We start from the raw sequence: 41486 nt of genomic DNA, 5'->3' as shown, positions 1-41486 counted from the left end.
CATGAACGACACGAACTCCCGGATCGGCGTGCTGGCCACCGAGGCAATCGATCTGCTCATCGCCGCCGTCGACCAGGTTTCCCCGGAGCGCTGGGATCAGCCGTCCAATCTCGAGGGCTGGAGCCTGCGCGAGCTGGTCGGGCACGTCACGGGCAGCGCGGCGAAAGTGGTGACCCTGGTCGAGGACGGTGAGCTCTGGGACCGCCCGTCGCAGCCTGCCGACTGGATATGCGATGACCCGAGCCAGCGGCTGCGCGAGCTGGCGGCGCGGCTGCGGGCCGGGTTGCCCGGCGCCGACCTCGACGGACCGCGGAGGTCGCCCGAAGGTGAGGTTCCGTTGCGGCGGGCGCTGACGTATCCGGTGTCCGACCTGGCCATGCACGCCTGGGACATCCAACGGTCGCAAGGGCGGCTGATCGAGCTGCCCGCGGACCTGCTGGGGCTGTGCCGCGGGTTGGTGGAGTCGCTGCCCGAGCACCTGTTGCGGCGGCCGGGCGGCTTCGGGCCGGCCCAGCCCGCACCGGATGACGCGACGCCGACCGCGCGACTGATGGCTTTCCTGGGCCGCTCGGTCGACATCGGTGGCTGAGTCCGCCTGCGGCACAGGCGCTTTGCGGAGCGTCCCGTGGTCGGGCCAGTCGCAGAGGCAGCACCAGCCCCCGCGCCGGCAGACGCACGGGTTGCCCGCCTCGGAGCGACAACGTGGGCGATGAGGCCGCCGCCCAGCCCAACGAACGCATTGTCGCTGAGAGGCGGGCACGTCGGGCATCCCCGCACCCAGCGACGGCTGTGGCGCATGTGACGAAGATGGGTGCCCTCAGCTGTTGCGGCTGATCTTGAGTGCGGTGGTGATCATGGGGATCTGCAGGGGCAACCGGGCCAGGGCGACGATCCGCATCGGCCAGGGCTTGTCCCACCACAGCCGGCACATGTTGACGTTGGCCGGAAACACGCCGACGAACAACACGGCGGCCGCGAGCGCGGCCAGTCGCCGCGTGCGTCGCGGCAGCAACGCCGCTCCGATGCCCACCTCGGCCACCCCGGACGCATAGGTGTAGAAGCGGGCGCTGCCCGGGAGCTCGGCCGGGACGATCGTGTCGAACGGTTTGGGCGCCACGAAGTGCAGCGTCCCCACGCCCAGGAGCATCGCCGCGACGCGATACGCGGTGAGCTCGGTGGTGTCACGCACGGCGACTGGTCTGGTTGTCATCGACCCATTGTGTCCTGTCACGCGCGGTCGGTATCGGGATGGCGGAAACTCAGGCCGTTTACTATTGGCCATACGGTATTTGTTACGATTCGCGTCATCTGCTGACACCCGCGCTGCCGACCGCAGCCAGACCGTTCGAGGTTGAGAACATGGCCAAACCCGTCATTGTCGGAGCGGTTCGGACGGCGATCGGCCGCTCCTTCAAGGGCACGCTCGTCAACACGCCACCCGAGACGCTGATCACCACGGTGCTTCCGGAGGTCGTGCGCCGCTCCGGCGTCGACCCGTCCGCCATCGACGACATCATCTTCGCTGAATCCCATTACGGGGGCGGGGATTTGGCGAGGTATGCCGCCACCGCCACGGGGATGGAGGACATTCCCGGCCAGTCGGTGAACCGGCACTGTGCGGGCAGCCTGACCGCCATCGGCAACGCGGCGGCGCAGATCGGTTCCGGGATGGAACGCGTGCTGATCGCCGGCGGCGTGCAGTCGTTGTCGATGACGCCGCTGACCAACTGGCGGATCCCCGGCCCGGAGCTCAAGTTCGAGGAGCGCTGGATGCCGCCGACGCACGTCGAGACGCCGGACGCGCCCGCCAAGGACATGTCGATCACCGTGGGCTGGAACACCGCCCAGGCGGTCGGGATCACGCGCGAGGAGATGGACGCCTGGGCGGCCCGCTCACATCAGCGCGCCATCGCGGCCATGGACGCGGGCAAGTTCGTCGACGAGATCATTCCGCTGAAGGTCACCCAGTTCGACGGTTCGGTCACCGAGTTCTCCGTGGACGAGCATCCCCGCCGGGACACCACCGTCGAAAAGCTCGCCGCGCTCAAAGTGCTGCACCCCGAGATCGAGGGGTTCTCGATCACGGCCGGCAACAGCAGCGGCACCAATGACGCCGCCGCGGCGGTGGCTCTCGTGGACCGCGACTACGCCGCGGCCGAAAACCTCAATGTCATGGGCGCGGTCCGGGCGTGGGCGGCCGCGGGCGTCGCCCCCCGCGACACCGGGCTGGGGGCCGTCAAGGTCATCGGCAAAGTGCTGCAGCGGGCCGGGCTGTCGGTCGACGACGTCGCGCTGTGGGAGATCAACGAGGCGTTCGCCTCGGTGCCGATCGCGGCGTGCCGCGAGTACGGCATCGACGAGGAGAAGGTGAACTTCTCCGGCAGCGGCTGCAGCCTCGGCCACCCCATCGCGGCCTCGGGCGCGCGCATGGTGACCACGCTGGTCTACGAGCTGGCCCGCCGTGGCGGCGGCATCGGCGTCGCGGCCATGTGCGCGGGTGGTGGCCAGGGCGGCGCCGTGGTGATCGAGGTCTAGCGGCGATCGCGAGCGCGGCGGAGCCGGGTGATGGGGGCACCTCCCGCTTGCGGGGGACGGGTCGCCGCCGTCGGTTCAGCGGCGATCGCGAGCGCGGCGATCAGTTGCAGTACGTGTAGCCGATGAATTGCGTTCCGCGCGTGTCGCCGCTCGAGTAGTTGGCGAAGTGCACCGCCGGTTCCCCGTTGTACTGGGTGTTCATCTTCTGCACGGTCGGCGGGGGAACACCTTTGGGAAAGGCCAGGATCATGTCGGCGAAGATGTTCAAGCCGACCTGGCAGATGGCCTCGCGCCGCGGCGGCTGTGGATTCCACGCGTGGACGATTACGGGTTCGGTGAGTTCATACCCGGCCGCGCAATTCGGATCGCAGACCTTGAACACGGCCGTGCCACTGCCGTCGGCGCCCTGTTGGCCCCACGAACTCCACGACATGTCTTGCAGCGCAACGGCGACGCTCGCGCAGCCCAGCACGTTGAGCCGCTTAGGCCGTTCGACGGGCGGAACGGACAGGTTGTAGCAGCCCGGGATCGCGAAGCTCTGCGGCGGTGCCGGCTGGGCGGTGGGTGGCTTGACGCCCTGGTCACCCTGGGTCAGCTTCAGCACCACGAAGATGAGGATGCCGCCCAGCGCGACCGCCGACACGGTCCCGATCACGACCAGACGCCCCCGCGTACTGCGCCCCAGACGACCCAACAAAGGAACGTTGCCCCCGCTCACGATCAACAGATTACGGCCGGAACATTCCGCGAGGGGTGGTGCCCGCCGGCGCCGCGATGGCAGGGTAAAGTTGGTCAACACTGCCAACTTAAGGATTGTGATGGCCTTGCAGCTGACGGATGACCACGAACTGGCCGCGCGGTTGGCCACCGAGGCTGGACGGCTGTTGCTCACGGTCCGGGAAGAGTTCGCAGACGCGGAAGCGGGCGAGCGGAAAGCCGCGGGCGACAAGCGATCCCATGACTTTCTGATGGAGGCGCTGGCGGGCGAGCGGCCCGACGACGCGGTGCTGTCCGAGGAGGGCGCCGACGACCCGGTCCGGCTGCGCTCGGAGCGGGTGTGGATCGTCGATCCGCTTGACGGGACGCGGGAATTCTCCGAGCTCGGGCGCGACGACTGGGCGGTCCACGTCGCGCTGTGGGAGGCCGGTGAGCTCGTCGCCGGGGCGGTGGCGCTGCCGGCGCAGGGGATCACCCTGGCCACCCCCGAGGTGGCCTGGCCCCCCGCCGCGCCGGGCAAGCCGCGCATCGTGGTGTCGCGCACCCGGCCCCCGGCCGTTGCGCTGACCGTCCGCGACGCGCTGGACGGGGTGCTGGTCGAAATGGGTTCTGCCGGGGCCAAAGTGGCATCGATCGTCCAGGGCTTGTCGGATGTGTACGTGCACGCCGGCGGCCAATTCGAATGGGACTCGGCCGCGCCGGTGGCCGTGGCAAGAGCGGCCGGCCTGCATACCTCCCGCATCGACGGGTCCGCCCTCGCCTACAACCGGTCGGACCCGAAATTGCCTGATTTGGTGGTCTGCCGGCCCGAGTTGGCGGAAGCCGTGCTGGCCGTCACGGGCTGATCGTCGCACCGGTGAGGTCGAGGGCGATGTCGACGAGCATGTCCTCCTGGCCAGCGAGCAGAGTGGTCATGCGGGGCGTCGTGCGGCTCGTCAGTACCCGCTGACGCCGTCAGCGCAGCGCTTGCTGCCAGGACAGAATGCGTTCGGCCAGTTCGGGTCCGGAGTCTTCCTGGATGAAATGACTGGCGTTGATGCGGGCGTGCGGCTGGCCCGCGGCGCCGGGGATGTGCTTGATGAGGGGACGGTCAGCTTTGCCGAGGATCGGATCGCGGGCCCCGAAAATGGCGAGGCAGGGTTTCTCCCATTGGCCCAGGGCCTTCCACGCGGCCCTGTTGGCGGGGATCGCCGGATCGTCCGGTGAGGTCGGCACCAACTGCGGGAAGGCCCGGGCACCGGCCTGATACGTCTTGTCGGGAAACGGCGCGTCATACCCAGCCCTGACCCTGGCGGAAACCCGGCGCACGGTCCCCACCGCAACGATGCGGCCAGCGGGCAACACGGGGGAGTAGCGCGCGAACGCGCGCCAGGCGTAGAAGGCGGGCGGGGTGGGTCGCTCCGCGGTCGGCAGGAAGCCGTTGGCCACCACGAGCCGTGCGATGCGGTCACCCTGTTCGGCGGCGATGCGCAGCCCGATCAGCGATCCCCAGTCCTGCACGAACAGCGTCACGTCCTTGAGGTTCAGCCGTTCGAACCACGACGTCACCCATTCGACGTGCCGTTGATAGGTGTAATCCTCGATCCGGCCGGGCTTGTCGGAGCGGCCGAAACCGATCAGGTCGGGCGCGAGCACGCGGTTCCCGGCGTCGGCCAGCGGCTGGATCATCGTCCGGTACAGGTAGCTCCAGGTGGGCTCCCCGTGCAGCAGCACGATCGGCGGCCCGTCGGCGGGGCCCTCGTCCAGAAAGTGCATGCGCAGCGGCTGGGTGTCGCTTGCCGCGACGTCAACGTAGTTCGCTACGAACGGATAGCCCTCCAGGTTTTCGAATCGGGAGTCCGGGGTTCGTAGCACATGCATATTCAGCTCCTCCGGTGGGCGGGCGCCTCTGCAAGCCTCTCGCGACAACGCGAGTTCGTCTAGTGGGAGATTTCATTGGGCTAGACGTCGTGTGGACATTAAACTGGCTTGTTCATGGCGATTCGGCGCGCGGTCCTCGTCATCGCGGACATCAGCGGTTACACCCACTACATGCAATGGAACCGAACGCACCTAGCCCATGCGCAGTTGACGGTGGCGGGCCTGCTGGAGTCGGTGATCGACGCAGGCAGGGGGCTGAAGCTGGCGAAGCTCGAGGGTGACGCCGCCTTCTTCTGGGCGCCCGACGGCGACGCCAAAGTGCTGGTGTGTGACCGGCTGTCCCGGATGCGGGAGGCGTTCATCGCGCGGCGCGAGCGCTTCAAGAAGGACCTCGCCTGCGAGTGCGCGAGTTGCGCGCAGTTGGATAACCTCTCGCTGAAATTCGTGGTCCATCAGGGTGAGGTGGCCGAACAACGGGTGAAGCGCCACGTGGAGCTCGCCGGCTTCGACGTCATCCTGGTGCATCGCATGCTGAAAAACATGGTCCCCGTGGTCGAATACGTGCTGATGACCGATTCCGTCGCGGCCTGCCTCGACGAATCGGTGCGCTCCCAGTGCAAATCGCTGACCCACATCTTCGACGACATCGGGGAGACGCCGACGCACTACATCGACCTCGCGACCTCGCAGGTTTCCCTCGCACAGCCCGAGTCCGGCTTCTTTCGGCGGTTCGGGGCGACGATGAAACTCGAGCTGAGCTCGCTGCCGTTCGTGCTTGGCTTGAAGGAGCCTGCCGAGGGCTTCCGCAACCTGGGCCGCGGCGCCGAGGAGATCCCCGCCTAGCGGGCGTCGGCGAGCGCCCGGCCCATCCGCGACACGGCCTCGGTCAGGATGGCCCGCGAGGTCGCGAAGTTCAATCGGACATGGCCGGCGCCGCCGGTTCCGAAGACGTGGCCGGAACTGAGCGCCACCCGAGCGTGGTCGAGGAACCACCGGGCGGCCCCGGACAGGTCGGCGACCACCGCCAGACCCGCGGCGGATTCTTCGACGAATCCGAGCTTCCGGCAATCCAGCCAGGCGAGGTAAGTCCCTTGCGGCCATTGGCATTTCACGCCCGGCAGGTGCTGGGTGACCAGATCGCCGAGCAGCGTTCGGTTTTCATCCAGGCCGCGCAGCAGTGCGTCGAGCCAATCGTCGCCGGTTCGGAACGCTTCGGCGTGGGCGATGACGCCGAAGTGGCTCGGCCCGTGGCTGACCTCCTCGGGCATCCGGTGCAGGTCCGCGACCGCCTCCGGTCCGGCGATGGCCAGCGCCGCCTTGAGGCCGGACAGGTTCCAGGCCTTGGAGGCGGACATCAGGGCGAAGGCGTTCTCGGCTCCGGGCACCGTCAGGAATGGGGTGAACCGGGCGCCGGGCAAGACGACGGGCGAGTGAATCTCGTCCGACACCACCCGGACATCGAACCGGCGGGCCAGCTCGGCGACCGCGCCGAGTTCGTCGGCCGTGTGCACCGTCCCGGTGGGGTTGTGCGGATTGCACAACAGGTACGCCGCCCTGCCGCCCCCCGCGCGGGCGCGCGCGAAGGCTTCCGCCAACACGTCCAGATCGATCCGGCCCCCGGCGCCCAGCGGCGCCTCGACGATCCTGCGGCCGTCGTGCGACACGAACGCGTAGAACGGCGCATACACCGGCGGGTTGACGATGACGGCATCGCCACGGCCCGTGACCAAGCGCAGCACCTCGACGGCACCGAGCATGACGTCCGGGACGATCGCCGTGCGGCCGACCTCCAGGTCGTGCCATTGCCAACGGCGCGAGGCGAATTCGCTGACCGCTTCGGCGAACGCGGTGCCGCACGGGTATCCGGTGTCACCGATGTCGATGACCCGCCGCAGGGCGTCGGCCACCGTCGGGGCGAGGTTGACGTCCATCTCGGCGACCCACAGCGGCAGCACGTCGTCCGGGTGCGCGCGCCACTTCATGCTGGTGCGCTCCCGGAGCTGTGGCAGCGTGAGTTCCTCGAGTGGGTTAAACGTCACTCGGGCAGACTAAGTGGCGAACGCGTGCTTTGGAATCGTGAGGGGCAGGTCGACCGAACTCAGCAGCCCGGGTTCTGCGGCAACGACATACGGCACGGCGTTGACCACGCGCATGGCGGTCGCGACCATGGCGCCGGCGCCCGACGTCATCCCCGCCACCCCGGCCTTGCGCGGGTCTTTGAGCGTCGCCGCCAAGGTGCAATCGATGTCGGGGTCGCCGCTGATCAGCACCCGATAGGACAGGTCCCCGATGCCGGTCGGCCAGTCCGGGGCGACGTCGTGGGCCAGCCGGGTGACGTGCTCGATGACGATGGCCTCGCGGCCGTTGACCACGCCGATCGCCCGCATGCGCAGCGCGCCACAGGTCCCCGCCTCGACGGTGCCCATGGCGACCTCCAGCGTCCGGTCGGTGACCGCGCGGTCGAAATATTCGCGGACCTCCTGCACCTCGACGCCGAGTGCGTCGGCGACCAACCGGATCTGTCCCTGCCATTCGCCGGCGATCGCCCCCGGAAACCCGATCCACGGCTGGTAGTCGAGCGGCCGGCCGAAACCCAATGCGTCGCTCATGATGTCGGGGACGCCGTAGTCGTCGTACAGACCGATCTCGAATGCGTGGATCTTCTCGATGGACGACGACTGGGTGGACAACACCAGCGGCAGGTAGTCGGCGGCGAAGCCGGGTTCGATCCCCGACGCGTACAGCGAAACCTGGCCGTGCTTGGCCGCGGCCACCAGCTGGTCGCGCCATTCCGCGGGTTCGTAGGCGTGCGGGTTGACCAGCCGCGTGGTGCTGGTCGTGACGACGTTGATGCCGGCCTCGAGTAGCCGGACGTAGTCGGGGATGGCCAGCGCGTCGCGCTCCGGGCCGCTGGCGGCGTAGATGACGCAATCGGGCTTCAGCGCGATCAGTGCGTCCGCGTCGGTGGTGGCGGTCAGACCGATCGGCTCGCCGTTGGCGAGTTCGCCGGCGTCCTTGCCGTCCTTCTCCGGCGAGTGCACCCACACACCGACCAAGTCCAGGTTTGGGCGACGCTGAATGGTCCGGATGGCGATCGACCCGATGCCGCCCGTCGCCCACACCACCACGCGGTGAGCCGTCATGCCGTCCTCCTCGTGGCGGGTGTGTGGTGAAAGCTGAGGCGGCCGTTGCCCTTACGCCGGCGGCCGGCTGCTATCGCTCAACGTTCGATTCGGAAGCTAACAGCGCGGGGCCGCGCGGTCAAGGGTTTAAGAGAGCGCACACTATCTTAAAGAACAAATCTTAGGTTACGCTGCCCCGGCCTACTCAGTTCGGTGGGCATCGCGGTCATGCTCCGCTTTACGCCTTCGACTAGACGTGTAACGTACGTCGCAACGGATTCGGCCAGCGAGGAGTTTGCCGTGTACACACTGCGCTTCGATATGCGTGCCCCGTCGTGGGGGGCTCCACCCGCCGCGCTGTACGCCGCGGTGCCCGAAATGTGTGCCTGGGCCGAGGAACACGGTGCTCTGGCCGCTGTCCTGTGCGAGCACCACGGCTCGGAGGACGGCTATTTGCCGTCGCCGCTGATGCTGGCGCCGGCCATCGCGGCGCGCACCGAGCGGTTGCCGATGAACCTGATCCTGATTCTGCCGTTCTACGACCCGGTGCGGTTGGCCGAGGACATGACGGTCCTCGACCTCGTCAGCGGCGGTCGCGCGTCGTACACGCTTGCCCTCGGGTACCGGCCCGAGGAGTTCGAGCACTTCGGGCTGGAAATCCGCAAGCGCGGCCGGCTCGCGGACGAAAAGCTGGGACTGTTGCGCCGGCTGCTCGCGGGCGAAACGGTTGACGACGGCGGCCGCCGGATCGCGGTGACACCGGCGCCACTCACCGAGGGCGGTCCGTCGATGATGTGGGGCGGGGGAACGTTGGCCGCCGCGCGTCGGGCCGGCAGGTACGGACTGGGCATGCTCGGCAACGCCAACGCCACGGGCATGCAGGAGGCCTACGAGGAGGCGTGCCGCGAACACGGCCATACACCGGGGCCGACGATGTTTCCCAGCCGCGACACCCCTTCGGTGGTGTTCGTCGCCGACGACGTGGACCAGGCGTGGAAGGAGATCGGCGATCACCTGTTGCACGACGTGCGCACCTACGCCGCCTGGAATCCAGGGGACGAGACGACGGCCGGTTTCTCCCACGTGGACACCGTCGACCAGCTGCGCGAGACGGGGAAGTCGCACGTGATTATCTCTGTGCCAGAAGCTGTTTCGCGAGTCCGTGCCGGGCAGGTGCTCAACCTGTCGCCGCTGTGCGGCGGGCTGCCGCCCGAGATCGCGTGGCAGTATCTGAAGCGCGTGGGCGACGTCGTGCTTCCCGAGGCGCTTGGCTGACTTCCCCGAGCCGGATCCGAACGTCGAGTTGTTGAGCCGAATTCGCGCATTTCGGCCCGACAACCCCACGCTGGGCGCGCGGATTTCTATGCGGGTTGGTTCGGCACGCCCGGGAACAGCTGTTCCGTCGGCCCCGCCGTCACCCACCCGCCCAGCTTCGTCACCAGGTGCGGCGCGAAAACCGCGCCGTAGAGCAGGTTGCCGATGACGATCACGGCGGCGACGGACAGCAGCGAAGATGCGAGGCGGCTCTTCGACCGGTTGGCGGCCCACATCTCGATGACGTTGCGTCCCTGCGAGTCGGTGCGGCCGAGCAGATAGGTGAAGACCATCATCTGGATCGCCATCGCGAGGGAGTCGTAGAGCGGGTACTGATGCACGGTCCCCTCGCGGATGGCCAGCCCCGGAATCACCCTGCCGTAATAGAACACGCCGAGCTTGGCGCCCAGGAACCCGTTGAAGAAGAGCGCCCAGCAGAAGCCGACGATCAGTCCCACCACCAAAAGGGTTGGCGGCCTTCGCCACCCAAACCGCGCGCTCAGCCACCGCCCGAGCGCCGTGCCCGTCACAGCCGGCAGCACGAAGTAGGAGATGTAGCCGACCGGAACGAACAGGGGCAGCCCGCCCCACGTCACGTTCAGCGGCCACCAGGATGGCATGCGCGGGATGGCCGGCGGGAACTGCGCGTACATCGCCCAGTCGTATGGCGCCTCGATCCACGAGAACGAGATCGCCGAGATGCACAGCAGCAGGAGCGGGTGCAGGCGGCGCCGGCGAACGCTCAAGAACACGCCGAGCGCGGTGAACGTGATGCCGCCGACGAGGGCAAAGTCGCTGGCCGCCTTCATCACGGGCGTCATCTGGGAGCTCACCGGTCGTTCCCCGGGGTCCGGCGTGCCTGCGGGTCGAAGCGCAGCACCAGCCCGAAGATCAGGGCGATCAACCCGAACAACGTGCCCAGCATGATCACGGCGCCCACGCTCGCACCCCTTTCAACGCTCGACTCTTTAGATAGTGCACACTATCCTAAAGGCAGTCAACCACCCGGACAGGAGCGACAACCGTGCCCCAGCGGCCACCCACGAAGCGCGGCGCGTCGGCCGCGGCGTCGCGCCGGCCCCGAGGCGCACCGCGGGGGTTGCTGCTCGACGCGGCGCGGGCCCGCTTCGCCCGCCAGGACTACCGAAGCACGACGACGCGTGAAATCGCCCAGGCCGCAGGGGTTACCGAGCACCTGCTGTTTCGGCACTTCGGTTCGAAGGCGGCGCTGTTCCGGGAGGCGCTCGTCCTGCCCTTCACCACCTTCGTCGACGAGTTCGGCAAGACCTGGCAGTCGGTGGTCCCGGAGGAGACCGACGAGAAGGAGTTGGCGCGACACTTCGTCGGGCAGCTCTACGACGTGTTCGTCGAACACCAGGGCCTGCTGTTGACGCTGATGGCCTCGGAGGCGCTGAGTGAGGAGGAGAAGGCCGACGCCGGCATCGCGGAGATCAGGCAGGCGATCCGGGCGCTCGGTCAGATCAGCGCCGAGGGCATGCACCTGCGGGGCCTGCGGTCCGACCATCCCGACCTGCCCGCCCACTCGACCGTCGCGATGATCGCCGGCATGGCCGCGTTGCGGTCCACCTATTTCGGCGCCAGGCCGCCGTCGCGAGAGGTGATCGTCGAAGAACTGGTTCAGGCAATCCTGCACGGCTTCCTGCACCGAAACGACTGAGCGAAGGGATTCCAGAATGTCAGGCACCAGCGTGGTCGACTTGTACTACGACCCGTTCGATTCCGACATCGACGACAACCCGTACCCGGTGTGGAAGCGCATGCGCGACGAAGCGCCGCTCTACTACAACGAGAAATACAACTTCTACGCGCTGAGCCGCTACGAGGACGTGGCGCGCGAACTGCCGAACTGGCAAACGTACCGCTCCGGTCGCGGAACCACGGCCGACATCCTGTTCGCCAATATCGAAGTGCCCCCGGGAATTCTGTTGTTCGAGGATCCGCCGCTGCACGACCTGCACCGCCGCCTGCTGTCGCGGGTGTTCACGCCGCGGCGCATGCTGGCCGTCGAGGACCTGGTGCGCGGATTCTGTGTGCGGGAGCTGGATCCGCTGGTCGGCGCCGGCGGCTTCGATTTCATCGCCGACCTCGGGGCGATGATGCCGATGCGGACGATCGGGTACCTGCTGGGCATCCCCGAACAGGACCAGGAGAAGATTCGCGATCGCGGCGGGGCGTACATCGAGTTGTCTGACGAGCGCGACCCCGCCGCGGTGAATGCGAAGCTTTTCGAGGAGAGCATCGCCCTGTTCGCCGAGTACATCGAGTGGCGCGCCGATCACCCGTCAGACGATCTGATGACCGATCTGCTGCGGGCCGAGGTCGACGAGCCCGACGGCACGCGGCGGCCGTTGTCGCGAACCGAGGTGCTGGCCTACACGGCCATGATCGCCGGCGCGGGGAACGAGACGACCGCGCGGCTGATCGGCTACATGGGGCAGCTGCTGTCGGATCATCCGGATCAGCGCCGCGAACTGGTGGCGAACCCGGCGCTGATTCCCGGCGCGGTCGAGGAGACCCTGCGCTACGAACCGCCGTCGCCGGTGCAGGCCCGGTACGTCGCCCGGGACGCCGAACTCTACGGCACCGTCGTGCCCGAAGGCTCATACATGTTGCTGCTCAACGGTTCCGCCAACCGTGACGATCGCCACTTCGACGACCCGGATCGCTACGACATCCACCGCCAGGGCGCCCACCTGAGCTTCGGGCAGGGCCTGCACTTCTGCCTGGGCTCTGCGCTGGCCCGGATGGAAGGCCGGGTAGCTCTCGAAGAGGTCCTCAAGCGCTGGCCCGACTGGGAGGTCGACTACGCCAACGCCCAGCGGGCGCACACCGCGAGTGTGCGCGGCTGGGCGCGGCTGCCCGTCGTCACGGGCTGAAGCGCTGGTCTCTCCGGTGCGAGTGCGCGGCCAGCCGCACACTCGAGCTCGAACGTGCGGCTAGGCGCACACTCGGGGGGCGAAGTTAAGCGCTTTGGTCGATCAGCACCGCGCCGTCGGGCTCGTTGCCGAGCGTCTGCAGCGGGATGTCCCCGCCCCGGGCGGTGAGACGGACGATCTCGGCGAGCGGGCCGGGGGCGTCGCATTGCAGGTAGTGGTCGGCGCCGGGCACCACCCAGTAGCGGTTGCGGCCGGGCTTGGTCTTCAGATACGTCTGCCACACATGGTTGGGAACGCGCAGCGGCGCGACGTTATCGTGCAACCCCCATACCACGGTGGTGTTGATCGGGCTCTTGGAAAGCGCTTCCAGCCAACCGGTTTCGTCAGCGGCGCGCTCGTTGAGGTATTGAATGGTGTCGGGCAGCACGCGGATTCCGTCGTTGTGCGCGAAGCACTTAGCCAACGCGGCGATCTCGGGGTCGTCCAGCGTTCGCCGCGGCATGAAGGTGCTGGCGCCCATTCCGGCGGCCAGCATGTCCGGCGTCGTCGCCGCCGCGGTTTGCCGCCCGGTCGCGGGATCGAGCAACGCGGTCTGGAAGACGGTGAGGTTCGACAGCGGCAGGTAGATGTTGGCATTCGTCACGATGAGGTCGACCGGTACGGCCGGCGGATCGAGGGCCGCCAGCATCTCCACGGCGATCATGCCGACGCTGCTGCCGCGGTCATGGGTGAGCATGCGGTAGTCGGTGAGGTTCCACACCTGGGTGATCGCGTACACGAGCAGACGCGCGTCGTCGTAGAGCGAATACACGTACGGCTCAGCCGGTTTGTCGGACAGGCCGTAGCCCGGGAAGTCCAGCAGGTAGATGTCGAACTCCGAGCCCAGCTCGCGCGCCAGCGCGAAGAAGTCGATGCTCGACGTCGGGAAGCCGTGCACGAGCACCAGCGCGGGCGCGCCGGGTGTGCCGCAACGGCGGCTGAACACCGCGACCTCGTGCCCGTCGTTGGCGGCGGTGGTCGACCGCCAGCGCAGCTCCGTGCCGCCGCTTTGCCACTCCGCGAAGATGTCCAAGCTGCCAGCATCGCAGAGGCGGTCGCGGTAGACAACCACTCCGCTTGCGGAAGGGGACGAAGACCGGGTCCGCCGCGCCGCGCTCACGGGCAGGTCACGTGCACCCCGAAAGTCACCGGGCGCGTGCCGCTTTGGCCCGGGGTCGACGCCTCGCCGGTCCCGGTGATCGTGTAACTCTTGCCCTGCTTGGTCGCCTGGACCTGGGTTGCCGACTTGGTGGCCTGATAGGGGAGTTGGTACTGGCCGCCGGACAGCGTGAGCGAGAGCGCGAATCCGTCGACCATGGGCGGGTTCTCGTCCGAGACGGCCAGCGAGACCGACGCCGTGTCGTCGTGCACGCCGATCCGGGTGGTGAGATCCCCCGATTCCGGGGGAGACGCGTTCGGTTGCGCCGCCGAACTGCTGCATTCGACCCGCGCGGTCATCGTGTGCTTGTTCCCGTCGATCATGACGGTCGTGGTGACCGCAGCGGGAGTCGAACTCGGGGTCGGTGCGGGATGGCTTTCCTTGCCGGAACAGCCGGACATCCCGGCCGCCAGCGCGATTCCGGCGGCCACGAAGACGTACCGATTCGTCATCTCACCTCCTTTGCAGCCAGGACTATAGGGCCTCTTCATTGCGGGAAGGTCTCTTTTCCCTGGCGACCAGTCAACCGATGGGTTTATCGCCAGGCTTCCCAATTGACCATGCTGCGGAGCGGTCCGGCGAACGAGGGCCGCACGGCACCCGATCGCCACCGGTCCTCGATGCTGGGCGCCAATGCGGCGGTGGTGGTCAGCGGGTCGGCGTCGAGGTAGACGACGGTGATGTACTGGAACTCCGTGCGCCACCCTCGCGGTAGGTGGCTCCAGCCGGTGCTCGACCCGAAGGTCCACGCGCCGGCCGTGCCCGGCGTGGCGAGCAGCGCCGGATGGTGCTCGGCGTGCAGCCATTGCAGCCAGTCGTCCGGGCGGCGCCCGTCGACGGGTTCTTCGACGATGAGGACGACGCCGCGGTGCGGCCGAAACGGCACCACCTCCGCGGAGATGAGCGCATGCGGTGCAGATTGCCACTGCAGCAGGCGAAGCCCGGCGACTTGCAGCGACGGCCGGACGACGGGGAACCGGCCGTTTTCGCGCAACGCGCGGCCGAGCGTGACGAAGTCGTCAAAGGTCTGCTCGACGGGGTCACCGACCAGGTAGTGCACCGCGTTGGCGATCTCGGCCAAGGGGCCGTTTCCGGCCAGGCGGTGCTGCGGGTAGTCGCCGTCGGCGATCCAACGCAACCCGTACACGATCCCGGGTAGCTGATACTGCTCCGGCATGTGATCCAGCAGGTGCCAACGCAGGTAGCTGCCGTCGTCGTCGGCCGGCGCGGCGGCGGTGAGGCTGAATACGCCTGCCCGGACGCGTATCACGCGGAGCCGCCGGGATCATGCAGCTCGGCGAGCGCCTGCAATTGGTCCAGGTAATGCTGCAGCGAGGTGTGCCGGAAGACGGCGGGCACGATCGTGGCGCCGTGTGCGGCGGCTTCCCCGATGGCGTCGCGGGTGCGCTGCGGCTCGTTGATCGGGTCCAGCGGTGCCGGTGGGGGCAGGACGATCTCGAATCCCGGACGAAGCTCGATGCGGCCCAACCAGTCTCGCGCCTGTGGCAGTCCCACGCTGAAGGGCGCCCAGCCGTCGGCCAGCGTCGCGGCGCGGCGCAGCGATCGCAACGTGCGGCCGCCCACCCAGATCGGGACATGCTGCTGCACCGCGCACGGGTCCACGACCATGCCGTCGAAGGCGTAGAACTCGCCACGGTAGGTGGGTTCCGGGACCGACAGCGACGCGCGCAGCGCCTTGAGGGCGTCGTCACCGCGCGGCCCGCGGTCGTCAAAGGGCGCGCCGAGAAGGTCGAACTCTTCTTTGAGGCTGCCCACTCCGACGCCGAGGATGAGCCTGCCGTCGCTGACTTTGTCCAAAGTGCCGTAACGCTTGGCGATCTCGAGCGGATGGTGGTACCCGAGCACCAGGACGTTGGTGGCCAACCGGATTCGCCGGGTGCACGCGGCCAGGTAGCCGAATGTGGCCAGCGGATCCCAGTAGCGGGCGCCGCGGCGGCCCATCTCGGCCGCGGGCAGCGCGATGTGCTCGCTGCAGGTCAGGTGGTGGTAGCCGAGCCGATCCGCCGTCTCGGCGATGCGGGCCAGCTCCTCGATGGAGGCGTGTTTCTCCCAGTCGCCGCTGGCCTTGGGAAACATGGTCACCACGGGCGTGGCCACCGAGAGTTGTGGGCTCATCCCTGCATGTACCCTCCGGCATCGACCGGGATCGATTGGCCGGTGATGGTGCGGCTTTCGTCGCTGGCCAGGAACAACGCCAGGTTGGCGACATCCTCGGTGGTGGAGATATCCTGCAGCGCAACTCCTTTGAGCGCCTTCGCGCGCTGGGCGGCGACGTCCACCCCCTGCTCGTCGGCGGTGCGTTGCACCCACCGACGCCATAGCTCGGTGTCGATGGCCCCGGGGACGATGCAATTGCACCGGATGCCGTGTGGCCCAACCTCCAGCGCCACCGCCTTGGTGAAGGCCCGCAGCGACGCCTTGGCGGTGACGTAGTGGCTCTTGCGGACGACGCCGGAATAGCCTGCCGTGGAGGAGAAGTTGAGGATCACGCCGCGACGGCGCGCCAGCATCGACTGGTTGAGTACTTCCCGGGTGCACAGCATCGCCGCGGTGACGTCGATGGCGATCGTGGCGTTCCAGTTGTCCAGGGTCTGCTCCCAGATCCACCGGTCCTCTCCGGGCGCGGCGGCGTTGTTGCACAGGATGTCGACATGGCCGAATTCGTCGACGGCCCGCGCCACCATGGCCGCGACGGCACGCTCGTCGGTGACGTCGGCGCGCATCGCGATGGCTCCGGGCCCGGCCGCGCGGGCGGCCTCGCGCACGAGCTCTTCGCGCCGCGCGGCCAACAGCACCCGGGCGCCCTCCCGCACGAACACCGAACCGAGCACGGGTCCCAGGCCGGTGCTCGCCCCGGTGATGATCGCGACCTTCCCGTCGAGCCGGCCCCTCATGGAGCAGTCATCGTGCGGGCACCCGTGTTTCGAGCCACGCGTGGATACGTTCGGCGACGGCGAGCCACCCTGGGTCGAGCATCATGTCGTGGCTCATCTTAGGGAAGATTTCGGCCTCGGTGTGGTAGGCGGCCGCCGTTTCCCGCACTTCCCGCGGTGTGAAGCAGACGTCGTCCTGGGCCCCGAGCACGAGCAGTGGGGTGGTGACCAGCCGCGGCCTGGGCAGGTCGTGCCACAGCATGTCGATCGCGATCTTCAGGGCGTACTCCTCGCAGAGTTTTTCGGTATAGCGCGCCACGTCGGCTTCGGAATGCGACCGGGAGAAGAAGGTTTCGCGGGCCAATTCCGGTGTGGCGCCGACACCCCGCAGCGACTTGGTCATCGCCAGGCCGCTGGCTGTGTACCACGGGTGTCGCTTCAATCGGCGGGCCAAGAATCCCAGGATGCCGCTCGGGGGCGCGGAGGCGAGCAGCACGGCGGCGGCCGCGTCGTGCGATTCCAGATACTTCTGCACCACGAAGCCGCCCAGCGAGTGGCCGACCACCACCGGCCGTTCGGGCAGGCCGTCGGCGACGGCGGCAACGTCGGCAACGAAGTCGGCGATCGAGCAGAGCCGCATCGATTTGGGCGCCGGGCTCTTTCCGTGACCGCGCAGGCTGACGGCCAGCGCTCGGTGGCCCTTGTCCGCGAAGAACTCCAGGAAATGCTCGTCCCAACACCAGGCGCCATGCCAGGCGCCGTGCACGAACAGCACCGGCGGCTTGTGGGATTCGCCGCCCGGCCTTCTCTCGATCACTTCGAGCATGAGCGTGACTCCTCGTCGGGCCGCGCCCCCCGGTTTGGCTGCAGTGCCGCTGAGACTAGCCGCTGACGTGGCCATGGCGGACCGGAATCGGCGAAGCCACGGGGTCTGGTGGCGTTTACTGGTGCGGTGGGTGTAGATGGCGAAAGACGCATGCTGGTGCTGTCGGCCTTTCCGGCCGAAGCCGACGCGGTGCTGTCGCACACCACGCTCGATCCCGATCCGGTGGCGATCGTCGACCGCAGGCATTTCTACCTCGGCTCGATCGCGGGCCGAAACGTGGTCGTGGCGATGACCGGCATCGGCCTGGTGAACGCCGTCGACACGACCGAGGCCGCCTTGACCCGATTCGCGATTGGCGCGGTGGTGTTTTCGGGCGTCGCCGGCGGGGCGGCGCGGACCAAAATCGCGGATGTGGCCATACCGGCGCGCTGGACACTGGACAACGGCAACACGTTTCGACCCGTCGACCCCACCATGCTGGCGACGGCCGAAACGCTCTGCGTCGCATTGGAAAGCGTCGCCGGCCGGATCGATCTGCGGCGCCGGCCGCAGGTCGTGGTCGGCGGCGACGGATACAGCTGGGACAACAACAACGGCGTGGCGTTCCCCTGCATCCCGAACGGCGGGGACGTTTTTGGGTGCCAACCGCGCAGCGCGCCCGACCGGTCATACCGATACACCGGCAACTTCCGCCCGGCGGCGCGACGGTGGGTGCGAAGCGCCCTGATAAGCAACCTCAACATCGTGTCGGCGGCGGACCCGGCCTTCGACGCGACCGACATGGAGACCGCGGCCGCCCAAACGGTGGCCGACGAGCACGGTGTCCCGTTCCTCGGCATCCGCGGCATCACGGATGGGCCGGGTGACCCGCTTCACCTGCCGGGCTTTCCGTTTCAGTTCTTCTGCTACAAGCGGATCGCGGCCGACAACGCCGCCCGGGTGACCGCCGCCTTCCTGCAAAGTTGGGGCGGCGCCTGACCCTCAGGCGGGGCCGACCGCCACCGCGCGCCCCGGATCCGAACACCACTCGGACCACGACCCGGGAAACAGCGCCGCGTTCAAGCCCACCGCCGCCAGCGCCGCGACCGTGACGCTGGCCGTCACGCCCGAACCGCAGTAGGCGCCCAACGCACCGTCACGGATTCCGCGCTCGGCGAGCAGCTGGGTGAGTGCATCACCGGCGATGAACGTGCCGTCGGCGGCGAGGAGGGCGGTGCTCGGCAGGTTCAAGGCGCCGGGGATGTGCCCGGCCGCGGGGTCCAGCGGTTCGACCTCACCGCGGAAGCGTTCGGGCGCCCGCGCGTCGAGCAACGTCACGACACCGGCGCCCGCTTGCTCGGCGGTCAGGGACGGTCGGTTCCCGGCGCGCAGATCGTCATGCGGCACAGTCACATTCCCGGGTTGCGGTGTGACGGGCCCGGTTTCGAGGCTCCGACCCGACGCTCGCCAGGCGGCCAGGCCGCCGTCCAGGATGCGGACGTCCGGCAGGCCGGCCGCCGTCAACACCCACCACGCGCGCGCCGAACCGGCGCGATTCCAGTCGTCGTAGACCACCACCGGCGAGTCCTGCCGGACACCCCAGCGGCGCGCCGCTGCCTGCAAATTGCTGCCCGACGGCAGCGGGTGGCGGCCGCGACCGGCGACCGAGTGGTCGCTGAGCTCGTCCTCGAGGGACGCATACACCGCGCCTGGTAGGTGTCCCTCCAGATAGGCGGGCCGTCCGTCGGGCTCGTCGAGCCGCCAGCGCACGTCGACGATGGCCACCGGGGCGCCCGACTCGATGAGGCCGGCCAACTCGGTGGCCGTGATCAAAACCTGGTCCCGCGGTTCCACCGATTCAGCCTAGCGGCCTCGCTCAGCAAAGCGGTGGCGTAGCGTCCTGCTCAGTAGGACCGCAGATGGAGCAATGTCATGGCGCGCATCAGTTACCAAGTCACCGGGTGCCTTGCGCTCGCGTCGGCGCTGCTGACGGCCACGCCCGCGCAGGCGATCCCGAACACTCACTGCGCCCTGACGACACCCGTGCAGGAGGTGCAGCATGTGTCCCAGCTGCCCCCGGAACTGCTCAAGCTCCTACCGCCCATCGCCGACGTCGGCGCGCCCTTCAACGCGACGGACTCGGTCAGCGATCCGACCTTGCCGTTCCGCCGGCTGATCCGCGCCGGCAGTCACGGTGCGGACTGGTTCGTCTGGTACGAGCACGGCGGCGTCGGATACTCCTGGCAGGCGGTGGTCGCGCGCGTGGTGCCGGGCGGCGATCCGCAGGTATTGGCCGACGCCGGAACGATTTCCGACACTCTGTGCAGGCTCACCGACGGTGCCTTCACCGGCGCGGTTCCGCCTTACCCGCCCGGATCGTGGGCGGCCTCCGACTTCTGAAGAATCCGACCGACCGTTGGTCTGGCATACCGACCACCGGTCGGTTATTCTCGGTGCAAGCCAGGGAGGTGGCGCAATGAGCGCATCCGAGCAATCGCAGACCCGGACCCGCATGTTCGCCCGCGTGTTGGGCCCCTACATGTCGATCGTGCCGACCACGATCGCAATCCGCGGTTCATACATGCAGGAACTATTCACCGAGTTCAAGGCAAATCCCATGTGGCCGTGGCTGTATGGAGCCATCCTGTTGATGGGCGGCATTTTCATCATTGCCTTTCACCAATATTGGCGCGGTCTGGCGGCGATCGTCGTGTCGGCCGTGGGCTGGTTCTTCTTCATCCGTGGTCTGCTGTTGCTGACGCTGCCGCGGGCCTACGACGCGGCCGGCAACGCCATCTACAGTTCGGGCGCGACTGCGGCGCTATGGGTGTTGTTCATCTTCCTCGCCTCCGTCGGGCTATACCTGACGTACGTCGGCTGGAAGCCCGAGAGTGCCTCGGGTAGTTAAGCATCCCGACGTCCGTCGCGCGGATCTGCTCGATCGGGCGGCGGTGCTGTTTCTGCGTGACGGATATGACAACGTCAGCCTAAACGATCTGATCGCCGACGCGGGCGTCTCCAAAGGTGCCTTCTACCATTGGTTTCCATCGAAGGACGCGTTGATCGCGGCCTTGGCCGAGCGCAGCGCGCGGGCCGCGTTCGCCGGGGTCGAGGATGCGGTCGCCGGGTGTGGCGGCGACGCGCTGGATCGGCTGAACGCTTTGCTGCGGGCCGGGTTTGACGTCAAGATGCAGATGAATGTGTCGGAGCAGCTGGCCGCGATGGCGTCATTGCTGCGACCGGACAACGCCCACCTCTACGCACGGATAACAGCGGTCGACGAAGCGCTGGTCCTGCCCCTTCTGACGCGCCTGATCGAGGAGGGGGTCGCCGACGGTGTCTTCGACACCTTCGATCCCGAGGGCGTCGCCGACATGATCTACGGCCTTGCCGCGCGCACGAATTCCACCATCGTCGCGGTGTTGCAGGCGCCCGACGAATCCGCCCGGGAGCGTGCGATCGACAGCATGACAAAACGATTCAGACTGCACGGCCTGGCCATCGACCGCATCCTCGGGCTGCCCGACGGAAGCGTCACCACGCTCGCGCGAACACAGGTCGAAGCGCTGGTTGCCGCGCTGCCGAGAACCTATTAGCTACGCGGTGTGTTCGGCGTCGCCGGGGTCGTCGAGCGTCGGCGCCCCCAACGACGCCAGCATGCCCGTCGCCGCCCGATGCCAGGTGAAGTCCTCGGCGCGGCGTCGAGCCGAGACGCGGCGGTGGTGCTCCGGGCGGCTGGTGACCGCCCTGACCGCCCGCGCGATGGCGGCCGGGTGGTTGTCCGCCGAGGCGCCGCTGTCCGCGGTGATGATCTCGGTGAGCGCCGAGGTGCGCGAGACGACGGCCGGCGTCCCGCAGGCCAGCGACTCCAGCGCGGCCAGCCCGAACGTCTCGTGCGGCCCGGGAGCCAGCGTCACGTCGGCGGACGCCAGCAGCCCGGCCACCGTGTGCCGATCGGAGACGAAACCGGTGAAGTCCACCGGCAGCCGCGCGGCCTGGCGTTCCAGCCTGGCCCGCAACGGACCCTCACCCACGACGACGAGTCGGGCATCGACCCCGGCGTGGCGCAACTCGCCGACGGTGTCGATGCTGCGGTCGACGCGCTTTTCCACCGACAGCCGACCGCAGTGGACGAGCAGCAGCTGGGTCGGCGCGGCCCAGCGGCGCCGCAGCAGGTACGAGTGCCGGCGCGGGTGGAAGGTCTGCAGGTCCACGCCCAACGGGACGGTCACGGTGTTCGTCGCGCCGATGCGGTCGAATTCCTCACGCGCGAAACCGGTGGTGCACACCACGGCGTCGTAATCGGCGGCGGTGCGCGCGTTGGCCAGATCGGCGAACTTCACCGCCGCGCGATGCGGAAGTATCTGTCCCACAAGGCGATCCAGCCGCTCGTGGGAGATCATCACCGTCGTGGCACCGTGGTCGCGGCCCCATCGGCCCAGTGACCGCAGCGTGAGCCGGTCGGACACCTCTAACGCGTCGGGCCGCAGGGCCTCCAGGAGAGCCTTGACCGGCCCGGGCATCACGGCGCGGTAGCCGCCGGTGAGCGGAATCAGCCGAGCGGGCAAAGTGATTCGGACCACACCGGTGCGCAGCTGGCTGCGTCCGGCGCGCTGGCCGGGAACGATCAGGAAGACCTCGTGGCCGCCGGCGCAATATTCGGCGCCCAACCGATCGACCGCCGTGCGAAGGCCGCCGGAGCGAGGGCCGTAGAAGTTGGCGACCTGTACAACACGCATAACGTGAGGACACGCGGTGCGCGTGTGCACTCAACAATGTGGACTTGACGCTGGCCTGAACAGTCCATGAATTCCGGCGTAGCGGCTACTGTGAGCCCCCTTTGGGGCCTTCGGCTTTGTTGATCCGCTCGGCGATGTCGGTGCCGGACAGCCGGGCGCCGAGGAAGTCACCGGAGGTGGGCAGGCTCAGATGCAGTTGCGACGCCCCGCTGACCGCGACGTCCCCATGCTCGAGCGTGAAATCGAGGATGTGCCCGCCGCCGGTGCGGTCACCGTTGAGGAAGTGCAGGTGATAGCCGGCGACCGAGATCCCCTGCTCGAAGTCGGGGGTGCGGAACCCGACCACCGTGCCCGGCACGTCCGTGAACACCTTCTCGGCCTGCTCCTCGGTGGCTTGGGTCAGCGGCGGGTAGGGCGGCTGCTGCGCCATCACCGTGCGGGTGTGCAGCTCGGCGAACTGCCCGGTGATCCGGACGGCGTAGATCAGGTTGGCGCTGGCGATCCGGCGGTCGATGGCGGCGATCACCTCCGTGCGCCCGGTGCGGGTCCGGATCGGGATCTCGAAATCGGTGTGAAACCGGGTGATCGCCGCGAACGGGCTGCGATCGGTCGGCGCGGCCCGGCCGGCGGTTCCGTCGGCGCGCAATCGGTAGCAGACGCCGTCGAGGATGACCATTTCGCCGTCGAGGTGATTGAAGGTGCCCAGCCCGAAGTCGCCGTGGCGCAGGATCTCGGCGACGGTGACGTCGCCGTCGTAGACACCCTCCAGCAGGGCACCGATCGTCGAGAACTGATAGACCTCGGCGTCGTCGGCGCGTTGGTGTGTGAGAAGCGTTGTCGCCCAGTGGCGGAAACGCTCGTAGGCACCCGAATGTGTGTCCATGATCCTTATTCGAAGGGGTCGTCGTGCAGCTGGGCGGCGAGATCGGTGTTGTGGCTGTAGTCGACGGGAACGTCGATCAGAGAGGGGCCGTCCTCGGCGAGCGCCTGGCGCAGGGTCGCGGTGAATTCGTCCAGCGTGGTAACCCGGTGGCCGCGGGCGCCGAAGGCCGCCGCGTAGGAGACGAGGTCGTAATCACCCAGTTGCACACCGGATTTGCGGCCGTACTTCAAGACTTCCTGGAAGCCGACCATGTCATAGGCGTTGTCCCGGAACACGATGTGGGTGAAGGTGAGCCCGAGATGGGCCGCGGTCGCGAGTTCCTGCGCCGAGAACAGGAATCCGCCGTCGCCGGAGACGGACACGACCGGAGTTCCGGGCCGCACCAGGCAGGCGGCCATGGCCCATGGCAGCGCGACGCCGAGGGTCTGTTGACCGTTGGAGAAGAGCAGACGCCGCGGCTCGTACCCGCGAAAATGACGGGCCAGGTAGATGTAGACGGAGCCGACGTCGCAGGTGACGGTGGCGGTGTCGTCGAGTTCCTCCCGCAGCCGCAGCATGACGGCGACGGGGTTGAGGCCGGGGCCCTCGGGCTCGGTGCCGCCCGCCGCGGTGTCGATGTCGCTCAACGCCTTTCGCTGCGTGGCGATCTCGCGCTGATAGGTGTCCGTCAGGGTCAGGCCGGCCAGCTTGTCGGTCAGCGAGGTGAGCGTCGCCGCGATATTGCCGAGCAACTCCGTGGCCGGCTGGTAGTGGTTGTCGATGTCGGCGGGGACCGAGTCGATGTGCACGACGGTGCGCGCGGCGTCGTCGTTCCACAGCACCGGGTCGTATTCGACCGAGTCGTATCCGACCGTGACCAGGACGTCGGCGTGGGCCAGGACGACGTCGCCGGGCTGGTTGCGGAACAGGCCCACCCGGCCCAAGAAGTTGTCCTCCAACGCGCGGGAGATCACGCCCGCGGCCTGGAAGGTCTCGACAACCGGCAGCCCGGTCGTGGCGATCAGGGCGCGCAGCGCCAGGCAGGTGTCGGGGTCGGCGCCGCGCATGCCGACCAGCAAAGCGGGTCGGCGCGCGGCGCGGATCAGCTCGCTCGCCTCGGCGATGGACGCGGCGGGGGCGGCGGCCAATTGGGGAATCGGCTGCCGGCCCGGGATGCTCGCCGTCGTCGGAGCGGCCAACACATCGGCCGGGAGAACGACCGCGGCCGCGCCGCGCGGTTCGCCGAGCGCGGCGCGAAACGCGCCGATGGTGGCCTCGGCGGCGTTGTCGGGGTCGTTGACCTCGCCGGTGAACTTGGTGACCGTCCTGAGCATGGCGGCCGCGTCCATGGACTGATGCGTGCGCTTGAGGCGATCCACGCGGCGCACCGCGCCGCACAGCGCCACCACCGGGTCCTGTTCGGTGTTGGCGGTCAACAGCCCCGTGGCCAGGTTGGTGGTGCCGGGGCCGGACGTCACCAGCACCACGCCCGGGATGCCGGTGAGGCGACCGATGGCCCCGGCCATGAAGGCGGCGTTCTGTTCGTGGCGGCACACCACCAGCCGAGGGCCGGAGTCGAGCAGCGCGTCGTAGACGGCGTCGATCTTCGCGCCCGGCACACCGAAGACGAACTGCACGCCCTGGGCCGACAGGACGTCGACGACCCGCTGCGCGCTGCGCACGGCATCACCGCGATTCGTGGGGGCCATCCATCCAGCCAAGCACGGGTCGCGGTGCGTTGCGACCTCTACGCGTGGGTTGACCATCCATGATCGCTTTGGTGTATGGTCCCCAGTTGTGACGATCGAGAGAGTGCGCCCGGCGGAGCTCAGCGAAGACCTGACACGGCGCGCCTTGCGGCTGGTGCTGACCAAGACGACCGACCTGGCCGCGGAAGTGCTGCGGGTGCCGCTGCATTACTACCGCGACGCCAAAGTCACCGACTTCGAGGAGTCGCAGATCCTGCGGCGGACCCCGCTGGCGATCTTGCCCAGCGTGCAGATCCCCGGCCCCAACGACTTCGAAGTCCGCTCGGTGCTGGGCACTTCGTTATTGGTGACCCGCGACCGCGCCGGGGTCAGCCGCGTGTTCCTCAACTATTGCCGCCACCGCGGCGCGATGCCGGCCTGCGGCGCGGGCAACGCCTCTCGTTTCACCTGCCCCTATCACGCGTGGACCTACCAGAACACGGGCGAATTGTTCAGCATCCCAGGCAAATCCGGCTTCACCGGCATGGACACCGACGATTATGGCCTGGTGGAGTTGCCGAGCCAGGAGGCCTACGGCTTCATCTGGGCGGTGCTCAGCGCCGACGCGTCCATCGACGTCGACGCGCATCTGGGACCGGTGGCTTCACAGCTGGCCGAACTCGACTACGGATCATTTGGGTATCACGCGCATCGCGAATTCACCTCCGAGGTGTCCTGGAAGGGGGCGTTGGAGGCGTTCGCGGAGGGCTACCACTTTCCCTTTGTCCACCGCGAGAGCCTGATTGGGCAAAACGCGCTGCCCAACGTCGCGATCTACGACGAGTACGGCAAGCACCACCGGCTCGGGTTTCCGTTCAACTGGATCGTCAACCTCGATGCCGATCCGAACGGTTCGTGGGACGTGCGGGACAACATGGGACTGATCTATTGGATCTACCCGAACCTGATCCTGGCCAACAGCAACGTCGGTGTGGAGGTCATCGACATTCTGCCGGCCGGGGCCCCGACCCGCTGCACCGTTCGACACAGCTGGCTGGCGCGCATCCCGGCCACGAGCGACGACCAGCGCAGCGGCTACGACATGATCTACGACGCGGTGCACGCGGCGGTGCGCGACGAGGACTTCGCGATGCTGCCGCAGTGCGGCGAGGGCGTGCGCCAGGGCCAACACGACCATATGATCATCGGCCGCAACGAGATCGGCGTGCAACACATGATCAAGGTGTTCGCGCAGGAGATTGGCGTCGCGCTGGGCTGAGTTCTCGTGCGACCATATTGAGCGTGAGGGCACCGTAGATGCGCAGACACGGCTGGGGCGGCGCATTGCCGTCGAGCGACGAGGAAGCCATTGCGCGAATCATCGCCGCGGCGAGCCGCGCGATACAGCAGTCGGGCGCGGACATCAAAATCAGCGATGTCGCGCGCGATCTCGGGGTCACCCGCCAAACCGTGTACCGCTATTTCCCGAGCACCGATGCGTTGCTGGTGGCGACGGCGTTGTCGGAAGCGGGTCCGTCCCTCGACCGGTTGGCGGCCCACCTGGAAGCCATTCACGACCCCGCCGAGTCGGTGGTCGAGGGTATCGCTCACACGTTGGAATTGCTTCCCCAGGACCAATACCTGGGGCTGCTGTTGACCTCCGAGAAGGCGGCGTCTTACTCGGCGAGCGTGACCTCCGATGTCGCGCTCTCGTTGGGGCGCTCGATCATCGACCGCTTCAACGTGGACTGGAACAGCGTCGGCATCACCGAGGACAGGCGCGACGGCCTGGTCGAATTCATGCTTCGGGTTCTGCAATCGTTCATCGTCGATCCCGGACGACCGCCGCGGTCCGGTGACGAGTTGCGCAACTACCTGCGCCAGTGGGTCGCACCCGCGATCACCCATTTTCAGCCCGCCGCGGATTCGAGTGTGCGCTCAGCACATTGAGGGTGCTCCCAGGGCGGCGACACGCCGTGCGACGCCGCCATAGGAGCACACTCGATCGGGGGCGGGGGCGTTTCGGCCGTTAGCGCTTGCCCCAGTCCCACGGCGGCGTGGTCAGCAGGCCCTGGCCGGCGACCCGCGTCTCGCCCCACTCCTTGTACAGCTCGATCTCGACGGCTCGGTCGTCCCCGTCGGCGTCGGCCACCGGCACGGTGTCCAGGAATTCGAGCAGCGCGCGGGAATGGGTGACCACCAGGACCTGCGTGCGCGTGGCGGCGGTGCGGATCAGCCCCGCGAGCGGACGCACCAGGTCGGGATGCAGCGAGGTCTCCGGTTCGTTGAGCACCATCAGCGACGGCGCCTGCGGGCTGGACAGCGCGGCGGCCCAGAGCAGGAATCGGATTGTGCCGTCGGATAATTCGGCCGAACGCAGCGGGCGCAGCATGCCGCGCTGCCGCAGCTGCAGGTCGAACAGCCCGTCGTGAACGGCGACCGACACCGTGGCGCCGTCGAACGCGTCGGCGACGGCGCGGCTCAGGTCGTCGAAGCCCGTCTCGATGATCGTCTGGATCGCGGCGGCCAGATCGCTGCCGTCATCGGAGAGCACCGGGGTGCGCGTGCCGACCTGCGGGTGTCGCGCCGGCGCCCCGGCGTCGACGCGGAAGCCGTCGTAGAACCGCCAGCCGCGCAGCCGTTCGCGCACGGCCGCGAGTTCGGGAAGCGCGTGCGGGTGGGCATATTCGGCCAGCACGCTGCGGTACGACGGCAACGAGCGGGACAGCTCGTCGAATCCGCGGCCGGACTCCGCGCTCATCTCGGCGAAGTCGCGGGTGCGGCGTACCAGCGTCGCACTGGCGCGCAGCACCGGTCCGGCGAACAACGCTTCCCGCTTGATCTCGGGATCGCGGCCGAACGCCGACTTGATTCCCGCCATCTGCGGGATGCCGAGGTCCACCAGATAGCCGAAATCGTCTGAGGCGAAGCCTAATTCGAGGGATACGGGCCGGGTGCGGACGGTGCCCTGGGCCTTGCCCGTCCGGCGGGCGCCCTTGAGCTCCTCGGGTCCGGCCCACAGCGCGGACTGCAGCCCGCCCTCGCGGGCGAGCGAGGCGATCACCTCCCCGCGGCCGCAGTCGGCCAGCAGCCGCAGCGCGCGGTACAACGACGACTTGCCTGCGCCGTTGGCGCCGGTGACCACCGACAGCCGCCCCAACGGCAGGATCACCTCGCGCAGCGAGCGGTAGCCGCGGATCGCCACCGTGTGCAACATGGGGCCGACTGTACGGTCGACGACCGACGGGCTTAAGCCTCGTCCGCCTCGTCGAGCAGTTGCACTTCCTCGAGGTCCATCTCGTTCTGCAGTTCGCGCAGCACGATGTCGTCGATGAGGTTCTGGTTGCGCAGCGCGGTGATCTCGCGTCGCTTCCGTTCGAGCACGCCGAGCCGCACCCGCCGGACCAGCTCCTTCTTCTTGACCAGGCGGTTGTTAGTCGAGCCGCCTTCGGTGGCCAGGGCGAGCGCGGCCCTTTCCTCGTATTCCTTCTGCAGCCGACGACGCAGGTCGTCGCTGATGCCGACCTCGTCGGCGACGGTGGGCAACGCGGTGAGCGCCGCCTGGACCCCCCGGGTTCGCGCCAGCTCCAATTCTTCGACGTACGCGACGTCGTCGGGCATCTTCGCCCAGCGGACCACGGCGGGCAGCGTGGTCCCTTGAACCAGGACGGTGGTCAGGATCACGACGACCACGATGAAGATGAGCAGGCTGCGGTCGGGGAAGGGCGCGCCGCTGAGGGTGGTCGTCGGCACGGCCAGCGCCGCCGCCAGCGACACGGCGCCGCGGAACCCGGCCCAGGCCGTGACGAAGCGCTGCCGCCAGCTGACCCGGCGCTCGCGCTGCGCCTCGCGACGGTCGATCAGTCGGATCAGCGCGACGGTGATCTCGCCCCAGAAGATTCGCGACAGGATCACCACGGCGGTGACCGCGAGCGCGATGAACAGGGCGTGGCGCACCCCGCCGTCCACGCCGACGATGCCGCGCAGCGCGTTCGGTATCTGGACGCCCACGAACACCCACAACGAGCCGTTGAGCAGGAACGTCGCGCTGTCCCAGAAGGCATACGCCTGCAAGCGCGACCGCGCCCGGATCACCACCGGTCCGGCGTAGGCGAGCACCAGGGCGGAGACCATGACGGCGACCACGCCGCTGCACTCCATGCTCTGCGCCAGCAGGAACGCCGCGAACGGCGTCAGCAGGCTCAGCGCCCCCTCCTCCTGCGGCGCGTCGATCCGCTTGCGCAGCAACGTCACCGCCCCGCCGACCAACAGCCCGGCGGCGATACCGCCCAGATAGGAGCCGACGAATCGGCCCACCAGGTCGATCGGGGTGATCGCCGCACCCCCGATCGCGACGTGGACCGTGACGGCGAACAGGACCAGGGCGGTGCCGTCGTTGATGAGGCTCTCGGCCTTGAGCACGGTCACCGAGCGGCGGGGCAACTTCTTCGCGAGGCCGGCCACCGCGGCGGCGTCGGTGGGGGAGAGCACGGCGCCCAGGACGGCGGCCGCGTGGGAATCCATGCCGAGCGCCCGCGCCGTCCACGACACCGCGACGGCCGTCGCGATCACCAGGCCGACACTGAGGAACACGATGATGCGCGCGTTGGCGCGGATCTCGCGGAAGCTGGTGTTCAGGCCCTCCCAGTACAGGATCGCCGGCAGGAACAGCAACAGCACGATCTCGCCGTTGACGTGCACGTGCGCGAAGCTGGGGATCAGACCCAGCAACGTGCCGAGCACGATGAGCAGCACCGGGGGGCCAACGCGGTAGCGCCGGCCCAGGACCGTCCCGACGATGACGGTGGAGACGAGAGCAACGATCAGGACGAGGCCAAACACCAACCCATCCTGCCGGACATGATCGGATTGCGCGGCTTGGGGTTTGGCCGGCGCCGCGGTCAGCCCGCTGGGTGGGCGGTCTCACCGGTCACACGCACACCCCGTCGCGGGCATCTGGTGACTCTCGAAAGTGATAGCGCCGGCGATATCAAATTCGAGAAGCGCTCACTGGTTGCAGGCTCAGGTGCAGTCGCAGCAGCAGTCGTCGCAGTCGCAGCAGCAATCGCAGCCCTCGCAGCAGCACCAGCAGCCGGTTCCGTCGCCGCGCCGCGACTTGCGCCCGGGGTTCGGCGTTCCCTCCTCGGCGCCGGGCTCGATCGGCTGGTCGCCGAAGTTGATGGGCTCCTGCTGGCCGCGCGGCGTTCCGCTCTTGGCCGTGAAACCGGCCTGGGCGAAGGTGCGCTTGATCGCGCGGCGGACCTCGTTGGTCAACAGCCGATCGACCAGCCGCCCGTCGGTGAACGACACGTCGGCCAGCGCCAGCTCGATGCCCAGCACCGCGTCGTCGCACAGGGCGCGCGCCGCCGCCACGGGAGTTGCGGTCGCCGCCAACGGGTTCCACTTCCCGCGAGCCACGTCGTCGCGGTAATCCTCGACCGCGTCCAACAGGTGCGCCACCCGGCCGAACAGCCGCCCAACCTCGCGCAACGGCGCCGCGTTGTGCGGGCGGCCGGCCAGCACGGCGGTATGCGCGAACGCCTCGGCGACGGCGGTCTCGGTGGGCTCGGTCACCAGCAGCAGCGAGCTGCCCGGACGGGCCTGGGCTTCGAGCGCCGCCTGGCGGTCCATCGCGGCGACCAGCACGCCGGTGTCGAAGCCCAGGGTGTGACCGGTGTCGGTGCCCTGGCGCACCCAGCGCTCGGCGATGCGGCGCGCCGCAGGCCGCAACCCGGCCACGCCGACCATGCCGTCGCGGTCGTCGACGTGGTCACGGACCCGGGCCGCCGCCAGCGCCAGCGACACCACGGCGGCCAGTCGCACGCAGTCGCCGGTGGCCACGTCCGCGCGCCGCATGCCGCGCAGCGGGCACGGCCCGGCGGTGCGGCGGCCCGGCTGCCCCGGGGACTGCGCCTCGACCAGCAATGAGACCACCAGCCCGTCGTAGTTGGTGGCGATGCGGGCGGCCTGGCCGTAATCGTCGCGCAGCGCCAGACACAATCCGCACAATTGGGCTGTCCAGGCGGCCGCCAGCTCGCCGCCGAGCCGGTGACGGCAGGGCCGGATGATGCCAAACATGCCCAGAAGCTACCGGACCCACAGCAAACGCGCGATCGAAACGCCGAGCGTGGGATGGTCTGGTGGGCGGCGGCGCGGCGACGGGGCTCCAGGACATAATGGGCTCGATGACTGTCGGGAAGATCAAGCTCTTGGTGACCGTCGCGATGCTCGTTTCGCCGATGCTGGTGGGCTGCCACTTCGCGTCCAGGAACCCGCCGTCGACCAAGACGCTTGAGGTGCCCATGAACGAGGTGCTCACGCAGAGCGTCGTCACGCAGAGCATCACCCTGACCGTCGGCAACACGCTGGTCGTGAAGCTGGGCTCGAACTACACCACCCCGTACCGGTGGGCGCCGGAGATGAAGATCGGCGACCCGGGCGTCCTCAAGCAGGAGAGCCACCAGTTCGTGCCGCCGAGCTCCGACGCGCTCGGAGCCCCCGGCACCGAGGTGTGGAAATTCACGGCGTTGAAGCCGGGGACCACCACGATCGGCACCGCCTACACCAGCTTCGTCGGCAAGGACACGCAACCGTCGTGCACCTACACGGCCAACGTCACGGTGCAGTAAACGCTCTGGCAAACCAATGCGAGCGCGCCGCGCTCGGGCTACGGTCTTGGACGTGTTCGGCTTTCTTCGCAACTTGTCCGAGATCGGCAAACTGCCCGCACCGCTGCGCGATGAACTCGAAGCCGAGGGGATGATCTTCAGCGCGGGCAAAGTCGGGGTGAACCGGCACTTCGGTGGCCACGTGCCGGGCGTCTATTCGGCCTCGGGAGTGTCCCGCTACACGGGCGCGTTCGCGTTCACCACCGCGCGGATCCTTGCCACGCTTCCCACCCGCGGGGACGCCAACCTGCGGTCGATCGATTGCCCGTGGGACACCAGCAAGGGGCCGGCCAGGGCGACGATCACCGGCAAGGGCATGAAGCTCGAAATCGACTTGCACGGCGTCGATCCCGCCTTCAGCGGGTCGATGAAGCTCAACTACCGCAAGTCGATCCCGGACGAGGTGCTGGAAAAGCTGCCGACCACGACGCTGCGCTTCCCGGTGCAGCCGGTGTTCGTGTACCGGGCGGTCGGCGTGCGCCCCAAGGTATAGCGGCTCAACGGTTTTCGCTACGCCGCGGCGGGCCGCAGCATGCGCCCGCTGACGAGCGCCGACACCCAGCCGGGCATCAACCGCGATCCGGTGGTCATCGCCCGATAGCGCCAACCGGGCACGACGACGGCGCGGCCCCGGTCCAGCGCGCGCAGCCCGGCGGCCACGACCGGTTCGGGCGCCGCGAGCCGGCGATAGATCGCGGTGTGCGAGACGTCCGAGCCCAGCGCGTCGACGAAGCCGGTGCGGGTCGGTCCGGGGCACAGCGCGGTGACCGTGACGCCCGATCCACGGGTCTCCGCCCACAGCGCCTGGCTCAGCGACAAGACGAACGCCTTCGACGCGCCGTAGGTGGCCTGATACGGCCCGGGCTGAAAGGCGATGGTGGACGCCACATTCAGGATGCCGCCCCGGCGGCGGGCCAGCATGCCGGGCAGCACCGCGTGGGTCAGCCGCACCAACGCGTCGACGTTGACCGCCACCAGCTCATGCTCGCGCCCGGCGTCGACCTCCGCGAACGGGCCGTACGTGCCGAAGCCCGCGTTGTTGACCAACACGTCGATCTCTCGCCCCGCTAGCCGGGCCACCAGGGCGTCGACGCCGGCCGGGGTGCTGAGGTCGCCGACGACCAGCTCGACCTGCTGCCCGACGCGCTGCGCCACCGCGTTCAGCCGGGCTTCGTCGCGCCCGGCGAGCACCAAAGACATGCCGCGCTGCGCCAGCTGGTCGGCGAAAATTGCGCCCAACCCGGAGCTGGCGCCGGTGATGACTGCCAGTGACATGGCAACCCCTTACTTCGCAACGGTTTTCACGGCGGGGCGGATGCCCAAGGCGTGGCTGACGAGTCCGATGCCGGCGCCCAGGATGGGCCAGATCGGCCAGAAGTACGTGGCGTCCGTGGTCGCGGCGACGGCCGCCCACACGGTGAGCACGACGACGGTCATCAGGAGGTAGCCGGCGAGGTGAATGCGCACGCTGCGGCGCGCCGCCTCGACGCGGGCGGCGCGGCGGCGTGGGTCGGCGCGCCGGATCCGCTCGAGCGGCAGGTCGGCGAGGAGCTCCCGGAGCTCGCCGGTGGTGTGCGTACCGAACACGGCCTGCACCCGCTGCTCGTACTCGCCCAGATCGAGGTAGCCCTGCGCGAGCGCCTGGCCCAGGCGCGCGGCCGCCCTCTCCCGGTCGTGGTCGCCGGCGCGGGGGGCCATGAGTTGCTGGTCCATTTCGTCCCCTTCCTTCGGATGTGAATAGCCTTAACATAGTCCCTAATGTTAATCTCGTCAACATGGCACGTGAGCGAAAATCGCCGACCGGTTCGAAGCGCCGGGACAGCTACCACCACGGCGACCTGAAACGGGCGCTGACCAGCGCCGCGCTGTCGCTGGTGGCGGAGAAGGGGCCGAAGGGTTTCACGCTGACCGAAGCGGCGCGGCGCGCCGGCGTCAGCGCCGCCGCGCCGTACCGGCACTTCGCGGACAAGGCCGCGCTGCTGGCCACGGTGGCCGAGCAGGGCTTTCGCGACCTGCACGCCGCACTGGCCGCGGCCGCGTCCACCGACGAGCCCAAGGATCGGGTGATCGAGCTCGGCCGTGCCTACGTGCGCTGGGCCGTCGCGCACCCGGACCACTACCGGGTGATGTTCGGCGCCGAGCTGTCGAAGGCCGACCACCCCGACCTCGCCATCGCCGGCGAGCAGGCGTTCGCGGACCTACTCGACGCGATCGCGGCGTGCCAGCATGCGGGTGTCGTCGGCGGTCAGGACCCGCGCGAACTCGCCGCGCCGCTGTGGTCGCTGGTGCACGGCGTCGCGTCGCTGGCGATCGGTGGCGAGCTGGTCAGCGTCGGCATCGCGCAGCAGCCGGAGGACGTCATCGCCGGCGTCGTGGCCCAAATGCTCGGCGGCTAGGCCACATTGGCCTGGCGGCGCGTCGCGTACACCTCGGCGAGAAATTGCTCGACGGCGACCGCGGTGTGCACCGCGCGTGCCGAACCGAAGATGTCGAAAGCGTGCTGGGTGAACGGCAATTCGGCGTACACCACCGGCTGGGTGCTCACCTTGCGCAGTCGCTCGACGAACGCACGCGCCTGCTCGACCGGCACCAGCGAGTCGTTGCGGCCGTGCAGGACGAAGAACGGGGGAGCGTCGGCGGAAACGTGGTTGACCGGTGAAGCGGTGACGAACGGCTGCATGTTGGTCGACGGCCGTTGCTTGACAACGGATTTGACCAACAGCGCCGGCATCATCGGATGCATCGCGTCGTTGAACCGGGTGAAATCGTAGACGCCGTAGAACGGCACGGCCGCCTGGACCCGGGTGTCGGCGTCCTCGAAGCCGGGCTGAAATTCGGCGAAGTTGGGCGTGAGGGCGGCCAGCGACGAGAGGTGGCCGCCGGCCGAACCGCCGGTGATGGCGATGAATTCGGGATCGCCGCCGTACTCGGCGATGTGCGCCTTGACCCACGCCAGGGCGCGTTTGACGTCGACGATGTGGGCGGGCCAGGTGTTGCGCGGGCTGTGCCGGTAGTTGATCGACACACAGATCCAGCCCAACTCCGCGAGGTGGCTCATCAACGGATGAGCTTGTCCGCGTTTGTTTCCCGTCGTCCAGGCGCCGCCCGGGATCTGGAAGAGCACCGGGGCCTTGCCGGTGGGGTCCAGATCGGGACGGCGCCAGATGTCCAGGTAGTTGGCGCTGCCGTATTCGCCGTAGCTGATGTTGGAGTCGTGGGCGTAGTCGCGATAGATGCGCATCATCCGCAGCAGGCCCGGCGTCTTGGCGGTGCCACCGCCAGCCGGCCGGCGCCACAGATCACCCGATTCGGTGAGACGAGACGCGCCAAGGCCCTCGTCCAGCGCCTCGGTCAGCGGAATGTTGGCCTTGTGCCCGGCGCGGCTGAAGTTCAGCAGGCCGAGCGCGGACACGGCCGCCACCGTCCACGCCGCGAATCGCACCGGCCGGGTGAGGCGTCGGGCCGTCAACGCCAAGCCCCCGAGCTGACTGACGAGCGTTTGCAGCGGCAACTCGGTGACGACCACGCCGAACATGAACGAGAAGAGCGAGGCGTATCCGCTGCGCGCCAACGGCCGGTAGGCGTTGAGCGTGGACACCGCGGTCACCGCCGTGACGATCAACGAGCCGATCTGCCGGATGACATGCATGATTCGAGCTGTCCGCATGGGCTCACCTTACGAGGTGGGGTTTTGGGATCGGTAGGCACGCGTACGGTGCCTACTTACCGCACAAGACCGCTGCGTCGAGCGGCGACGGACGGAACGGACCCGGCGATGACCATGACCCTGAAGGCGTCGCTGGCGGCGGCCGCCTGCGCCGTGACCGCCCTCTCGTCCGCCGGGACGGCCGGCGCCCAATCCGCCTGCGCCGACGTCGGCGGAACCGTCGACGCGGCGCAGATCTGCCGGGGCCACATCGTGACGACCACCTACACGCTCGACTTGAGCTTTCCCGTCGGCTATCCCGACCAGGCGCCCCTCGCCGACTACGTGACCCACACCCGAGACGAATGGGCCGACGACGCCAAGGCGCATCCGCCCGGCGACCGGCCGCCCTACCTGCTGACCATCACCGGGACCGCCTTCCGGTCCGGTGCGCTTACTTCCGGCACCCAGACCGTGGTGCTGGACATGAACCAGGACCTCGGCGCCCACCCGGTGACGTCGTACAAGGCCTTCACCTACGACCTCGGCAAGCGCGCGCCCATCACCTTCGACACGCTGTTCAAGCCGGGCGCCAACCCGTTGGCCGTGCTAAACCCGATCGTCCGGCGCGAGCTCGGCCCGCTTCCGTTCGGCGACCCCGGGGTGGACGCGTACCAGAACTTCGCGCTCACCGACGACGCCGTGATCTTCTTCTTCAGCCAGGGGCAGGTGCTCGCGCAGGTCGACGGACCCCAACGGCTCTCGGTGCCGCGTACCGAACTCGCGTCGTTGCTCGCGTGAGGCGGCCTAGGTGGCTTCGGCCCGGCTCTCGAGGTTCTTGACCGCGGCGGGGTCGTTCTCGGTCAGCCCGACCTTGGCCGCGCCGCCGGGGGAGCCGAGCTCGGTGAAGAAGTCCGCGTTGATCTGGGTGTACTCGCCGTATTCGGCGGGCACGTCGTCCTCGTAGTAGATCGACTCAACCGGGCACACCGGCTCGCACGCGCCGCAGTCCACACACTCGTCGGGGTGGATGTAGAGCATCCGCGCGCCCTCGTAGATGCAGTCGACGGGACATTCCTCGATGCACGCCTTGTCCTTGATGTCGACGCACGGTTCGGCGATCACATAGGCCACGAGCGTTGTCCTTCCTTGTCTGGCTGGCTAATTTAGCGCGGCCGATGCGCTACCGGCCAGGGTCATCCGTTCCATCGTTCTCGTCCCGACCGGGCGAGAGTAGGGCACGCGGCGTTGTGGAGTCACAAGCTATCGTTGTGTCACACGAATTGATTGTGATGTGATGCCATGCCGCTCAGCCCCCGGATGCCCGAGCTCGCCTCGTTCGAGGTGTTTCTGGCGATCGCCGAAACCGGCAGCCTGGGCCGCGCCGCGCGCGAACTCGGGCTGACGCAGCAGGCCATTTCGCGGCGGCTCGCGTCGATGGAGGCCCAGATCGGGGTCACGCTGGCGGTGCGCACGACCCGCGGTTCGCAGCTGACGCCCGCGGGCCTGATCGTCGCCGACTGGGCGAGTCGGTTGCTCGAGGTCGCCACCGAGATCGACGCGGGCATGGGCTCGCTGCGCAAGGAGGGCCGCGAGCGGGTCCGGGTGGCGGCCAGTCAGACGATCTCCGAACAGCTGATGCCGCACTGGCTGCTGTCGCTGCAGACCGAGGCGACGCGGCGCGGCGGCTCCGCGCCCCAGGTGATTCTGACGGCCACCAACAGCGAGCACGCCATCGCCGCGGTCCGCGACGGCAGCGTCGATCTCGGATTCGTCGAAAATCCCGGCACGCCAACGGGTCTGGGTACCTGCGTGGTGGGCCAGGACGAGTTGGTGATCGTGGTGCCACCGGGCCACAAGTGGACGCGGCGGGCGGTGTCCGCCCGCGAAGTCGCGGAGACCCCGCTCGTTGCGCGCGAACCGCATTCGGGCATCCGGGATTCGCTGACGGTGGCCTTGCGCCGGGTGCTGGGCGAGGACATGGAACAGGCTCCACCGGTGCTGGAGCTGACGTCGGCCGCCGCGATGCGCGCGGCCGTGCTCGCCGGGGCGGGACCCGCGGCGATGAGCCGGCTTGCGGTGGCCGACGACCTGGCCGTCGGGCGGCTGAACGCGGTCACGATCCCGAAGTTGGACCTGCGACGGAAGTTTCGCGCCATCTGGGTGGGCGGGCGCACGCCGCCGGCGGGGGCGGTCCGAGACATGTTGAGCCACATCGTCAGCCGGGTTAGGGCATAGGGTTTGCCGCCAACGTCGAGTCGTCGTGGGAATTCGCGGCGTATCCCCGCAACAAGTCGACGTTCAGGCGGCGGCGTCGGCTGCCAGCGCCTCGTCGTAGCGGTCGAGCACCGTCTCGGCGACCAGGCGGTGCGCGCCCAGGGGTGCGGCCATCGGAATACCGTTGTCCCGCGCGAAGGTTGAGACGCCGTCGGTGAGCAGCCCCGGCGCCAGGAACCAGGGCGCGATCACGAGCCGGCGCGCGCCGCGGCGACGCAGGTGGGCGGCGGCTTGGTGCACCGACGCCTCGGGCCGGGTTGCGAACGCCGTCGTCGCCCCGGCCCACCGAGTGCCGACCGCCAGCCTGGACGCGACCTTCGCGGTGCGCACGTTCGCCGCGGCGTTGGACGAGCCGATCGCGACGACCATGACGCCGAGGTCGTCGTCAGCCGCGGATACCCCGACCTCGGTGAGGCGTTCGCGCAGCACGGAAACCAGCCGCCCGTCCTCGCCGAGCACGCCGGCCTGCCGGACGCCGTGGGCCCCGGCTTCGGCGATCTGCTTGGGGATGTCCAGGCGCGCGTGGTAGGCGCTGGCCAGCAGGAACGGGGTGACCACCGCGTGGCGGCTGTCCGGGAGGGCGGCCAGCACGTCGACGAAATTGGGTTCGTTGAGCTCGAGGAACGCCAGCCGCACGTCCAGGTCGGGCCGCATGCCCGCCAGCCGGTCGGCCAGCGCCCGCGCGTTCGCGCCCGAGCGCGGGTCACGGCTACCGTGGGCGGTGAGTACGAGCGTGCTCATGAGGCGTGTAACCCGCATTCGATCTTGTTTCGTCCCCGCCAGCGCCCGCTGCGAGGATCGTCACCCTCGGCCGGCTTGCTGGTGCAGGGTGCGCAGCCGATCGACGGGTAGCCCTCCTCGACCAGCGGGTTGACCAGAACGTTGTGGCGCTCGACGTAGTCCTGCACGTCCTCGTCGGTCCAGGCCGCGATCGGGTTGACCTTGATGAGCTTGAACGACTCGTCGAAGCTGATCAGCGGGGCGTTGGCGCGGGTGGCGGCCTCCGCCCGGCGCAACCCGCTCACCCACGCGGCGTAGCCGCGCAGCGCGCGCCGCAGCGGGAGAACCTTACGCAGGCGGCAGCATTCGTTGGGGTCGCGGGCGAACAGGTCCTTGCCCAGCAGCTCGTCCTGCACGGCGACCGTGTGTTCGGGCGTGACGTTGAGCAGGTGAATGTCGTAGACGGACTCGACCGCGTCGCGGGTGCCGATGGTTTCGGCGAAGTGGTAGCCGGTGTCCAGGAACAGCACCGGCACGCCCGGCCGGACATCGGACGCGAGCGAAACCACCACGGCGTCTTGCATATTGGCGGCCACCACGTATTTGCAGTTGGCCCCGTCGCGGGGGCCGTCGACGCCGCCGAAGTGTTCGTCGGTCCAGCGCAGGATGTCGGTGGCATCGGCGTCCGCCATTTCCGCCGTGCCGCGTTCGGCCAGTTTGCGCAGCTGGTCTTCGGTGAATTTCATCGCGACCATGGCGTGGTCCTCAACTCCTATCGCAGGTCGGCCTCGTCGGCGCGCAGGGCCCACGACGCGAAGCGCTCACCGCCGTCGCGCTGCTCGAGGAACTTGCGGGTCACCCGGTCGATGTAGTGGCCGAGCTCGTCACTGGTCACCTTGTGCTGGCGCAACTTTCGGCCGAACCCGCTGGCCTCGCCGAGGCCGCCGCCCAGGTGAACCTGGAAGCCCTCGACGGAGTTGCCCTGGCCGTCGTCGATCCACTGGCCCTTGAAGCCGATGTCGGCGACCTGGATGCGCGCGCACGAGTTCGGGCACCCGTTGAGGTGGACGCTGATCGGCACGTCGAGCCTGGGGTCGACGTCGGCCAGGCGCTGTTCCAGCTCGGGCACCAAAGTCTGTGTGCGCACTCGGGTTTCGGCGAAGGACAGTTTGCAGAACTCGATGCCGGTGCAGGCCATGGTGTTCTTGCGCCACGCGGAGGGCCGCGACGGCAGGCCTAGCGCGTCCAGCGCGGCGACCGTCTCGTCGACCAAGGCGTCGGGCACGTCGAGGATGACCAGCTTCTGGAACGGGGTCAGCCGGGCGCGGTCGGAGCCGACCTTTTGCATCAGGTCGGCCACCGCCGACAGCGTCGCGCCGGAGACCCGGCCAGCGATCGGGGCGACGCCAATGGCGTTGAGCCCGTTCTTGATCTTCTGCACGCCGACGTGGTCGATGGTTTGCGTGACCGGTGCGGGGGCCGGGCCGTCGATGAGCCGCCGGTGGAGGTATTCGGTTTCGAGGACCTCGCGGAACTTTTCGACGCCCCAGTCCTTGATCAGGAACTTCAGCCGCGCCTTCGCGCGCATCCGCCGGTAGCCGTAGTCGCGGAACAGCCGGGTCACGGCCTCCCAGACGTCGGGCACCTCGTCGAGCGGGATCCACACCCCGACCCGCTGGGCCAGCATCGGGTTGGTCGACAATCCGCCGCCCACCCACAGATCCAGGCCGGGGCCGTGCTCGGGGTGGTCGACGCCGACGAACGCGACGTCGTGGGTCTCGTGGGAGACGTCTTGCAGGCCGGACACCGCGGTCTTGTACTTGCGCGGCAGGTTCGCGTACTCGGGGTTGTTCAGAGAACGCCGGACGATCTCATCGATCGCGGGCGTCGGATCGAGCACCTCGTCGAGCGAATCGCCGGCCAGCGGCGAACCGTGGATGCCGCGCGGGCAGTCGCCGCAGGCTTCCGTCGTCTGCAGCCCCACTTCGTCCAGGCGACGCCAGATCTCGGGGACGTCCTCGATGCGGATCCAGTGCAGCTGCAGGTTTTCCCGGTCGCTGATGTCGGCGGTGTCGCGGGCGAATTCGGTCGAGATCTGGCCGAGGACGCGCATCGAGTGCGCCGTCAACGGCTTGCCGTCGGTGCGGACCCGCATCATGAAGTACTTGGCTTCGATCTTGTCGGTGTTGTCGTCGCCGGTCCAGCTGCCGTCGTAACCCTGCTCGCGTTGGGTGTACAGGCCCATCCAGCGGAAGCGCCCGCGCAGGTCGGAGTGGTCGATGCTGTCGAAGCCCTGCTTGGCGTAGACGTTGACGATGCGGTCGCGCACGTTCAGCGGTGCGTCGTCGTTCTTGATCTTCTCGGTGTCGTTGAGCGGTTCGCGGTCACCCAGCGCCCACTGGCCCTCGCTGCGGGTCTTGGCGGGACGTGCTGCGGTCATTGGTGTCTCCTTCGCGGTGCCGGACGGCTTAGGGCTGCTGTCCGCGGCATCGACGCGATGATGTTGTCAGTCAGAGGTGAGCGCGGGCGCTCCGTTGCGCCCACGTCTCATGGCTTCATACTGCCGGGGTCAGGCATAGGGGAGTAGAGGTCGCGCCGTTGTGAGGGCACAACCGTTGGTTGTGTGCGCGGGTTCACTGATCGATGTTGTCAGGCAATGGGTTTTGTCGGTCCAGCCGTACAATTCGCCTGCATGGGCGGTGTTTCGCTCGAGGGTCTTGAACGTGGGGCGCTGTGCGATCTTTTCGGCGAATTGGGCCCTTCCGTGCCCACGCTGCTCCAGGGTTGGACCGCTCACGATCTCGCCGCCCATTTGGTGTTGCGGGAGCGCGATGTCGTCGCGGGGCCGTGCCTCGTGTTGCCCGGCCCGTTCCAGCGGTTCGCCGAGCGGCGCCGGAAGGTGTTGGTGCGACGGGATTTCGGTTGGCTCGTCGCGCGGATCCGGTCCGGTCCGCCGGCCGGGTTCTTCCGCATCGGATGGGTTCGCGCGCTAGCGAACCTCAACGAGTTCTTCGTCCATCACGAGGATGTCCGCCGGGCCAACGGACTGCCGCCGCGTCAGTTGACGGCGGACATGGACGCCGCGTTGTGGCGCAACGTTCGGCGCGGGGGGCGGTATCTGAGTCGGCGGCTCGGGGGCTTCGGCCTTGAGGTTGCCTGGGCCGGTTCCGGCGAGCAGGTGACCGTCCGAGCGGGTGTGCCGGCATTGCTCAGCGGTCAACCGGGTGAGCTGCTGCTGTATCTCTTCGGCCGGCAGTCCGCGGCGCAGGTGGAGTTGAGTGGACCGCCGGATGCCGTCGCGGCCGTGCGTGCCGCCCACTTCGGGATGTGAGGCGGACCGCGTCGTCACACGCGCCACACCCGTCCCTGGAAGCGGAGGCGTCCAAAGTGCCCGCCTCGTAGCGACAACGGGCGGGCGTGGGGCGCCGCCGGATGGGCCGACGGACCGAATGGGCGGTTGTCGCTATGAGGCGGGCACTTTGGCTAATCCCTCGAAATCGCGGGGAAGTCCGCGCGATCGCCCGGGGAAGCGCGCGATCGCCCG

The 41486-nt window shown here is 68.6% G+C and carries 45 protein-coding genes; 19 read left to right on the top strand and 26 right to left on the bottom strand.

Going from position 1 to position 41486, the window contains the following annotated elements; genetic code table 11:
- Position 1 precedes the first annotated feature (1 nt).
- Positions 2 to 589 (top strand): TIGR03086 family metal-binding protein, encoded by a 588-nt coding sequence (locus A5701_RS09045; protein WP_067751425.1) that lies wholly within the window; start codon positions 2 to 4, stop codon positions 587 to 589.
- Between the two features lie 228 nt (positions 590 to 817).
- Here A5701_RS09045 and A5701_RS09040 read toward each other — a convergent pair whose 3' ends face one another.
- Positions 818 to 1210 carry a hypothetical protein gene (locus A5701_RS09040; RefSeq protein ID WP_067751424.1) on the bottom strand — a complete coding sequence of 131 codons (393 nt, stop codon included), beginning with the start codon at positions 1208 to 1210 and terminating at the stop codon, positions 818 to 820.
- Between the two features lie 149 nt (positions 1211 to 1359).
- Between A5701_RS09040 and A5701_RS09035 the strand changes: the two genes are divergently transcribed.
- Entirely contained in the window at positions 1360 to 2535 is a 1176-nt protein-coding gene (locus A5701_RS09035; RefSeq protein WP_067751442.1) for a thiolase family protein, read from the top strand.
- A gap of 100 nt (positions 2536 to 2635) precedes the next feature.
- Here the strand turns inward: A5701_RS09035 and A5701_RS09030 are convergent, their stop codons facing one another.
- Positions 2636 to 3190, bottom strand: a complete 555-nt coding sequence (locus A5701_RS09030; RefSeq protein ID WP_082969703.1) for a hypothetical protein — start codon at positions 3188 to 3190, stop codon at positions 2636 to 2638.
- A gap of 163 nt (positions 3191 to 3353) precedes the next feature.
- Here A5701_RS09030 and A5701_RS09025 point away from each other — a divergent pair, with 163 nt between their 5' ends.
- A complete protein-coding gene (locus A5701_RS09025) occupies positions 3354 to 4097 on the top strand; it encodes a 3'(2'),5'-bisphosphate nucleotidase CysQ (RefSeq protein WP_067751421.1) in 744 nt (247 codons plus the stop codon).
- Positions 4098 to 4206: 109 nt separating this feature from the next.
- Here A5701_RS09025 and A5701_RS09020 read toward each other — a convergent pair whose 3' ends face one another.
- Entirely contained in the window at positions 4207 to 5112 is a 906-nt protein-coding gene (locus A5701_RS09020; protein WP_067751419.1) for a haloalkane dehalogenase, read from the bottom strand.
- 114 nt (positions 5113 to 5226) lie between these two features.
- Here A5701_RS09020 and A5701_RS09015 point away from each other — a divergent pair, with 114 nt between their 5' ends.
- A complete protein-coding gene (locus tag A5701_RS09015; protein ID WP_067751416.1) occupies positions 5227 to 5955 on the top strand; it encodes a DUF2652 domain-containing protein in 729 nt (242 codons plus the stop codon).
- Here the strand turns inward: A5701_RS09015 and A5701_RS09010 are convergent.
- Positions 5952 to 7094 (bottom strand): MalY/PatB family protein, encoded by a 1143-nt coding sequence (locus tag A5701_RS09010; protein WP_369807401.1) that lies wholly within the window; start codon positions 7092 to 7094, stop codon positions 5952 to 5954. The genes A5701_RS09015 and A5701_RS09010 overlap by 4 nt on opposite strands.
- 66 nt (positions 7095 to 7160) lie before the next feature.
- Positions 7161 to 8255: a dihydrodipicolinate reductase gene (locus A5701_RS09005; RefSeq protein ID WP_067751403.1), complete on the bottom strand. Its 1095-nt coding sequence runs from the start codon at positions 8253 to 8255 to the stop codon at positions 7161 to 7163.
- 279 nt (positions 8256 to 8534) lie between these two features.
- Between A5701_RS09005 and A5701_RS09000 the strand changes: the two genes are divergently transcribed.
- On the top strand, positions 8535 to 9509 hold the full coding sequence (locus A5701_RS09000) for an LLM class flavin-dependent oxidoreductase (protein WP_067751400.1): 975 nt from the start codon (positions 8535 to 8537) through the stop codon (positions 9507 to 9509).
- Positions 9510 to 9595: 86 nt separating this feature from the next.
- Here A5701_RS09000 and A5701_RS08995 read toward each other — a convergent pair whose 3' ends face one another.
- Positions 9596 to 10381, bottom strand: coding sequence for a spirocyclase AveC family protein (locus tag A5701_RS08995; protein WP_067751397.1), 786 nt, complete (start codon positions 10379 to 10381; stop codon positions 9596 to 9598).
- Positions 10382 to 10572: 191 nt separating this feature from the next.
- Between A5701_RS08995 and A5701_RS08990 the strand changes: the two genes are divergently transcribed.
- Positions 10573 to 11226, top strand: a complete 654-nt coding sequence (locus A5701_RS08990) for a TetR/AcrR family transcriptional regulator (protein ID WP_067751394.1) — start codon at positions 10573 to 10575, stop codon at positions 11224 to 11226.
- Between the two features lie 16 nt (positions 11227 to 11242).
- Positions 11243 to 12445: a cytochrome P450 gene (locus tag A5701_RS08985; RefSeq protein ID WP_067751391.1), complete on the top strand. Its 1203-nt coding sequence runs from the start codon at positions 11243 to 11245 to the stop codon at positions 12443 to 12445.
- Between the two features lie 85 nt (positions 12446 to 12530).
- Here A5701_RS08985 and A5701_RS08980 read toward each other — a convergent pair whose 3' ends face one another.
- The 6 genes from A5701_RS08980 to A5701_RS08955 all read right to left on the bottom strand — a co-directional run bounded on the left by A5701_RS08980 (position 12531) and on the right by A5701_RS08955 (position 17363).
- The gene (locus A5701_RS08980; RefSeq protein ID WP_067751438.1) at positions 12531 to 13517 is read right to left on the bottom strand and encodes an alpha/beta fold hydrolase; all 987 of its coding nucleotides are present in this window, start codon (positions 13515 to 13517) and stop codon (positions 12531 to 12533) included.
- A gap of 83 nt (positions 13518 to 13600) precedes the next feature.
- Positions 13601 to 14095, bottom strand: coding sequence for a lipoprotein LpqH (locus tag A5701_RS08975; RefSeq protein WP_067751390.1), 495 nt, complete (start codon positions 14093 to 14095; stop codon positions 13601 to 13603).
- A gap of 83 nt (positions 14096 to 14178) precedes the next feature.
- The gene (locus A5701_RS08970) at positions 14179 to 14910 is read right to left on the bottom strand and encodes a hypothetical protein (RefSeq protein WP_067751434.1); all 732 of its coding nucleotides are present in this window, start codon (positions 14908 to 14910) and stop codon (positions 14179 to 14181) included.
- Positions 14910 to 15779 carry an LLM class F420-dependent oxidoreductase gene (locus A5701_RS08965; RefSeq protein ID WP_067751387.1) on the bottom strand — a complete coding sequence of 290 codons (870 nt, stop codon included), beginning with the start codon at positions 15777 to 15779 and terminating at the stop codon, positions 14910 to 14912. The genes A5701_RS08970 and A5701_RS08965 overlap by 1 nt, the downstream gene beginning before the upstream one ends.
- Positions 15776 to 16558, bottom strand: a complete 783-nt coding sequence (locus A5701_RS08960) for an SDR family NAD(P)-dependent oxidoreductase (RefSeq protein ID WP_067751385.1) — start codon at positions 16556 to 16558, stop codon at positions 15776 to 15778. The genes A5701_RS08965 and A5701_RS08960 overlap by 4 nt, the downstream gene beginning before the upstream one ends.
- A 7-nt stretch (positions 16559 to 16565) precedes the next feature.
- Positions 16566 to 17363, bottom strand: a complete 798-nt coding sequence (locus A5701_RS08955; protein ID WP_067751382.1) for an alpha/beta hydrolase — start codon at positions 17361 to 17363, stop codon at positions 16566 to 16568.
- Between the two features lie 126 nt (positions 17364 to 17489).
- Between A5701_RS08955 and A5701_RS27335 the strand changes: the two genes are divergently transcribed.
- Positions 17490 to 18341 (top strand): 5'-methylthioadenosine/S-adenosylhomocysteine nucleosidase, encoded by an 852-nt coding sequence (locus A5701_RS27335; RefSeq protein WP_231972794.1) that lies wholly within the window; start codon positions 17490 to 17492, stop codon positions 18339 to 18341.
- Positions 18342 to 18344: 3 nt separating this feature from the next.
- Here the strand turns inward: A5701_RS27335 and A5701_RS08945 are convergent, their stop codons facing one another.
- Positions 18345 to 19196, bottom strand: coding sequence for a sulfurtransferase (locus A5701_RS08945; protein WP_067751379.1), 852 nt, complete (start codon positions 19194 to 19196; stop codon positions 18345 to 18347).
- Positions 19197 to 19274: 78 nt separating this feature from the next.
- Here A5701_RS08945 and A5701_RS08940 point away from each other — a divergent pair, with 78 nt between their 5' ends.
- The 3 genes from A5701_RS08940 (at position 19275) to A5701_RS08930 (ending at position 20938) form a co-directional block, all read left to right on the top strand.
- Positions 19275 to 19742, top strand: coding sequence for a hypothetical protein (locus tag A5701_RS08940; RefSeq protein ID WP_231968972.1), 468 nt, complete (start codon positions 19275 to 19277; stop codon positions 19740 to 19742).
- A 76-nt stretch (positions 19743 to 19818) separates the two neighbouring features.
- Positions 19819 to 20250 carry a hypothetical protein gene (locus tag A5701_RS08935; protein WP_067751378.1) on the top strand — a complete coding sequence of 144 codons (432 nt, stop codon included), beginning with the start codon at positions 19819 to 19821 and terminating at the stop codon, positions 20248 to 20250.
- Positions 20234 to 20938: a TetR/AcrR family transcriptional regulator gene (locus tag A5701_RS08930; protein ID WP_067751377.1), complete on the top strand. Its 705-nt coding sequence runs from the start codon at positions 20234 to 20236 to the stop codon at positions 20936 to 20938. Before A5701_RS08935 ends, A5701_RS08930 begins: the two co-directional genes overlap by 17 nt.
- Here A5701_RS08930 and A5701_RS08925 read toward each other — a convergent pair whose 3' ends face one another.
- The 3 genes from A5701_RS08925 to alsS form a co-directional block, all read right to left on the bottom strand.
- Positions 20939 to 22081, bottom strand: a complete 1143-nt coding sequence (locus A5701_RS08925; RefSeq protein ID WP_067751370.1) for a glycosyltransferase — start codon at positions 22079 to 22081, stop codon at positions 20939 to 20941.
- Between the two features lie 85 nt (positions 22082 to 22166).
- Entirely contained in the window at positions 22167 to 22964 is a 798-nt protein-coding gene (gene budA, locus A5701_RS08920; protein ID WP_067751364.1) for an acetolactate decarboxylase, read from the bottom strand.
- Between the two features lie 5 nt (positions 22965 to 22969).
- Positions 22970 to 24652, bottom strand: coding sequence for an acetolactate synthase AlsS (alsS, locus tag A5701_RS08915; protein ID WP_067751361.1), 1683 nt, complete (start codon positions 24650 to 24652; stop codon positions 22970 to 22972).
- An 88-nt stretch (positions 24653 to 24740) separates the two neighbouring features.
- Here alsS and A5701_RS08910 point away from each other — a divergent pair, with 88 nt between their 5' ends.
- Positions 24741 to 25910, top strand: coding sequence for an aromatic ring-hydroxylating dioxygenase subunit alpha (locus A5701_RS08910; protein WP_067751358.1), 1170 nt, complete (start codon positions 24741 to 24743; stop codon positions 25908 to 25910).
- 38 nt (positions 25911 to 25948) lie between these two features.
- Positions 25949 to 26581, top strand: coding sequence for a TetR/AcrR family transcriptional regulator (locus A5701_RS08905; protein WP_067751356.1), 633 nt, complete (start codon positions 25949 to 25951; stop codon positions 26579 to 26581).
- 79 nt (positions 26582 to 26660) lie between these two features.
- Here A5701_RS08905 and A5701_RS08900 read toward each other — a convergent pair whose 3' ends face one another.
- The 3 genes from A5701_RS08900 to A5701_RS08890 all read right to left on the bottom strand — a co-directional run bounded on the left by A5701_RS08900 (position 26661) and on the right by A5701_RS08890 (position 30709).
- Positions 26661 to 27848 (bottom strand): AAA family ATPase, encoded by a 1188-nt coding sequence (locus tag A5701_RS08900; protein ID WP_067751353.1) that lies wholly within the window; start codon positions 27846 to 27848, stop codon positions 26661 to 26663.
- A gap of 32 nt (positions 27849 to 27880) precedes the next feature.
- Positions 27881 to 29473 carry a Na+/H+ antiporter gene (locus A5701_RS08895; RefSeq protein WP_067751427.1) on the bottom strand — a complete coding sequence of 531 codons (1593 nt, stop codon included), beginning with the start codon at positions 29471 to 29473 and terminating at the stop codon, positions 27881 to 27883.
- A 180-nt stretch (positions 29474 to 29653) separates the two neighbouring features.
- Positions 29654 to 30709, bottom strand: coding sequence for a DUF5685 family protein (locus tag A5701_RS08890; protein ID WP_067751352.1), 1056 nt, complete (start codon positions 30707 to 30709; stop codon positions 29654 to 29656).
- Between the two features lie 98 nt (positions 30710 to 30807).
- Here A5701_RS08890 and A5701_RS08885 point away from each other — a divergent pair, with 98 nt between their 5' ends.
- Both A5701_RS08885 and A5701_RS08880 read left to right on the top strand, forming a co-directional pair.
- A complete protein-coding gene (locus tag A5701_RS08885; RefSeq protein ID WP_082950378.1) occupies positions 30808 to 31260 on the top strand; it encodes a protease inhibitor I42 family protein in 453 nt (150 codons plus the stop codon).
- Positions 31261 to 31312: 52 nt separating this feature from the next.
- Positions 31313 to 31792 (top strand): hypothetical protein, encoded by a 480-nt coding sequence (locus tag A5701_RS08880; RefSeq protein WP_156670007.1) that lies wholly within the window; start codon positions 31313 to 31315, stop codon positions 31790 to 31792.
- Positions 31793 to 31809: 17 nt separating this feature from the next.
- Here the strand turns inward: A5701_RS08880 and A5701_RS08875 are convergent, their stop codons facing one another.
- Both A5701_RS08875 and A5701_RS08870 read right to left on the bottom strand, forming a co-directional pair.
- Positions 31810 to 32574 (bottom strand): SDR family oxidoreductase, encoded by a 765-nt coding sequence (locus tag A5701_RS08875; protein WP_067751350.1) that lies wholly within the window; start codon positions 32572 to 32574, stop codon positions 31810 to 31812.
- Between the two features lie 9 nt (positions 32575 to 32583).
- Entirely contained in the window at positions 32584 to 33012 is a 429-nt protein-coding gene (locus A5701_RS08870; protein WP_067751346.1) for a DUF1707 domain-containing protein, read from the bottom strand.
- Between the two features lie 62 nt (positions 33013 to 33074).
- Here A5701_RS08870 and A5701_RS08865 point away from each other — a divergent pair, with 62 nt between their 5' ends.
- A complete protein-coding gene (locus A5701_RS08865; RefSeq protein WP_067751344.1) occupies positions 33075 to 33695 on the top strand; it encodes a TetR/AcrR family transcriptional regulator in 621 nt (206 codons plus the stop codon).
- Here A5701_RS08865 and A5701_RS08860 read toward each other — a convergent pair.
- On the bottom strand, positions 33692 to 34966 hold the full coding sequence (locus tag A5701_RS08860) for an alpha/beta hydrolase (RefSeq protein ID WP_067751341.1): 1275 nt from the start codon (positions 34964 to 34966) through the stop codon (positions 33692 to 33694). The genes A5701_RS08865 and A5701_RS08860 overlap by 4 nt on opposite strands.
- Before the next feature lie 108 nt (positions 34967 to 35074).
- Between A5701_RS08860 and A5701_RS08855 the strand changes: the two genes are divergently transcribed.
- A complete protein-coding gene (locus tag A5701_RS08855; protein ID WP_067751339.1) occupies positions 35075 to 35746 on the top strand; it encodes an esterase in 672 nt (223 codons plus the stop codon).
- A gap of 6 nt (positions 35747 to 35752) precedes the next feature.
- On the opposite strand, the gene fdxA is transcribed toward A5701_RS08855, so the two are convergent.
- The gene (gene fdxA / locus A5701_RS08850) at positions 35753 to 36079 is read right to left on the bottom strand and encodes a ferredoxin (protein ID WP_067751337.1); all 327 of its coding nucleotides are present in this window, start codon (positions 36077 to 36079) and stop codon (positions 35753 to 35755) included.
- Between the two features lie 168 nt (positions 36080 to 36247).
- On the opposite strand from fdxA, the gene A5701_RS08845 reads away from it, so the two are divergent.
- On the top strand, positions 36248 to 37183 hold the full coding sequence (locus A5701_RS08845) for a LysR family transcriptional regulator (RefSeq protein ID WP_067751334.1): 936 nt from the start codon (positions 36248 to 36250) through the stop codon (positions 37181 to 37183).
- Between the two features lie 63 nt (positions 37184 to 37246).
- Here the strand turns inward: A5701_RS08845 and A5701_RS08840 are convergent, their stop codons facing one another.
- Genes A5701_RS08840 through A5701_RS08830 form a run of 3 tightly spaced genes read right to left on the bottom strand, consistent with a single transcriptional unit; the run spans position 37247 to position 40382 of the window.
- Positions 37247 to 37963 carry a sirohydrochlorin chelatase gene (locus A5701_RS08840; protein ID WP_067751331.1) on the bottom strand — a complete coding sequence of 239 codons (717 nt, stop codon included), beginning with the start codon at positions 37961 to 37963 and terminating at the stop codon, positions 37247 to 37249.
- Positions 37960 to 38697 carry a phosphoadenylyl-sulfate reductase gene (locus tag A5701_RS08835; protein ID WP_067751329.1) on the bottom strand — a complete coding sequence of 246 codons (738 nt, stop codon included), beginning with the start codon at positions 38695 to 38697 and terminating at the stop codon, positions 37960 to 37962. The genes A5701_RS08840 and A5701_RS08835 overlap by 4 nt, the downstream gene beginning before the upstream one ends.
- Before the next feature lie 17 nt (positions 38698 to 38714).
- Entirely contained in the window at positions 38715 to 40382 is a 1668-nt protein-coding gene (locus A5701_RS08830) for a nitrite/sulfite reductase (protein WP_067751326.1), read from the bottom strand.
- 252 nt (positions 40383 to 40634) lie between these two features.
- Here A5701_RS08830 and A5701_RS08825 point away from each other — a divergent pair, with 252 nt between their 5' ends.
- Complete coding sequence (locus A5701_RS08825) at positions 40635 to 41273, top strand: TIGR03085 family metal-binding protein (protein WP_067751323.1); 639 nt, start codon at positions 40635 to 40637, stop codon at positions 41271 to 41273.
- Positions 41274 to 41486: the final 213 nt, after the last annotated feature.

Origin of the sequence: Mycobacterium sp. E3305 (assembly GCF_001666785.1) — a bacterium.
Classification (GTDB): Bacteria; Actinomycetota; Actinomycetes; order Mycobacteriales; family Mycobacteriaceae; genus Mycobacterium.
The sequence above is the reverse complement of the archived record's forward strand: the minus strand, read 5'-3'. Positions and strand labels throughout refer to the sequence as shown.

Bases quoted from the DNA above. Each gene is read 5' to 3' on its own strand.
- A5701_RS09045 (WP_067751425.1), top strand. From the start codon at position 2: ATGAACGACACGAACTCCCGGATCGGCGTGCTGGCCACCGAGGCAATC.
- A5701_RS09040 (WP_067751424.1), bottom strand. From the start codon at position 1,210: ATGACAACCAGACCAGTCGCCGTGCGTGACACCACCGAGCTCACCGCG.
- A5701_RS09035 (WP_067751442.1), top strand. From the start codon at position 1,360: ATGGCCAAACCCGTCATTGTCGGAGCGGTTCGGACGGCGATCGGCCGC.
- A5701_RS09025 (WP_067751421.1), top strand. From the start codon at position 3,354: ATGGCCTTGCAGCTGACGGATGACCACGAACTGGCCGCGCGGTTGGCC.
- A5701_RS09020 (WP_067751419.1), bottom strand. From the start codon at position 5,112: ATGCATGTGCTACGAACCCCGGACTCCCGATTCGAAAACCTGGAGGGC.
- A5701_RS09015 (WP_067751416.1), top strand. From the start codon at position 5,227: ATGGCGATTCGGCGCGCGGTCCTCGTCATCGCGGACATCAGCGGTTAC.
- A5701_RS09010 (WP_369807401.1), bottom strand. From the start codon at position 7,094: ATGAAGTGGCGCGCGCACCCGGACGACGTGCTGCCGCTGTGGGTCGCC.
- A5701_RS09005 (WP_067751403.1), bottom strand. From the start codon at position 8,255: ATGACGGCTCACCGCGTGGTGGTGTGGGCGACGGGCGGCATCGGGTCG.
- A5701_RS08985 (WP_067751391.1), top strand. From the start codon at position 11,243: ATGTCAGGCACCAGCGTGGTCGACTTGTACTACGACCCGTTCGATTCC.
- A5701_RS08975 (WP_067751390.1), bottom strand. From the start codon at position 14,095: ATGACGAATCGGTACGTCTTCGTGGCCGCCGGAATCGCGCTGGCGGCC.
- A5701_RS08965 (WP_067751387.1), bottom strand. From the start codon at position 15,779: ATGAGCCCACAACTCTCGGTGGCCACGCCCGTGGTGACCATGTTTCCC.
- A5701_RS08960 (WP_067751385.1), bottom strand. From the start codon at position 16,558: ATGAGGGGCCGGCTCGACGGGAAGGTCGCGATCATCACCGGGGCGAGC.
- A5701_RS08955 (WP_067751382.1), bottom strand. From the start codon at position 17,363: ATGCTCGAAGTGATCGAGAGAAGGCCGGGCGGCGAATCCCACAAGCCG.
- A5701_RS08940 (WP_231968972.1), top strand. From the start codon at position 19,275: ATGGCGCGCATCAGTTACCAAGTCACCGGGTGCCTTGCGCTCGCGTCG.
- A5701_RS08935 (WP_067751378.1), top strand. From the start codon at position 19,819: ATGAGCGCATCCGAGCAATCGCAGACCCGGACCCGCATGTTCGCCCGC.
- A5701_RS08925 (WP_067751370.1), bottom strand. From the start codon at position 22,081: ATGCGTGTTGTACAGGTCGCCAACTTCTACGGCCCTCGCTCCGGCGGC.
- budA (WP_067751364.1), bottom strand. From the start codon at position 22,964: ATGGACACACATTCGGGTGCCTACGAGCGTTTCCGCCACTGGGCGACA.
- alsS (WP_067751361.1), bottom strand. From the start codon at position 24,652: ATGGCCCCCACGAATCGCGGTGATGCCGTGCGCAGCGCGCAGCGGGTC.
- A5701_RS08905 (WP_067751356.1), top strand. From the start codon at position 25,949: ATGCGCAGACACGGCTGGGGCGGCGCATTGCCGTCGAGCGACGAGGAA.
- A5701_RS08900 (WP_067751353.1), bottom strand. From the start codon at position 27,848: ATGTTGCACACGGTGGCGATCCGCGGCTACCGCTCGCTGCGCGAGGTG.
- A5701_RS08890 (WP_067751352.1), bottom strand. From the start codon at position 30,709: ATGTTTGGCATCATCCGGCCCTGCCGTCACCGGCTCGGCGGCGAGCTG.
- A5701_RS08885 (WP_082950378.1), top strand. From the start codon at position 30,808: ATGGGCTCGATGACTGTCGGGAAGATCAAGCTCTTGGTGACCGTCGCG.
- A5701_RS08875 (WP_067751350.1), bottom strand. From the start codon at position 32,574: ATGTCACTGGCAGTCATCACCGGCGCCAGCTCCGGGTTGGGCGCAATT.
- A5701_RS08870 (WP_067751346.1), bottom strand. From the start codon at position 33,012: ATGGACCAGCAACTCATGGCCCCCCGCGCCGGCGACCACGACCGGGAG.
- A5701_RS08865 (WP_067751344.1), top strand. From the start codon at position 33,075: ATGGCACGTGAGCGAAAATCGCCGACCGGTTCGAAGCGCCGGGACAGC.
- A5701_RS08860 (WP_067751341.1), bottom strand. From the start codon at position 34,966: ATGCGGACAGCTCGAATCATGCATGTCATCCGGCAGATCGGCTCGTTG.
- A5701_RS08855 (WP_067751339.1), top strand. From the start codon at position 35,075: ATGACCATGACCCTGAAGGCGTCGCTGGCGGCGGCCGCCTGCGCCGTG.
- A5701_RS08845 (WP_067751334.1), top strand. From the start codon at position 36,248: ATGCCGCTCAGCCCCCGGATGCCCGAGCTCGCCTCGTTCGAGGTGTTT.
- A5701_RS08840 (WP_067751331.1), bottom strand. From the start codon at position 37,963: ATGAGCACGCTCGTACTCACCGCCCACGGTAGCCGTGACCCGCGCTCG.
- A5701_RS08835 (WP_067751329.1), bottom strand. From the start codon at position 38,697: ATGGTCGCGATGAAATTCACCGAAGACCAGCTGCGCAAACTGGCCGAA.
- A5701_RS08830 (WP_067751326.1), bottom strand. From the start codon at position 40,382: ATGACCGCAGCACGTCCCGCCAAGACCCGCAGCGAGGGCCAGTGGGCG.
- A5701_RS08825 (WP_067751323.1), top strand. From the start codon at position 40,635: ATGGGCGGTGTTTCGCTCGAGGGTCTTGAACGTGGGGCGCTGTGCGAT.